This is a genomic window from Specibacter sp. NPDC057265 (assembly GCF_042668835.1).
GTDB lineage: Bacteria > Actinomycetota > Actinomycetes > Actinomycetales > Micrococcaceae > Specibacter.
In genome coordinates, this window is the sequence record NZ_JBHUYE010000002.1 from 114,182 (window position 1) to 171,461 (window position 57,280).

At 65.2% G+C, this 57,280-nt stretch carries 50 protein-coding genes, 4 tRNA genes and 1 riboswitch (2 of these 55 cut by a window edge); of the genes, 9 read left to right on the forward strand and 45 right to left on the reverse strand.

The features are described from left to right. From ACFUCV_RS02480 to ACFUCV_RS02555, 16 genes are all read right to left on the reverse strand, one after another. A tRNA-Ala gene (locus ACFUCV_RS02480) sits at positions 1-59 on the reverse strand; it reaches 17 nt to the left of the window's first position. A 61-nt stretch (positions 60-120) separates the two neighbouring features. Then, positions 121-196: transfer RNA gene (locus ACFUCV_RS02485), tRNA-Ala, on the reverse strand. Between the two features lie 103 nt (positions 197-299). Then, positions 300-1,046, reverse strand: coding sequence for a histidine phosphatase family protein (locus ACFUCV_RS02490; RefSeq protein WP_380811678.1), 747 nt, complete (start codon positions 1,044-1,046; stop codon positions 300-302). A gap of 39 nt (positions 1,047-1,085) precedes the next feature. Further along, the gene (rsfS, locus tag ACFUCV_RS02495; RefSeq protein WP_380811680.1) at positions 1,086-1,517 is read right to left on the reverse strand and encodes a ribosome silencing factor; all 432 of its coding nucleotides are present in this window, start codon (positions 1,515-1,517) and stop codon (positions 1,086-1,088) included. A gap of 36 nt (positions 1,518-1,553) precedes the next feature. Then, the gene (locus tag ACFUCV_RS02500; RefSeq protein ID WP_380811682.1) at positions 1,554-3,302 is read right to left on the reverse strand and encodes a hypothetical protein; all 1,749 of its coding nucleotides are present in this window, start codon (positions 3,300-3,302) and stop codon (positions 1,554-1,556) included. Between the two features lie 7 nt (positions 3,303-3,309). Then, entirely contained in the window at positions 3,310-3,951 is a 642-nt protein-coding gene (gene nadD, locus ACFUCV_RS02505) for a nicotinate-nucleotide adenylyltransferase (RefSeq protein ID WP_380811684.1), read from the reverse strand. A 25-nt stretch (positions 3,952-3,976) separates the two neighbouring features. Continuing rightward, positions 3,977-4,222, reverse strand: coding sequence for a hypothetical protein (locus ACFUCV_RS02510; protein WP_380811686.1), 246 nt, complete (start codon positions 4,220-4,222; stop codon positions 3,977-3,979). 149 nt (positions 4,223-4,371) lie between these two features. After that, positions 4,372-5,232, reverse strand: coding sequence for a hypothetical protein (locus ACFUCV_RS02515; RefSeq protein WP_380811688.1), 861 nt, complete (start codon positions 5,230-5,232; stop codon positions 4,372-4,374). Positions 5,233-5,288: 56 nt separating this feature from the next. Beyond that, positions 5,289-6,047, reverse strand: coding sequence for a DUF6318 family protein (locus tag ACFUCV_RS02520; RefSeq protein WP_380811690.1), 759 nt, complete (start codon positions 6,045-6,047; stop codon positions 5,289-5,291). A 246-nt stretch (positions 6,048-6,293) separates the two neighbouring features. Beyond that, the gene (locus ACFUCV_RS02525; RefSeq protein ID WP_380811692.1) at positions 6,294-7,574 is read right to left on the reverse strand and encodes a glutamate-5-semialdehyde dehydrogenase; all 1,281 of its coding nucleotides are present in this window, start codon (positions 7,572-7,574) and stop codon (positions 6,294-6,296) included. Positions 7,575-7,600: 26 nt separating this feature from the next. Beyond that, positions 7,601-8,779, reverse strand: coding sequence for a glutamate 5-kinase (gene proB / locus ACFUCV_RS02530; RefSeq protein WP_380811694.1), 1,179 nt, complete (start codon positions 8,777-8,779; stop codon positions 7,601-7,603). After that, entirely contained in the window at positions 8,779-10,392 is a 1,614-nt protein-coding gene (gene obgE, locus ACFUCV_RS02535; RefSeq protein ID WP_380811696.1) for a GTPase ObgE, read from the reverse strand. Before obgE ends, proB begins: the two co-directional genes overlap by 1 nt. Positions 10,393-10,540: 148 nt before the next feature. Further along, on the reverse strand, positions 10,541-10,798 hold the full coding sequence (gene rpmA / locus ACFUCV_RS02540; protein WP_038462850.1) for a 50S ribosomal protein L27: 258 nt from the start codon (positions 10,796-10,798) through the stop codon (positions 10,541-10,543). Between the two features lie 58 nt (positions 10,799-10,856). After that, the gene (gene rplU / locus ACFUCV_RS02545; protein WP_380811909.1) at positions 10,857-11,165 is read right to left on the reverse strand and encodes a 50S ribosomal protein L21; all 309 of its coding nucleotides are present in this window, start codon (positions 11,163-11,165) and stop codon (positions 10,857-10,859) included. 384 nt (positions 11,166-11,549) lie between these two features. Beyond that, positions 11,550-13,118 carry a bifunctional hydroxymethylpyrimidine kinase/phosphomethylpyrimidine kinase gene (locus ACFUCV_RS02550; protein ID WP_380811698.1) on the reverse strand — a complete coding sequence of 523 codons (1,569 nt, stop codon included), beginning with the start codon at positions 13,116-13,118 and terminating at the stop codon, positions 11,550-11,552. Then, positions 13,108-13,206, reverse strand: a riboswitch (TPP riboswitch). It overlaps the preceding gene by 11 nt. A 110-nt stretch (positions 13,207-13,316) precedes the next feature. Beyond that, entirely contained in the window at positions 13,317-16,940 is a 3,624-nt protein-coding gene (locus ACFUCV_RS02555; protein WP_380811700.1) for an Rne/Rng family ribonuclease, read from the reverse strand. A gap of 378 nt (positions 16,941-17,318) precedes the next feature. On the opposite strand from ACFUCV_RS02555, the gene ACFUCV_RS02560 reads away from it, so the two are divergent. Further along, positions 17,319-17,954: a vitamin K epoxide reductase family protein gene (locus ACFUCV_RS02560; protein ID WP_380811702.1), complete on the forward strand. Its 636-nt coding sequence runs from the start codon at positions 17,319-17,321 to the stop codon at positions 17,952-17,954. Between the two features lie 59 nt (positions 17,955-18,013). Here ACFUCV_RS02560 and ndk read toward each other — a convergent pair whose 3' ends face one another. The 7 genes from ndk to ACFUCV_RS02595 all read right to left on the reverse strand — a co-directional run bounded on the left by ndk (position 18,014) and on the right by ACFUCV_RS02595 (position 25,523). Continuing rightward, on the reverse strand, positions 18,014-18,430 hold the full coding sequence (gene ndk / locus ACFUCV_RS02565; RefSeq protein WP_380811704.1) for a nucleoside-diphosphate kinase: 417 nt from the start codon (positions 18,428-18,430) through the stop codon (positions 18,014-18,016). Positions 18,431-18,472: 42 nt separating this feature from the next. Further along, complete coding sequence (locus ACFUCV_RS02570) at positions 18,473-18,922, reverse strand: DUF4233 domain-containing protein (RefSeq protein WP_380811706.1); 450 nt, start codon at positions 18,920-18,922, stop codon at positions 18,473-18,475. Positions 18,923-18,925: 3 nt separating this feature from the next. Next, positions 18,926-20,308: a bifunctional folylpolyglutamate synthase/dihydrofolate synthase gene (locus ACFUCV_RS02575; RefSeq protein ID WP_380811708.1), complete on the reverse strand. Its 1,383-nt coding sequence runs from the start codon at positions 20,306-20,308 to the stop codon at positions 18,926-18,928. Further along, positions 20,308-23,598: an isoleucine--tRNA ligase gene (ileS, locus tag ACFUCV_RS02580; protein ID WP_380811710.1), complete on the reverse strand. Its 3,291-nt coding sequence runs from the start codon at positions 23,596-23,598 to the stop codon at positions 20,308-20,310. The genes ACFUCV_RS02575 and ileS overlap by 1 nt, the downstream gene beginning before the upstream one ends. 274 nt (positions 23,599-23,872) lie before the next feature. Beyond that, positions 23,873-24,640: an SDR family oxidoreductase gene (locus tag ACFUCV_RS02585; RefSeq protein ID WP_380811712.1), complete on the reverse strand. Its 768-nt coding sequence runs from the start codon at positions 24,638-24,640 to the stop codon at positions 23,873-23,875. A 16-nt stretch (positions 24,641-24,656) separates the two neighbouring features. Further along, positions 24,657-25,001, reverse strand: a complete 345-nt coding sequence (locus ACFUCV_RS02590; RefSeq protein WP_380811714.1) for a DUF488 domain-containing protein — start codon at positions 24,999-25,001, stop codon at positions 24,657-24,659. 30 nt (positions 25,002-25,031) lie between these two features. Then, on the reverse strand, positions 25,032-25,523 hold the full coding sequence (locus ACFUCV_RS02595; RefSeq protein WP_380811716.1) for a MepB family protein: 492 nt from the start codon (positions 25,521-25,523) through the stop codon (positions 25,032-25,034). Between the two features lie 54 nt (positions 25,524-25,577). On the opposite strand from ACFUCV_RS02595, the gene valS reads away from it, so the two are divergent. The 3 genes from valS to ACFUCV_RS02610 all read left to right on the forward strand — a co-directional run bounded on the left by valS (position 25,578) and on the right by ACFUCV_RS02610 (position 29,595). Further along, a complete protein-coding gene (gene valS / locus ACFUCV_RS02600; RefSeq protein WP_380811718.1) occupies positions 25,578-28,205 on the forward strand; it encodes a valine--tRNA ligase in 2,628 nt (875 codons plus the stop codon). 232 nt (positions 28,206-28,437) lie between these two features. After that, a complete protein-coding gene (locus ACFUCV_RS02605) occupies positions 28,438-28,692 on the forward strand; it encodes a hypothetical protein (RefSeq protein ID WP_380811720.1) in 255 nt (84 codons plus the stop codon). Between the two features lie 9 nt (positions 28,693-28,701). Then, entirely contained in the window at positions 28,702-29,595 is an 894-nt protein-coding gene (locus tag ACFUCV_RS02610) for an FHA domain-containing protein (RefSeq protein WP_380811722.1), read from the forward strand. A 186-nt stretch (positions 29,596-29,781) separates the two neighbouring features. On the opposite strand, the gene ACFUCV_RS02615 is transcribed toward ACFUCV_RS02610, so the two are convergent. The 13 genes from ACFUCV_RS02615 to ACFUCV_RS02675 form a co-directional block, all read right to left on the reverse strand. Then, on the reverse strand, positions 29,782-30,597 hold the full coding sequence (locus ACFUCV_RS02615) for an SGNH/GDSL hydrolase family protein (protein ID WP_380811911.1): 816 nt from the start codon (positions 30,595-30,597) through the stop codon (positions 29,782-29,784). Between the two features lie 80 nt (positions 30,598-30,677). Further along, a complete protein-coding gene (locus ACFUCV_RS02620; RefSeq protein ID WP_380811724.1) occupies positions 30,678-31,823 on the reverse strand; it encodes a glycosyltransferase family 4 protein in 1,146 nt (381 codons plus the stop codon). A gap of 164 nt (positions 31,824-31,987) precedes the next feature. Beyond that, on the reverse strand, positions 31,988-32,614 hold the full coding sequence (locus ACFUCV_RS02625) for a DsbA family protein (protein ID WP_380811726.1): 627 nt from the start codon (positions 32,612-32,614) through the stop codon (positions 31,988-31,990). 138 nt (positions 32,615-32,752) lie between these two features. Further along, a complete protein-coding gene (gene clpX, locus ACFUCV_RS02630; protein WP_380811728.1) occupies positions 32,753-34,039 on the reverse strand; it encodes an ATP-dependent Clp protease ATP-binding subunit ClpX in 1,287 nt (428 codons plus the stop codon). Between the two features lie 194 nt (positions 34,040-34,233). Continuing rightward, positions 34,234-34,908: an ATP-dependent Clp protease proteolytic subunit gene (locus ACFUCV_RS02635; RefSeq protein WP_380811730.1), complete on the reverse strand. Its 675-nt coding sequence runs from the start codon at positions 34,906-34,908 to the stop codon at positions 34,234-34,236. Between the two features lie 33 nt (positions 34,909-34,941). Beyond that, a complete protein-coding gene (locus ACFUCV_RS02640; protein WP_380811913.1) occupies positions 34,942-35,538 on the reverse strand; it encodes an ATP-dependent Clp protease proteolytic subunit in 597 nt (198 codons plus the stop codon). Between the two features lie 289 nt (positions 35,539-35,827). Next, a complete protein-coding gene (gene tig, locus ACFUCV_RS02645) occupies positions 35,828-37,198 on the reverse strand; it encodes a trigger factor (protein WP_380811732.1) in 1,371 nt (456 codons plus the stop codon). An 88-nt stretch (positions 37,199-37,286) separates the two neighbouring features. Further along, positions 37,287-37,359 (reverse strand) — tRNA-Pro (locus ACFUCV_RS02650). A 123-nt stretch (positions 37,360-37,482) separates the two neighbouring features. Beyond that, positions 37,483-37,556: transfer RNA gene (locus ACFUCV_RS02655), tRNA-Gly, on the reverse strand. Between the two features lie 133 nt (positions 37,557-37,689). Beyond that, the gene (locus tag ACFUCV_RS02660) at positions 37,690-38,718 is read right to left on the reverse strand and encodes an Fpg/Nei family DNA glycosylase (RefSeq protein WP_380811734.1); all 1,029 of its coding nucleotides are present in this window, start codon (positions 38,716-38,718) and stop codon (positions 37,690-37,692) included. Between the two features lie 32 nt (positions 38,719-38,750). Next, positions 38,751-39,224 (reverse strand): ribose-5-phosphate isomerase, encoded by a 474-nt coding sequence (locus ACFUCV_RS02665; RefSeq protein WP_380811737.1) that lies wholly within the window; start codon positions 39,222-39,224, stop codon positions 38,751-38,753. A 113-nt stretch (positions 39,225-39,337) separates the two neighbouring features. Beyond that, positions 39,338-40,333, reverse strand: a complete 996-nt coding sequence (locus ACFUCV_RS02670) for a hypothetical protein (RefSeq protein WP_380811739.1) — start codon at positions 40,331-40,333, stop codon at positions 39,338-39,340. A 4-nt stretch (positions 40,334-40,337) separates the two neighbouring features. Next, positions 40,338-41,375, reverse strand: a complete 1,038-nt coding sequence (locus ACFUCV_RS02675; protein WP_380811741.1) for a DUF1648 domain-containing protein — start codon at positions 41,373-41,375, stop codon at positions 40,338-40,340. Positions 41,376-41,626: 251 nt separating this feature from the next. Here ACFUCV_RS02675 and pepN point away from each other — a divergent pair, with 251 nt between their 5' ends. The 4 genes from pepN (at position 41,627) to ACFUCV_RS02695 (ending at position 46,056) form a co-directional block, all read left to right on the forward strand. After that, entirely contained in the window at positions 41,627-44,176 is a 2,550-nt protein-coding gene (gene pepN / locus ACFUCV_RS02680; protein ID WP_380811743.1) for an aminopeptidase N, read from the forward strand. A gap of 82 nt (positions 44,177-44,258) precedes the next feature. Next, positions 44,259-44,741: an OsmC family protein gene (locus tag ACFUCV_RS02685; protein ID WP_380811745.1), complete on the forward strand. Its 483-nt coding sequence runs from the start codon at positions 44,259-44,261 to the stop codon at positions 44,739-44,741. 62 nt (positions 44,742-44,803) lie between these two features. After that, positions 44,804-45,496, forward strand: a complete 693-nt coding sequence (locus tag ACFUCV_RS02690) for a mechanosensitive ion channel family protein (protein WP_380811747.1) — start codon at positions 44,804-44,806, stop codon at positions 45,494-45,496. Positions 45,497-45,513: 17 nt separating this feature from the next. Continuing rightward, complete coding sequence (locus ACFUCV_RS02695) at positions 45,514-46,056, forward strand: globin (RefSeq protein WP_380811749.1); 543 nt, start codon at positions 45,514-45,516, stop codon at positions 46,054-46,056. A 21-nt stretch (positions 46,057-46,077) separates the two neighbouring features. On the opposite strand, the gene ACFUCV_RS02700 is transcribed toward ACFUCV_RS02695, so the two are convergent. Continuing rightward, positions 46,078-46,746 (reverse strand): hypothetical protein, encoded by a 669-nt coding sequence (locus ACFUCV_RS02700; protein WP_380811751.1) that lies wholly within the window; start codon positions 46,744-46,746, stop codon positions 46,078-46,080. Further along, a complete protein-coding gene (locus ACFUCV_RS02705; RefSeq protein WP_380811753.1) occupies positions 46,743-47,225 on the reverse strand; it encodes an acyl-CoA thioesterase in 483 nt (160 codons plus the stop codon). The genes ACFUCV_RS02700 and ACFUCV_RS02705 overlap by 4 nt, the downstream gene beginning before the upstream one ends. A gap of 125 nt (positions 47,226-47,350) precedes the next feature. Between ACFUCV_RS02705 and ACFUCV_RS02710 the strand changes: the two genes are divergently transcribed. Next, complete coding sequence (locus ACFUCV_RS02710; RefSeq protein WP_380811755.1) at positions 47,351-48,253, forward strand: acyl-CoA thioesterase; 903 nt, start codon at positions 47,351-47,353, stop codon at positions 48,251-48,253. Between the two features lie 128 nt (positions 48,254-48,381). On the opposite strand, the gene ettA is transcribed toward ACFUCV_RS02710, so the two are convergent. The 7 genes from ettA to ACFUCV_RS02745 all read right to left on the reverse strand — a co-directional run. Beyond that, on the reverse strand, positions 48,382-50,064 hold the full coding sequence (gene ettA, locus ACFUCV_RS02715; RefSeq protein ID WP_380811757.1) for an energy-dependent translational throttle protein EttA: 1,683 nt from the start codon (positions 50,062-50,064) through the stop codon (positions 48,382-48,384). 54 nt (positions 50,065-50,118) lie between these two features. Further along, a complete protein-coding gene (locus ACFUCV_RS02720) occupies positions 50,119-50,682 on the reverse strand; it encodes a DUF6993 domain-containing protein (protein ID WP_380811759.1) in 564 nt (187 codons plus the stop codon). A gap of 32 nt (positions 50,683-50,714) precedes the next feature. Beyond that, positions 50,715-51,365, reverse strand: coding sequence for a single-stranded DNA-binding protein (locus ACFUCV_RS02725; RefSeq protein WP_380811760.1), 651 nt, complete (start codon positions 51,363-51,365; stop codon positions 50,715-50,717). A gap of 253 nt (positions 51,366-51,618) precedes the next feature. Continuing rightward, positions 51,619-54,489, reverse strand: a complete 2,871-nt coding sequence (locus ACFUCV_RS02730) for a glycoside hydrolase family 2 TIM barrel-domain containing protein (protein WP_380811761.1) — start codon at positions 54,487-54,489, stop codon at positions 51,619-51,621. Then, positions 54,486-55,871 carry an alpha-L-fucosidase gene (locus tag ACFUCV_RS02735; protein WP_380811762.1) on the reverse strand — a complete coding sequence of 462 codons (1,386 nt, stop codon included), beginning with the start codon at positions 55,869-55,871 and terminating at the stop codon, positions 54,486-54,488. Before ACFUCV_RS02735 ends, ACFUCV_RS02730 begins: the two co-directional genes overlap by 4 nt. Positions 55,872-55,891: 20 nt before the next feature. Further along, the gene (locus tag ACFUCV_RS02740) at positions 55,892-56,803 is read right to left on the reverse strand and encodes a carbohydrate ABC transporter permease (protein ID WP_380811763.1); all 912 of its coding nucleotides are present in this window, start codon (positions 56,801-56,803) and stop codon (positions 55,892-55,894) included. Then, positions 56,800-57,280 carry the 3' end of a carbohydrate ABC transporter permease gene (locus tag ACFUCV_RS02745; RefSeq protein WP_380811764.1) on the reverse strand. It continues 539 nt past the right edge of the window, so 481 of the gene's 1,020 nt are visible here — the last part of the coding sequence; the start codon falls outside the window, past its right edge — the gene reads right to left on this strand; the stop codon is at positions 56,800-56,802. The genes ACFUCV_RS02740 and ACFUCV_RS02745 overlap by 4 nt, the downstream gene beginning before the upstream one ends.

Here is a 57,280-nt window from a genome sequence, read left to right on the forward strand (position 1 = left end):
CTCGAACCCCTGACCCCCTGCATGCCATGCAGGTGCGCTACCAGCTGCGCCACAGCCCCAAAACGTTGTGCATATTCAGTTCAAATCTCACCGTCTGCTGTTGCCAGCCACCGGTCAGTTTGGTGGAGCTGAGGGGACTCGAACCCCTGACCCCCTGCATGCCATGCAGGTGCGCTACCAGCTGCGCCACAGCCCCAAACCTTCGTCACCTTCAGCCTGACCTGTTGGTCTTGGCCGAAGCAACTCGTCCATCGTAGAGCACGATTTGGCGAAGCACCAAATCGTGCTGCGATCCCGTTTTAGTCCTCCACGGGTTCGGCCAGGTCCTCGGGCGCCTCGTAGGGTTCCGGCAGGGTGCCCACGTTGTGTTCAAGCAGGCGCCATTGCGCCGCTGCGGCCCCCTCGGCGGCCAGGACGGACGTCTCCACCACTGACCAGTGGCAATTGGAGAGGCCCGAGAGGGTGCGCCACAGGTGCTCGGGCAGACCGAGCAGCTTTGCCAGGGCAACGCGGGTGGCGCCGCCATGTGTGGCAACCACGAGGGTGCCGCCGTCGGGAAGTTGTTGCACTCCGTCCAGGATTGCGGCGACCATTCGTTGCGCCACTTCCACCCGGGTTTCACCTCCGCCGGCACGGATGCCGGGTTCGTCACGTTGCCAGCTGGAAATGTCATCCGGGTAGCGTGCCTCAATTTCGGCGAAGGTAAGACCTTCCCACTCCCCGCCAAAGGTTTCCCTTAAACGCTGGTCCACCTTCACCTGGCCCCCGGTGAATTGGGCCAGCGCCTCGGCGGTTGACAGCGCCCGGCCCAGGTCGGAGGACATGATGTGCACCTCCGGGCCCTGATCCTCGATGGAGACCAGCTTTCCGGCGAGCAAGGCCGCTGCCCGGCGTGCCTGGGACTCCCCCACGTCGTCGAGGGGAATGTCGCTTTGGCCTTGAAAGCGACGCGCCGCGTTCCATGCCGTGCGTCCATGGCGCCAAAAAACAACCCGCCGGCGCGGGCCCGCGGGTTGCAGAACTGAATGACCGGATGCAGTAACCACCGAGGGAGCCGTTGTTCCGTTTCTGGAAGTATTGATGGTCTAGTTCTCGTCCGGCTGGTCCGCCGCCTGCGCATCTGAGGACCCGGAAGCTGAGGACGCTGAAGGGTCGGATTCGGGAAGCTGCAGGTCAATCACGGGGCAATCCCCGTAAAGCCGCTCGATGGCATAGAACACGCGGTCTTCCTCGTGCTGGACGTGGAACACAATGTCGGCATAATCCAACAGGACCCAACGGCCGCCCGAGCGCCCTTCCCGGCGCACGGGACGCAGATCGAACTTGTGCAGCTCGTCCTCTATGCCGTCCACAATTGCGTTGACCTGACGCTCGGAAGCTGCGGAGGCAATGAAGAAGATGTCCGTGATGGCAAGCCGATCGCTGACATCAATGGCTGTTACATTCTGGGCCAGCTTGTCCGAAGCAGCGCGGGCTGCTGCCCGGGCGAGTTCTATGGACTTTTCTGTTGCGGTCACTGATGGTTCCTTTGATTGATGAAAATTGTGGCGTGCTTAGAGGTACGTGAAAATCATAATAAGGCACGCAATGACCGCTGCCCCACCCACAATGACGCTGCCCCACAGCCACAACAAATTGCGCTGGGTGCGGCCCAGGCCAGCAGTGACGGCGTCAAGCGGCTCCAAACCGTGCGCATAATCGGCCGGCATGGGCGGCATTTGAGATCGGGTCACGGCATCCGGCGCGGCGACGGACGGCACTGTCTGTTGCCCGTCTGCGGCCATGGCCTCCGCACGTTTGAGGGTGTTGCTGTGCCCGCCCGTCAAGGGCCGCTCTCCCGTACCGGGCCGACGGACGGTGCGGGGTGCCAGGGCCGCGTCAAACCGCTCGGCGCCGGCGGTGGCCGCACCTTGGTTCCGGACCTTGGCATCCGAGGCAGGCGGCGCCTCGGCAGGCCCTGCCGCACGGGACTGCGGTTTGGGTTCCGGCCGCGGCGGTATGCGCCTGCCTGGCGTCTGACGGGGCGTGGCCCGGGTGACAATGGGCACATGTGTGGTGCCGGGTTGCCGCAGCACGGGGCTCTCGGAGCCCTCAACCTCGATAAATTCCAGCGGTGTGACCATGGCCAGATTGTTGGTGGCCGTAGGATCTGCGGCCCGCCTGTTCTTGGCGCTTTCCTGAGCCAGACGGTCACGTGCCTGGGCCCGCTCCGCAAGAACGGCTGCGCGCTCCTTTTCCGCCCGTTCCGCGGTCAGAAGCTGCAGTTCCTCAGCCGAAGGGGTTGACACAGCGGGGGGCGGTCCAGCCGAGACTGGATAGTAGTCACCACCGGGAACCAGACCCGGAAGGGGAGGATAACCGGCCTCCGTGGCCGCAGGAAGCTTGTCCTCCGATGCGCCATTGACACGGGCCGCAGCCGCCGCTGCGGCCTCCTTGATGGCGGCCAGCGCCTGCGCTTGCGCAGCATCCGCCTGATCAGCTGACAAGGGGGCCTGGGTCAGCGGATCCACGCTGGAAGTCGCCTCAGCAGCAGGAGCTTCAGGAGCCGCAGCCCGACGCCCGCCCCGCGTGCGCACGCCCGAAACCGCCCCGGACGACGGCGCGGCTCCAGCGGCCTTGGTCTGGCCCTCGGCCGGTGAACCTTGGCCTTTGCTTTGACTTGGCGCATCTTGCTTGGCTGCCGTGGTTTTTTCTGCGGCAGCCGGCTGCCGCACCGGCGGCGCGCCGGCAGGCTTCAAGGGCGGCGACACCACGGGGTTCACGGCAGTGACAGGGGCCCGGTCGGCATCCAGCTGGGCCTGCCGCAAGGCGCGCCGAGACGGCAGCGGGGCAGAATTTGGTTGGTCAAGCAACTCTTTGTAGGCCCGCAGCGCGGCCCTGTCCCGTGCCCTGGTCTGGGACTGACGCTCCTTGGGCGCCGCTTCCGGCGTTCCACTTGGCTCGGGTTTGGCCGCTGGTGCCGGCTTTGCCGCCGGCTCGGGCTTGGCCGCAGGCTCGGGCTTGGCGGCCGGTGCGGCATCCACCTTTGCATCAGTCGCAAGCTTGGCGGCAGCGTCAGCAGGCTTTGCAGCAGTCGCGGGCTTGGCGGCTGGTGCGGCATCCGGCTTTGCAGCCGGGCGGTTTTCCGTAGTGCTGTCAGGTTCTGGCTTGGCCTCGGACGCGGTCTTCGGATCGGCACCGGAGGCAGCTTTGGTGGACGCAGGACTGACCGGCGCTGACGGTTTTTCCGCCGCACCTGCAGATTTTGCCAACTGCTCCCGCAATTGCCTGCGGCTGCGAATCGGCTCCGTTTCCTTGCTCATCAGTTACTCATTCAGTTCTCGAAGTCGTCGGCATGTCAGCCTTCTGGACATCAGCGCCGGGCTGAAGGTACAAGCCATGCTTGGCGATGTACTGCACCACCCCGTCAGGCACCAAATACCAAACAGGGTTGTGCTCCGCCACACGCTGACGGCAGTCCGTGGAGGAGATCGCCATGGCGGGTACTTCCATTAAACTTACATCTTTGCGGCCCCGCCCATCGAGCACGTGACCAGGCCGGGTGACACCAACAAAATGTGCCAGCTTCCACAGTTCGTCACTATCCTTCCACGACATGATTTGAGCCATGGCGTCCGCACCGGTGATGAAGAACAAGTCGGCTTCAGGGCGCAGGCGGCGCAAATCACGCAGCGTATCAATGGTGAAGGTGGGCCCGGGCCTGTCAATGTCTACCCGGCTGACTGTGAACTGCGGGTTGGCAGCTGTCGCAATGACCGTCATGAGGTAGCGATGCTCTGCAGGGCTAACTTCCTTGTCAGCCTTTTGCCAAGGCTGCCCGGTGGGCACAAAGATGACTTCATCAAGTTTGAAAGTATTCGCAACCTCACTGGCGGCGACAAGGTGACCATGGTGGATCGGATCAAACGTTCCACCCATGACTCCAACGCGGAGACGGTGCCCCAAAGCCACTGCATGGAGGGCTTGGGGTGCTTCTTTAGTGATTTGACGTGGCCGAATCGTCGCCATGGGCGTGCTTGTTGGTGTGCTGACGGTGGGGGTCGTCGGCCTGCGGTACAGCCGAATGACGGTTCCCCAGGTTCATGAAGGAGACTGTCACAACCATCAGCAACAGCAGGGCCGCAAGCATAATGCCGCCAATGACGAACGGCGGCGCGATCAGCGGTGCGAGTTCGTGTTCTTCAGCAGCAGCTAAGACGACGCCGGAAAGCTGGGTCAGCATTGTTTCTCCCCTTGGGTACGTAGCCGGGCGGGTGGATTTTTGCATGCCGCGGCTTTTGCTTGGATTCCCTCTAATGGTACGCGGTATCGACACTCGCTGGCACATCAAGGCTGTGGTGAGCCGGGTATTCCAGTTTTGACCTTGCGGGTTCAGCAACCTACTCCCTGCGGATTTTGTAAACAGTTGTCTGCATAGAGATGGGTTTCCGCGCGCCATACGGTCAGTGGCAGTGGGGTGGAGGGAATATTGCCTTGGCCCGGGATGGGAAGCTCCGGTCCACCATTGACGGTGTACGTGCCGTCGAAGTGTGTCATCAAGCCGATGGCAAGCCTGCCCGTGGTGGTGTAAACATGGCTTGTCTGGGTCTGCTCGCCAATCCGATCCTCATGCAGCGGTGCCCCATGGAAGGGCGTAGGTCCCCAGATGCTGCCATCGCCATAGTCCCAGGTATAGGCCACGGGGGTTGCCGTGATGATGACTTGTTGGCCGATCATGGTCAGGTTGAAATTCTGGGTGGCAGCTTCCGCCCAGACGTTGGTCTCATTCCCACGCAAAGTGTGTGCTCCTGGCTGGCTGCCGAACTTTGCAGGAACCACTGGAGATCGTTGGAATTCCTGCGCAATTTGAGCGGCAATCTCGCCCAGAACGTCGCGAGGTTCCTCTCCATAGACACACTCTGGGCCGGACAGATAGTGCCATGCAAGGGGATTTTCCCCTGCCGCAGCCCTGTACCAATAAATTGCTGTCCCGGGACGGTCGTCATCACGCCCGGCTCCCGTAGAGCACGGCGGCATGACTGCAGCACAAGCAGGAAAAATCACCGCGTCTCCGTCCGTACAAGCCAACCTGGCTTCATAAACATAGCCATCATTGTTCCCAGCCGGAGGCAGATGAATCATTTCATCATCAGATCCCGGAAGTGATGTCCACTCCTCGGTGTCGATGCCGGATCCCGACCAAACCGCGTCAGTATTATCATCCGCCACGGCTACCCCCGAACTGCTGATCATCAATGCAGCCAACACGAAGACAGTTCCGTACCGTGATGAGATCCCTCCGGATTGCCTCATGAGCTCTTGCTCCCGGCAACATGTTCGACGGTCAAAGCAGTCCATTTAGAATCCGCATACGTGGCAACCAAGATGTCGCGCTCGGCGATTGTGACACCGAAGTCTCGTCTTATTGTTTTGTCGGCATTGAAGAACAACACTTGCTCTTGACGCGCCATTGTCAGGGCTTGGTAGGTGCCATCGTCCATCTTCACAAACGCGCTGCGGGGCGGATCGATGACCATCTTCCCGCCCTTTATCCATTTTCCGCCCTCGTGACCGCCCATCACGGCTTCTTCCATGGCGCCACAGGTCTTGCATGCAGCGTCACTGATGGCCATCATGGGTGCCGGGTCACCCGTTTCAAAAGCGTAGCCCAGGGTCTGGTACCAGTACTCGGTGAAGGCAATAAGGCCTTCCTCGCTGAATTCCTTGGCCTTCTCCGGCAATACCGGCACGGGCACGTTTTGAGCTGGACCCAGATCTGTGGCGGGCTTGTAAATGGGTGCCGCTGTGGTTTTGGCAGTTGCCGCTGTTGTCGCCCCTGGCGCGGGGGAAGTGGACGCAGATGCGGGACTTGCAGTTGTTTCCGGTGGGTCGTCACCAGCTGTGCATCCCGTCAAGGCCAGCAACCCGGCCATGGCAGCGGCTAAAAGTGGCTGCGCTGCCCTTCGGTGTTTCCGGGGAAGAAAGGCAGCAGGGTTCCCCTTTTCAGGGAGGGAGGCACAATGAGTGCTGCCGTGCCGCAGTGCAGCTTCCATATTGCTGTGCTTCATGGCCTGCCTCCAACTTCCGTGGGACAAGCAGCAGTTTCCTCATTGAAACCGTTGCGGCTGGCGTGGTACCAAACTACAGCTGCCTGCCAAAACACGCCAGCATGTTATCCACAGCCTGCACTGTGCCCTCCGCCGCCGGCATCCGTTGCAATGAAAAAGCTCCGAGCCGGATCCAGAACGAATGTTCCGATCCTGCCCGGAGCCGCATCATGCCCTCAGCTTCGATCCAGTTGATGCAGGCGGCAATCAGCCGCGGATCTGCCCTTCGCCCTGGACAATCCATTTGGTGGTGGTCAACTCCGTCAACCCCATGGGCCCGCGGGCGTGCAGCTTTTGGGTGGATATCCCCACCTCGGCACCCAAGCCCAGTTCCCCGCCGTCGGTGAAGCGTGTGCTGGCGTTGACAATCACGGCAGCAGAATCAATTTGGGCTATGAACTTCTCGGCATTGGCGAGGTCGTTGGTCAGGATGGCCTCTGTATGGCCGGTGCTCCAGGTGCGGATGTGCTGGATGGCTTCATCCATGGAATCCACCATTTTCACGGCCAAGTCCAGATCCATGTATTCCGTGGCCCAATCCTCGTCCGTCGCCGCCGAGGACGGCACCGCAGCGGGCAGGGCAGCTCGCACACGCTCGTCCACGTGAAGCCTGACGCCGGCTTTGGACAACGACGTGAGCACTTGCGGCAGCACGGTGGCATCCTGGTGGATCAAGAGGGTCTCCACCGTATTGCAGACACTGGGGCGCTGGGTCTTGGCGTTCAATAAAATATCAACGCTCATCTCCGCCTTGGCGCTGGCGTCAATGAAGATGTGGACATTGCCTTCCCCGGTTTCAATGACCGGCACCCGGGAGTTATTGACCACCGTTTGGATAAGGTCGCGCCCACCGCGGGGAATGAGGACATCCACCGCTCCCCTGGCCTGCATAATGAGGTTCGCACCTTCGCGGCCAAACTCGTCAACGGACTGCACCGCATCCGCAGGCAGGCCCACCTGCTCCAAGGCATCACGGAGCAGCACCAGCAGTGCCTTGTTGGTATGCGCTGCTGCCGTGCCACCGCGCAGAATGACAGCATTTCCACTCTTCAACGCCAACCCCGCAATGTCCACGGTGACGTTGGGCCTGGCCTCGTAAATGGCAGCCACAACACCCATGGGAACGTTGATCTGACGCATCCGCAGGCCATTGGGAAGGGTCTGGCCGCGCACCACATTGCCCACGGGATCCGGCAGCGTGGCAAGGTTGGCCAGGGCGTCCGCCAAACCCTGAACGCGCTGCCCGGTGAGCGTGAGCCTGTCGAGCATGGAAGCGGAGGTGCCGTTTTCCCGGCCCACGGCCAGGTCCTTGGCATTGGCGGCCAAAACCGTGTCCTGGTTTTCCAGCAGCGCCTGGGCAATGGCCAGCAGGCCCTTGTCCTTCCAGGCCCGGTTGGCTCCGGACATGCGGCGTGCCGCCCGGCGTGCCCTGTCGGTTATGGCCCGCACTTCGGCAGCGACATTTACTTCAACAATCTGCTCGGTCATGCCCCAAGTCTAAGGCAATTGAGCATCTAGGCTGTGGCTGGTACGTTCAGCAGCACCAGATCATCAACGTGGACCACCGCGCGTTCAAAGCCGCGGCCCATGTCCTTGGCCAGATCCTTGGTGGAACGGCCCAGCATTTGCGGCAGGTCCGAATGCCTGTAGTTGACCAGGCCGTGGGCAAACACCGTACCGTGCGCATCACTGAGCTCCACGGCGTCGCCGGCGTCGAAGTCTCCCGTGACGGCCGTGATGCCCGCCGGCAAAAGCGACTTGTGCCGGTCGCTGACGGCACGGACGGCGCCGTCGTCCAGCACCAGCCGCCCGCGGATGTCCGCCAAATGGGCCAGCCACAGCATGCGCACGGGGCGCTTGTTGCCATTGATGCCGAACCAGGTGCCCACGTCCTCCCCCGCCAGCGCTGCGGCGGCCTGGCTGGTGGAGGTGACCAGGGCGGGGATGCCGGTCTCGGCGGCAATCATGGCCGCCTGCACCTTGGTGGCCATCCCGCCGGTGCCAACGCCGGCCTTCCCGGCGCTGCCAATGACAATGCCGGCCAAATCCTCCGGCGAGTTGACCTGGCTGATGCGGGTGGCGCCCTGGGCGGGCGGCCCGTCATAGAGGGAGTCGACGTCGGACAGCAGCACCAGTGCGTCGGCCTTGACCAGGTGCGCCACCAGGGCGGCGAGCCTGTCATTGTCACCAAAGCGGATTTCATGCGTCGCCACGGTGTCATTTTCGTTCACAATGGGCACCACGCCCAGATTCAACAACCGTTCCAGGGCGCGGTGGGCATTGACGTACTGGTGCCTGCGGGTCAGGTCTTCAGCGGTCAAAAGCACCTGCGACGCCGTCACACCATGGGAGGTGAAGGCCTTGTTGTAGTGCGCCATGAGCAGGCCCTGCCCCACACTTGCCGCCGCCTGCTGCGTGGCCAGGTCCTTGGGCCTGCGCGCCAGGCCCAGGGGCAGCAGGCCGGCGGAGATGGCCCCGGAGGAGACCAAAATGATCTCCGTGCCGGCCAGCCGCCGTTGCGCCAGGACACCCACCAGCTGCTCCAGCGCGTCTTCCGAGATCCCGCCCGCGACCGAGGTCAAGGAAGATGAGCCGACTTTGACGACGATCCGGGCGGCTGTGGCTACTTGGCGGCGGGACTGCAGGCATTCATGTGGCTGCTGAGTTTCGGCTCCCCTGGTTTCCTGGTTCATCAGCCCTGCGCTGCATCCTCATCATCTGAAACGGCGTCCGCGGCCAGCTCCGATTCACTGGCTGCGGCACGGACGGAGGACCGGTCGTTCAATTCCGTCCAGATGCCGGCCTTGCGCTCGGTTTCCATTTCCGCACGCGTGGCCGCCTTGGCGTCGCGGCGTTCCTGCTGCTCCTGGCGCTTCTGTGAACGGGTGGGGCGGTCGCCCAGGTCCAGCAGGCGCAGGTCGGTGCCGCGGGGGGCCGCCAAGTGTTCGGCGCCGCCCATCATGGTGGGCTCCCAGTCAAAGATCATGCCGTTCTCGCCGCCAATGACCACCGTGTCACCGGGTGTGGCACCAATCCTGAAGAGTTCCTTTTCGACGCCGGCCTTCGCCAGCCGGTCCGCCAGGTAACCAATGGCTTCCTCGTTCTGGAAGTCGGTCTGCTCCACCCAACGCTCCGGCTTTTCGCCGCGGACGCGGAAGAGCGGCTTGAGGTTGCGCTCTTCCCGGTGAATGGTGAAGGACGATTCATTGACGGCACGGGGGCGCAGAACCACGGGGGTGGCTTTGGCCGGGGCATCGGCGAGGGCCTTGCGTGCCTCCGTGACAATTTCCGCCATCGCGAAGCCAAGCTGCTTCAAGCCTTCATGGCTGGCTGCGGAAACTTCAAACACGCGGTAGCCGCGCGCTTCCAGGTCCGCACGCACAAAGCCGGCCATGTCGCGGCCGTCGGGCGAGTCCACCTTGTTCAGCGCGATCAGGCGGGGACGGGCGTTCAGGGGAACCACGTCGCCGTCGGTTCCCGCGAAGCTCATGTCGACGTCGTACTTGTCCAGTTCGCGCTCAATGACGGCCAAATCGCTGATGGGGTCGCGGTCCGCTTCCAGGGCGGCGCAGTCCAGGACGTGCACGATCGCGGCGCACCGCTCCACGTGGCGCAGGAAGTTGTGGCCCAGGCCCTTGCCTTCGCTGGCACCCTCGATGAGGCCGGGCACATCGGCCATGGTGAACCGGACCTCGCCGGCCTGGACAACGCCCAGGTTGGGGATCAATGTGGTGAAGGGGTAGTCGGCAATCTTGGGCCGGGCCGCGGACATGGCGGCAATGAGGCTGGACTTGCCGGCGGACGGGAAGCCCACCAATGCAATGTCGGCAATGGACTTCAACTCAAGGACAATGTCGGCCTCATGGCCGGCAATGCCCAGCAGGGCGAAGCCCGGGGCCTTGCGCTTGAGTGAGGACAGGGCATGGTTGCCGAGCCCACCCTGGCCACCTGCTGCAGCCACATACTCCGTACCAATGCCCACCAGGTCGGCAAGGACGTTGCCTTCCTTGTCCTTGATGACGGTGCCGTCGGGAACTTCAAGGACCAGGGTGTTTCCGTCCTTGCCGTCGCGCCAGTCACCCATGCCGGGCTGGCCGTTGCCGCCGCGGCGGTGGGGTGCATGGTGGAAGTCAAGCAAGGTGGTGGTCTGGTCACTGACGCGGAAAATCACGCTGCCGCCGTCGCCGCCCTTGCCGCCGTCGGGCCCGCCCAACGGTTTGAATTTTTCACTGTGAACTGAGACGCAGCCGTGGCCGCCAGTCCCGCCGGATACATGCAAAACAACCCGGTCAACAAAGCTGGCCACTGGAATCTCCTTGAATAGAACTTGGTTTCTGCGCATCAATTCTAGTCCGTTGCTGAAACTAGGCCCGGATGCCGGCGGTGAAATGCGTTTGTGTTAAAAGACAGTGGAGCGGGCCAGGCGGCCCGCTCCACTGACAAAAGCTTTGGTGTTAGACCGCAGCTGCGACGATGTTCACAACGCGACGTCCACGACGCGTGCCGAACTCGACTGCGCCTGCGTCCAATGCGAACAGCGTGTCATCCTTGCCACGGCCAACGCTTACGCCGGGGTGGAAGTGGGTGCCGCGCTGGCGGACGATGATTTCGCCTGCCTTGACAACCTGACCACCGAAGCGCTTGACGCCCAGGTACTGAGCGTTGGAGTCGCGACCGTTGCGAGTGGAACTCGCACCCTTTTTATGTGCCATTTGAAATGCCTGCCTTTTTACTAAAAGATTCTAAGTGGATCGAACGTCTTTCGCCCTATTAGGCGATTGAAGTGATCTTGACCTTGGACAGTTCCTGACGGTGGCCCTGACGCTTCTTGTAGCCGGTCTTGTTCTTGAACTTCTGGATGACGATCTTCGGCCCGCGAAGATCCTCCAACTTCTCAGCCGTAACCTTGACATTTACCAGATCCGCTGCGGCGGTGGTGATTGTCTCACCATCGACCAGGAGCAGAGCGGGCAGCTCAAGCGTGCTGCCAACTCCACCGGGGACGCGGTTCATGGTCACGTGGTCTCCGACGGAAACCTTTTCTTGACGGCCGCCTGCGCGGACAATCGCGTACACCACTGGGGAACTCACTTCTCTCGACGTTTATTACAAAGTTTGATGCCGGCTGCGAATCATGATTGATTGCCGCCAACCGCATGCAGCCGCTGTTCAAAGTTGAACAAACGCGGCATACACACTGTGTGCCTCAACGCCGTGGACCTCAATGGAGTTCTGCCATGGAGTGGTTGCCCTAGGTGTTGGCGTAAGCACCGAAGATCAAGAATACGCTAATTCCGGGTCCGGGAGCAAATGAGACAGGTTTGGTGGCCGCGGATCACAGCTGCTGTTCGCAAAATGATCCTTGGCCGCTAAACCGTACTCCACAACTTTAGCGTGAATACCGCGGAGTTTGCGCAAGCACCCGTCCAACGGGACCTTCAATTGCCGCCGGGGGTGGTGGTGTTAATCACCCAAGCCGCGATCGACGGCGCCCTCCCGGGCGTGCGGTGCTGCAAAAAACTCCAGTTCCAGCGCCACCGAACGCCGGAAGGCGGTTGCCATGCGCTCCCGCTGTGCTGCCGAGGCGCCGCGTGCTGCGGCGTCCATGATTTGGATGGCCCGGTGGGTGGCGTGCACAAAGTCGGTGGCCGCGTAGCTTTCAATCCACGCCCCGTAGGGGTGGTTCCCGGGGAACTTTTCATAATCGGCGTGCAGCGCCGTGCCCACGTCCGCATAGATCCAGAAGCAGGGCAGCACCGCCGCGACCACTTCCCCGTATCCGCCCTCGAAGGCGGTGCTCTGCAGGTGCTCGGCATAGCGCCGGGTCACCGGTCCGGGAGGCGCGGGGGGCGCTGCATCCAGCCACCCGTCATGAAGCGCCAGCTCCTCCTCAAGGCACTGCTGGGCGCTGTGCGCCCAAAAACGCTGTTCGGCGAGGGTGGGTGCCAGGACGCTGGCTTGGGAAAGCACCCGGGAATAGCTGCCCAGGTACAGGGCATCCTGCGCCAAATAATAGTCAAAGTGTCCACGGGCCAGGGTGCCTGCGGCAAGTTCCTTGATGAAGTCAAGGTTGAAGATGGCCGCACGCATGTCCTTGCACTGCTGCCACAGCCAGCCGCTGAAATCCTCTCCGGGCCCCGGTGCGCTGCGGGGAAGGTCAACCGCGGCGGGCCCCCACAGGGCATGGAAGTGGTTCACCGGGCCGGCCCCGCCGCCCACCTGCAGCTGTGCCGACGTTTCCAAGGCGCCCACCAACCATTCCTTCGCCCGTTGGATGCTCAGCGCCCAATCCCCGCCGTGCGCCTGCAGGGTTGCCACGGCGGAGGACAGGGCACACCCCGTGCCGTGGGTGTTGACAGTGTCAACGCGGGGGGCGGAAAACTCCTGCAGCGTTCCCTGGGCGTCCACCAGCGCATCGGGACAGTGCTTCCCAGGCAAATGCCCGCCCTTGACCAGCACCAGCACTTGATGGGCACCGGCCAGTTCACGCCCCTGGGCCAGGGCCTGCGCCCAGGTGGTGGCCAGGGGTGCTTCCAGCAGGGCCGCCAACTCGGCAAGGTTGGGTGTCACCAGATGCGTGTGCGGCAACAGATCCAAAAGGGCCTGCCGCGTCCCGGCTTCGACAAGGGAATCACCACTGGTGGCCACCATGACCGGGTCCAGCACCACGACGGGCGGTTGCGTGCGCTGCAGCCACCGGCCCACCGCCGCCATCGCCTGGGCCGTTCCCAACATGCCGATCTTGACTGCGTCAACAGTGATGTCCGTCGAGATGGCATCAAGTTGTGCGGTGAGGAAATGCCCCGGCGGCACATGGATGGCCTGCACGCCCTGGGTGTTTTGGGCCGTCAATGCGGTGACGGCGGCCAAGGCATAGCCGCCGTGGGCCGAAATGGTCTTAATGTCAGCTTGGATGCCGGCACCCCCTGAGGGGTCCGAGCCCGCTATGGCCAGGATGCGTGGATGGCCGGTGTGGCCATCGCGGCGGACCGCAGGTGCCGGGGCAGGTGAATCAAGGGCGGTTGTGCTCATGGGACATCCCTTCGCCGGTGCTAACCGGGCAGGTTCAACGGGTGTAGTCTCAGCCGGCCCTGGTGGCCTGGCACCCCGTGTCTGATCCCACCCTAACCCGGAACATGCAAAAAACCGGCCCGCGCCGCCTTGAGAAGATGTCATGGAGCTTCTTAAGGCGGCGCGGGCCGGCAGGGTGCCTGCGGTTGGGCGGGCTGGCTACAGTTCCGAGGCGGGAACCCCGACGCCCAAAATGATGGGTTCAGCGCTCTTCACGGCCACCGGCGCGGCGGCAGGCACCACCGCGGCGGCACTGCTGTGCGGAGCCGAGCCCTGACCGTGCTGCACCGAGTCCACGGTCTCCACTGCAGTGTCGGCACCGCCTTGGGCGCTGCGTGCGCTGCGGTTCCGGCGTGGCCGCCGCGAACGGGCGCGGCCGCCATCCCCGGCGTCCCCGGGCACAGATACTGCCTGTTTTTCGCCGGCCACGGCCTCCACGCCGGACGTGGCGCCCTCCTGCACGCTGGGGGCAGCCAACTGGTCCAGGGCCTGGGCCAGACCCGCCAGCGCGGCCGCCTTGTCCACCGGGGTGGATTCGGCCAGCTCCCGGCTTTCCCCCCGGTGCCCACGGGGCAGCTCCACGGCTTCCCCGCCCAGGGTGAGGGTGGCGCCGTCGGACGCTGCAGCCGGTGTGGTTGCAATGGCGGCCCCCACCTGGCCGGCAGCTGCCGGCTCGTGGTGTGCGGCGGCAGCGGCGGCGGCAATCGCGGCCAGCGCAATGCGGGCCTCCTGGGCTTTCTGTACCTTGGCGGCGTCAGCTGCCGCATCCACTGCCGGTGCGGCCGGAACGTCATGGCCGGCTTCCAACTCCGCCTGCTGGGAGCGGTTGCGGTTGCGCTTGCGCTCGCTGCGGGTGGAGCGGTTGGCTGTGCGTTCCTGCTCGCGGGGCTCGTGCTTGGGCGCCTGGGAGGGGGCGGAAACCACCTCCACGGATGCGGCGTGGTTGCGGCGGTGCTCCACTGGAATCTCGTGGGTGACCATGCCGCGGCCTGCGCAGCTGGGGCATTGTTCGCCAAAGACCTCCAGCAGGCCGGTGCCCATGCGCTTGCGCGTCATTTGGACCAGACCCAGGGAGGTGACTTCGGCGACCTGGTGTTTGGTGCGGTCGCGGCCCAGACATTCCACCAGCCGGCGGAGCACCAGGTCACGGTTGGATTCCAGCACCATGTCAATGAAGTCGATGACGATGATGCCGCCAATGTCACGCAGGCGCAACTGGCGCACCACCTCCTCGGCAGCCTCCAGGTTGTTCTTGGTGACGGTTTCCTCCAGGTTTCCCCCGGAGCCGGTGAACTTGCCGGTGTTGACGTCCACCACGGTCATGGCTTCGGTGCGGTCAATGACCAGCGAACCCCCCGAGGGCAAGAACACCTTGCGTTCCAGGGCCTTGTTGATTTGCTCGTCAATGCGGTGGGCGGAGAAAATGTCCTCCTCGCTGCTCCACTTTTCCAAACGGTCCAGCAGATCCGGGGCCACATAGGTGACATACGCCTCGATGGTGTCCCAGGCCTCCTCACCGGAGACGATCAGCTTCGTGAAGTCTTCATTGAAGACGTCACGCACCACCTTGATGGTCAGGTCAGGCTCGGCGTACAGCATTTCAGGCGCCAGCGTCTTGGCCGACGCGGCCCTGTTGTTGATGCCTTCCCATTGGGCGCGCAGCCGGTTGATGTCGTTGGTGAGCTCTTCCTCGCTGGCACCCTCGGCAGCCGTTCGCACAATCACGCCGGCGTTCTCCGGCAGGTGGTCTTTGAGCACGCGCTTGAGCCGGTTGCGTTCGACGTCGGGCAGCTTGCGGGAGATCCCGGTCATGGAACCGCCGGGGACAAACACCAGGTAGCGTCCGGGCAGCGAAATTTGGCTTGTCAGGCGGGCACCCTTGTGTCCCACGGGATCCTTGGACACCTGGACCAGCACCGAGTCCCCGGACTTGAGGGCATTTTCAATGCGGCGCGGCTGGCCCTTGAGGTCCGCGGCGTCCCAGTCCACCTCGCCGGCGTACAGCACGGCGTTGCGGCCGCGGCCAATGTCAACAAAGGCCGCCTCCATGCTGGGCAGCACGTTTTGGACCTTGCCCACGTAAACGTTGCCAATCAGCGAATCCTGCTGGGTCTTGGACACAAAGTGCTCGGCCAGGATGCCGTCCTCCAGGACGCCAATTTGAATCCTGTCCTCACTTTGGCGCACCACCATGACGCGGTCCACCGATTCCCGGCGGGCCAGGAACTCGGCTTCGGTGATGACCGTGCGGCGGCGGCCGGAGTCGCGCGAGTCACGGCGGCGCTGCTTTTTGGCTTCCAGGCGGGTGGAGCCGCGCAGGCTTGTCACACGGTTGCTGGGGGCCGCCTCCACGGCTGCCCGGGGCGCCCGCACCCGGGTGACGGTGTTGGGCGGGTCGTCATCGTTGCCGCCACTGAGTTCCAGATCGGCATCGCCACGGCGCCGCCGCCGGCGTCGGCGCGAGGACACGCCCTCTTCGGCTGCCTCCGTCCCGAATTCCGCATCCTCGCCGCTTTCGGCCGGCTCGGCGGACTCCGTGGATTCGCCGCCACGGTTGCGGCGGTTGCGGCCGCGCCGGCTGCGGCGGTCACCGTCACCGTCTTCGCCGGCTTCGCCCTTGTTGTCCTCCCCCGCGCCGCTGATGGTGTCCCGTGCCACCACCACGGGCGTGGACAGGCTCAGATCAGGTGCCAAAAACAGCGCGGACATGCCTGTTGCCGGCTCCTGGAAAAGGGTGCCGCCCGCGGCGGAAGCGCTTGGGCTGCGGTCCGGTTCGGCCATGGGCGCCGCCGGCGTGGCTTCACTGTCGACGCCGGCATCGACGACGGCGGCAGCGGCTTCCTCCGGGGCGGGCGCGGCAGCCTGCGGGGCGCCGGTTGCGGCGGAACTGCGGCGGCGGCTGCGCACATTCCTGCCGGTCCCGGTGGACGCGGCGGCGTCGGCCGGGTCGGCGGCGGATTCCGGGTCAGCGGCGGCGGCTTCCGGGGTGGAGACCGCTGCGGCCGGGGCAACGGCCCTTCTTGACGCACGGCGGGCAGGCGCCTTGGCAGGGGCCGGGGCGTCCACGGGCTCCCCGGCATCTGCCGGCATCTGCTGCGCCTGCTTTTCGGGCACCTCAAGCTCGGGCACCTCAAGCTCCGTCGGCTCCGCGGAAATCCTTGGGACGGCGGCACTTTCCGCAAGGGGCTTGCCTGCCGGGGCCTTGGCTGCGCGGCGGCGGCGTGCGGGCGCCTTGGCAGGTGCCTGCCCTGCACCTTCGGCGGCTTCACCGGCTGCCGGGGCGGTGCCTGTGGACGCGGCGCTGGTGGTGGGAACAGCCGTGTCAACGCTGTTGCGGGGCAGTTCCTCCTGCGCTGCGGCGGGGGCCATGACAGGTGCCGTGGCCCGGCGGCGGACAGGACGCTTGGCCTTGGCCGCGGACCCGTTTCCGGCCTCCGCGGCTGTGGCAGAGGGGTCCGTGCCTTCCGGAAGCGGGGGCGCGGGGTCAATTGCAGAGTCGGCCGGGGCGGCGGTCCCGGCAGCGTCGGTGGCAGGTGTGGCCTTCTTGGCGCGGCTGCGCCGCACCGGGGCCTTTTTTACCGGCGCGGATTCGGCTGCCCCGTCAACGGCTGCCGAAAGGCCTTCCGTGCCGTCCGCAGGCTGCGTGGCGGCAGAGCTGGCGCGGCGTGGGCGCGTGGTTTTGGCTTTGGCGGGCGCGGCTGCGTTGGCGGTGCCGGCGTCGGGGGCCTGGGCGCCGTCGTCGCCATGGTGTGCTGCGTTGGAGGCGGACTGTTCATTGATCATAGGGGCGTTACTTTCGCGCCGCAGCAGCCACCCCCACATTGGGCGCCACGTGCGGCAGATGTGTCAGCCCCCGCAGGCGCTGACTGAAGTCGTCTAATTACTTTTCAGGCGGCACCAACTTCTGGGTGCGCAAGCTCGCAAAAAGCCAATGGTCTGCGCCAATATGTCTAAGCAGTGGATCGCTGCGCGTCTCTGGCAGCGTCGTCACCGTACAATCTGTGGGCGAACCATTGGACCGATGGGCGCATGTGGGTCGCCAACCAGCCAGCACCATTGTCTCATACGCTCCCGTCAACGGGGCTGTTCCAGACAGGGCGCGTTCGGATGGGCACGCTACAATCAGGACACCATTACCGGCCTCGATGAACAAGGGATCCCATGTCCAGCAGTAAAAACCCCACCGGCAGCCGCACGGAAACGGCCATGCCCGCCCTGGTGCGGGACAGGCCCTTTGGCTGGTTCCTGGTGATTGCCGGCGGAATTGCCTGGCTGGCATCCTTCATTCTGGTGCTGGAACGCCTCAAGCTGTACAGCGATCCGAACGCCACCATCAGCTGCGACGTCAACGCGTGGATTTCCTGCGGCGAAGTCATGAAGACGCAGCAGGCAGCCATTCTGGGTTTCCCCAACCCCTTCATTGGGGTGGTGGGTTTCGTGGTGGTGATCACCACCGGCATGGTCCTGCTGGCCGGCGCCCGCATGGGCCGCTGGTACTGGCTCGGTCTGCAGCTGGGCATCACCGCGGGCATGGCGCTGGTGGGCTGGTTCTGGTTCACTGCGGTGTACACGCTGGCCCTGCTGTGCCCCTACTGCATGGTGGTGTGGACCCTGGTGATTCCGCTGTTCGTCTGGATCACCGTGCGCAACCTGAACCACGGTGTCATCCCCGCCCCGCCGGCCCTGACCAAGGTCCTCAATGAGTGGGCCTGGGTTATTGTGGGCTTGATCTACCTGGGCACCCTTGCCTCCATTTTCTTCAAGTTCATGGCCTTGATCATCCCCTCCAACGCCTAGCAGGCAGGCACTAAAAAGGGCACCTCCCGCGGGAGGTGCCCTTTTTTAGTGCCGGAACATCAGGGGAACCAAATGCCAATTTCACGTTCCGCCGACTCCACCGAGTCGGAGCCATGCACCAGGTTTTGCTGGACCTTCAAGCCCCAGTCGCGGCCAAAGTCGCCACGGATGGTTCCGGGGGCCGCAGTGGTGGGATCGGTGGTTCCAGCCAGCGCACGGAAGCCTTCAATGACGCGGTTGCCCTCAAAGATGGCAGCCACGGCCGGGCCGGAAAGCATGAACTCCACCAGGGGCTCGTAAAAGGGCTTGCCCACGTGTTCGGCGTAGTGCTCCTCGAGCTGCGCGCGGGTGGCGGTGACCTTCTTCAGCTCGGCCAGGACGTATCCCTTGGCTTCCACACGGGCCAGGATGGCCCCGGACAGGTTACGGGCAACGCCGTCGGGCTTCACAAGAACCAGGGTGCGCTCAATGCTCACGGTAACTCCAATACATAGATGAGAAGGACAATGGCTAACAGTTTACGTAAGGTTGGGCCCCGGTGCGGCTTCCTCGGGATGAGCAGCCTCCCATGCGGCCTGTTCCTTGGCACGTTCCCGGTTTTCACGGTCAATCTTGGCCCCGCCGTACAAGGCGTACCACCAGGCGGCCGCGAAGAGCACACCCACCACGAACATGGCAGGTTCCCAGAAACCGCTGGCAATGAGCGCCAGCTGCAACAGCCAGCCAAAGGCAACGCCCCACGGCCGGCGCACAATTCCGCAGGTGAGGATGAGCAGCAGGGCCAGGATGCCGCCGGCTGCCAGGAAGGTGGCGTCCTTGTCATTGAGCCCAAAAAGCCCCAACCCTAAAAAGAGCGCCACAAAGGCTTCCAGCGTGAGCACCACGGAGGCGAACATCATTTTGGTGGAGCGCAGCTTCTTGGGCGTGTTGGGCCGCCAGTCACGCTGCGCCTTGGTCAACTTGGCCATGTTCTAGGCACCTTCCTTTTCACCGGGCCGGCCCAGCAGGATGCGGGCTTCGCCCACCAGGGTGATGGATCCGGTGATGAGCACCCCTCCGGCGAGGTCGTTGTTGGCTTCCGCACGTTCCACGGCCCACTCAATGGCGTCGTCAAGTTTCACGGCAATGTGGACGTCTTCCTCGTCCCAGCCCAGGTCCACCGCCATCTCAGCCAATTCCGCGGCCGGAATGGCCCGCGGCGAGCTGGATTGGGTCAGGGCGATCTCGGCGGCCTCTTCGCCGTAGGCCTCCTTGATGGCGCTGAGGATCTCCTGCGCATCCTTCTCCACCAGGACACCCAGGACCACCACCAGCTTGCTCAGGGCAAAGGACTCCTGCAGGGCCGCGGCACTGGCAGCGATGCCCGCCGGGTTGTGGGCGGCATCCACCACAATGGTGGGCGAGGTGCGCAGCACTTCCAGGCGCCCCGGTGAGGTGGCGGCGGCAAAGCCCTCCTGGACGAGTTCGTGGTTGAGTTCCTTTTCGCCACCGCCGAGGAAGGCTTCCAGCGCCGCCAGGGCCACGGCGGCGTTTTGGGCCTGGTGTTCACCATGGAGCGGCAGCAGGATCCCGGGGTAGCGTCCCGCCAAACCCTGCAGATCCAGCATTTGGCCTCCCACAGCCACAGTGCGCGCCTCCACCCCAAACTCCACACCCTCAAAGCGGAAACCGGCGTTGGCCTGGCGGGCCTTCTCCAAAATCACTTGTGCGGCGTCGGCATCCTGGGCGGCGCTGACCACAAAGGCGCCTTCTTTGATGATCCCGGCTTTTTCCTGCGCTATCAGCGCCGTGGTGTCCCCCAGCAGCTCGGTGTGGTCCAGGGAGATGGGGGTGATGACGGCAACCTGGCCGTCGCCCACATTGGTGGCGTCGGTGATGCCGCCCAGGCCCACTTCCATGACGGCCACATCCACGGGCTCGTCGGCGAAGATGGCGAACGCCAGGATGGTCAGGCATTCGAAGTACGTCAGGCGCACGTCGCCGGCGGCGGTGAGTTCGGCGTCGACCATTTCCAGGTAGGGGCGGATCTCGTCCCAAATTCGCACAAACGTCTCATCGCTCACCGGCGCGCCGTCAATGCTGATGCGCTCGGTCACCCGGGTCAGGTGTGGGCTGGTGTAGCGTCCGGTGCGCAGATCGTGGGCCAGGAGCCCGCACTCGATCATGCGCGCCGTGGACGTTTTACCGTTGGTTCCCGTGATGTGGATGATGGGGAAGGCCTTGTTCGGCTCCCCCAACACATCCATGGCCCGGAACAAGGGGGCCAGACGCGGCTCCATCTTGTTTTCCGGGGCACGGCCCAAAAGCTCGGCATAGACGCTTTCGACGGCGAATTCATCATGCTGGGCGTCCATTACGCCACCGTCCGTTCAACTGTGATGGTGGTGTCAACGTCACCGGGGATGAGTTCGAGCGTGCTGGTCAGGGTTTCAGCCTTCACCAGCTCGGCATTGGCGTGCAGGGCGTCAATGAGGTCCTGGGGTGCGCTGATGATGGTGCGCACGCGGTCGCTGACCTGCAGGCCGGTGTCCTTGCGGGCCTGCTGGATGGCACGGACCATGTCGCGGGCCGTTCCCTCCGCCTCCAGTTCCTCGGTGAGTTCGGTGTTGAGCACCACAAAGCCGCCACCGGGCAGCATGGCCACTGCCGTCTGGGCGCCGTCGTGGGCATCTTCGACCACTGTCTCCAGGGTGTACTCGGACGGTTCCAGCTCCAGCCCGCCCGCCGTGACGGTGCCGTCGCTGACCGACCAGTCCCCCGACTTGGAGCCCTTGATGGCCAGCTGGACGTTCTTGCCCAGGCGCGGACCGGCGGCACGGGCGTTGACCACAAGCTTCTGGGAAATCCCGAATTCCTCCGGAGAGGCCTCGGCGGCGTCCACGAAGCGGATGGAGCGGATGTTCAGCTCATCGGCCACGATGCCTGCCGCCTCCTGCAGGGCGGCGGCGTTGGGTGCCACCACCGTCAGTTCCTGCAGCGGCAGGCGCACGCGCAGCTTCGCGGCCTTGCGCAGGCTCGATCCCGTGGAGCAGATTTGCTGGATCCGGTCCATCTGGTCAACGAGTCCGGCATTGGCGGGGAACAAAATGGGGTTGGGCCAATCACCAAGGTGCACCGACCGGCCTCCGGTGAGCCCGCGCCAAATTTCCTCAGTGACCAGCGGCAGCAGCGGCGCCGCCACCCGGCACACGGTTTCCAATGCCGTGTACAGGGCGTCAAAGGCGTCGGCGTTCTCATCAAAGAAGCGGGTGCGGCTGCGGCGCACGTACCAGTTGGTGAGCATGTCCAGGTAGCTGCGCAGGGAATCGCAGGCACCGGAGACGTCGTAGCCGTCGAGTTTGGCCTGCATCCCACGCACCAGATCCCCGGTGTTCGCCAACAGGTAGGCATCCATGGGGTCTGTGTAGCCGTCGTAGCGCAGTTCGGCGTCGTAGCCGGTCCCGCCGTTGGCGGTGTTGGCGTAGAGGGTGAAGAAGCTGTACACATTCCACAGCGGCAGGATGACCTGACGGACGCCGTCGCGGATGCCCTGTTCGGTGACCACCAGGTTCCCGCCGCGCAGGATGGGGCTGGACATCAGGAACCAGCGCATGGCGTCGGAACCGTCACGGTCCAAAACCTCGGAGACGTCAGGGTAGTTGCGCAGCGATTTGGACATCTTCTGCCCGTCGGAGCCCAGCACAATGCCGTGGCTGATGACATTGCGGAACGCCGGGCGGTCAAAAAGGGCTGTGGAAAGGATGTGCAGCATGTAGAACCAGCCGCGGGTCTGCCCAATGTATTCCACAATGAAATCCGCCGGGTTGTGGGTGTTGAACCAGTCCTCGTTTTCAAAGGGGTAGTGGACCTGGCCGTACGGCATGGAGCCGGAGTCAAACCAGACATCCAGCACGTCCTCCACCCGGCGCATGGTGGATTGGCCCTGCTCCGGGGTGCGCGGGTCGTCCGGGTTGGGGCGGGTGAGCTCGTCAATGAAGGGCCGGTGCAAATCCACCGCACCGGCCTTGTTCACCGGCAGCCGGCCAAAGTCGGCCTGCATCTCGGCCAACGACCCATACACGTCGGTGCGCGGGTATTCGGGGTCATCCGACTGCCACACCGGGATGGGGGAACCCCAGTACCTGTTGCGGGAAATGGACCAGTCGCGGGCGTTGGCCAGCCACTTGCCGAACTGGCCGTCCTTGACGTTGCCGGGGATCCAGTTGATGTCCTGGTTCAGTTCCACCATGCGGTCCTTGAACGCGGTGACCTCCACATACCAGGAGGAGATGGCGCGGTAGATCAGGGGTGTGCGGCAGCGCCAGCAGTGCGGGTAGCTGTGCACATAGCTGGCCTGGCGCACCAGCCGGCCGGCATCCTTGACCACCCGGGTGATGGTCTTGTTGGCGTCAAAGACCTGCACCCCGGCAATGCCGGCCAGCGGGCCCTCGGCAAAGACCGGCAGGAATTTGGCGCCCTCGTCCACTGACAAAACCACGGGGATGCCATACTGCTCGCACACCTTCTGGTCCTCTTCACCGTAGGCCGGCGCCTGGTGGACAATGCCGGTGCCGTCGGTGGTGGTGACATAGTCGGCCACCAGGAACTGCCAGGATTTGCCCGTGCCGTACTTTTCATCGTCGGCAAAGTAGTCCCACAGGGGCTCGTACTTCAGCCCCTCCAGTTCGGAGCCCAAATACGTGGCGGTGACGGCGGCGGCCGCGGCAGCGCCGTCGTCGTACCCCAGGTCCTTGGCGTAGGCGCCCACCAGGTCCGCGGCCAGCAGGAACTTCTCCCCCGCAGCCCCCAGCGAAACCCCGTTCGGGCCCACGGGGACGACGGCGTAGCTCACCGCAGGCCCCACGGCCAGGGCCTGGTTGGTGGGCAGGGTCCACGGCGTGGTGGTCCAGGCAATGGCGGCCACCCCGGCCAGCTCCTGCGAGAGCGCGGATTCGCCGGCCACGATGGGGAAGGTGACTGTGACAGTTGCGTCCTGGCGGTCCTTGTACACGTCCTCGTCCATGCGCAGCTCATGGTTGGACAGGGGTGTCTCGTCCTTCCAGCAGTACGGCAGCACGCGGTAGCCGTTGTAGGTCAGGCCCTTGCTGTGCAGCTGTTTGAACGCCCAGAGCACCGACTCCATGTAGTCGACGTTGAGGGTTTTGTAGTCGTTCTCAAAGTCGACCCAGCGGGCCTGGCGGGTGACGTATTCCTGCCATTCCCCGGCGTACTTCATCACGGAGGAGCGGCAGGCGTCATTGAACTTGTCAATGCCCATGGCCTCAATCTGGGCCTTGTCCGTCATGCCCAGCTGCTTCATGGCCTCCAGCTCCGCCGGCAGCCCGTGGGTGTCCCAGCCAAAGCGGCGCTCCACCCGGCGTCCGCGCTGGGTCTGGTACCGCGCCACCAGGTCCTTGGCGTAGCCGGTGAGCAGGTGGCCGTAGTGCGGCAGGCCGTTGGCGAAGGGCGGGCCGTCGTAGAAGACAAATTCGTTGGAGCCGTCCTCGCCGGGCTCGCGGGCGTCAATGCTGGCCTGGAAGGTGCCGTCTTGGTCCCAGTATTTCAGGACCAGTTCCTCAAGCTTCGGGAAATTCACGGAGGAGGGGACGTGCTTGGATTCGGCGTGGAGGCCGGCGGCGGCTGAGGCCTTCGGGAAGTGGGTCATCACATCATCCTGGTGGTGGCGAACGGTGCAGGATGCAAGGACGGCTTGCGCCGCGGTACCACCTCGCTTGCCGTGCCCAGCTTTTACCCTGCGCGCGGCCGCTTGTTGACTGCTGTGACGGGCTTACCCGTCCGGTTCTACTGGCGCGGACCTTCGCCCGGCGTTCTTCCGGAAGCTCACCGGTGATGGCCGGGTCATAGCTTTGTCACTTATCCTACGGGATATTGCCGGACCGTGCGCGCGGGCGCCGGCCGGGGTGCGGGCGACGGTGTGGTCAGCGCCGGATGAGCTTGTGGGCGGCCGCCTGCGCCACGGGGCGGACGGTGATGTGGTCCAGGTTGATGTGGTGGGCAAGCCCCACCGCGTAGCCCACCACGTCCGCCACGTCCTCGGCCATGAGCGGCTCGGCCACGCCCTGGTAGATCCTTTGCGCGGCCTCCCGGTCCCCGCCCAGGCGGTTGAGGGCAAATTCCTCCGTCTGCACCAGGCCCGGCGCCACCTCGATGACGCGGATGTTGTGTTCGGCCTCCTCCAGGCGCAGGGCGGAGGTGAGGGCGTGCTGGCCGAACTTGGCGGCGTTGTAGCCGGAACCGCCCTCGTAGGCGGTGGTGGCCGCGGTGGAGGTCAGGTTCAAAATGGTGCCGCGGCCATGACTGCGCAGCGCCGGCAGGAAGGCCCGGATCAATTTCAGGGTGCCCATGACATTGACCTGGAACATCCAGTCCCAGTCCTCATCCCTGGCCGTGGCCACATGATCGGTGCCCCGCGCGCCGCCGGCAATGTTAATGAGCGTGTCAATGCCGCCGCTGCCGGCAAAGGTGTGGGCGGCAAACCCCACCAGCGCCGCCACGTCGTCATCCTTGGTGACGTCGCCGGCAAAGGCGGCGGCGCCGGTCTCGGACGCCAAGTGGTCCAGACGGTCCGCGCGCCGGGCAAAGGCGATGACGTTCCAGCCCTCGGCGCGGAGCCGGCGGACCGTGGCCTGGCCGATTCCGGAACTGGCGCCGGTGACCACTGCGTTTTTTGAGGAATTTTCAGGCATGCAACAAATGTAGCTGCTAGTGGCTGCCGTCCAGAAAGTCCAGCAGCACCGCAGCCTGGTTTTCCCGGGGGTCCCTGGCCCCGTAGAGCAGCACAAGCCGCGCTTGGGTGGCAGCAAGGTGGCGCAGCTGTGCCACGGCCGGGTTGTGTTCCAGCTCGGCCGTGTAGCGCTGGACAAAGGCGGCAAAGTTCTCCGGCCGGTGGCCAAAGGCTTTCCGGACCTCCGTGCTGGGGGCGATCTCCTTAAGCCACAGGTCCACCTTGTCCTTGCCAATGCCGCGCGGCCACAGCCTGTCCACCAGAACCCGGTATTCCCCGGCAGCCGGCTCGTCATAGACCCGCAGGATCCGCAGTGTGCCCATGGGACCAGCCTAGCTGGGGGCCGGGGTGTGTCAGGGCGGGAAGTGGGCGGCAAAAACCTCCCGCAGCTGCCCGGTGGGCGCGTCCAAGGGCAGGAAGTGCCGGCACTGCCACTGTTGGCTTCGCCGGGCCTGGGCGCTGCTGGTGGGCACCTGCGGCGGGTAGAGCCGCAGGGCCCGCTTCCCGCCCTGCCCGTCCACCGACAGCACCTTGCGCCCGGCCAGCTCCGCGGGCGGGAACAGGAACATTCCCCGCCCCGTGCCCGTGCCGGCAAGGATGGCAAACAGTGCCACGCCGTCGGCCAGGTCGAAGGGGCGGATGGGCCCCTTGACCGACCGCTGCCACAGGGTGGCAAACTGTCCGGCCTTCGTTGGCGTGGTTTTGGCGGCGCGGAACACGGTTCGGTGGCCGGCCAGGGTCAGGGTGTGGGCAGCGTAACCGGCACCCCCGGGCTCAACGGCGGCGTCGGCGGCCACCAGGCCGGCGCGCTGCCACAGCTCAAGTGCCTCCTCGGGAATTTTCACTTACCCATTCACCCTGAATCCTGGCTTGCGTGCAAGTCATGAAAGACTTGCCCCATGGCTGAAAACATTCCGGGCACAGACACGCCCGCACCCACCACAAGCAACGTTCCCGACAAACCCGCCCTGGAGGGCCTGGAAGAGTCCCTGACCCGGCGTTGGCTGGCGGAGGGCACCTACAAGTTCAACCGGGACACCACGCGCGAGCAGGTGTACTCCATTGACACGCCCCCGCCCACGGCATCAGGGTCCCTGCATGTGGGCCACATGTTCTCATACACGCAGACGGATGTGTTGGCGCGCTTTCAGCGCATGAACGGCAAGAACGTCTTTTATCCCATGGGCTGGGATGACAACGGCCTGCCCACCGAACGCCGCGTGCAGAACTACTACGGCGTGCGCTGCGACCCCAAGATTGCCTACGACGCCGACTACCGCCCGCCGGCGTCCCCGGCCAAGAACCAGCGCGACTTTGATGTCATCTCCCGCAAAAACTTCATTGAACTGTGCGAGGAGCTGGCGGTTGAGGACGAGAAGGTCTTTGAGCACCTTTTCCAGACCCTGGGCTTGTCCGTGGACTGGGAGCTGACGTACCGGACCATTGACGACCACTCCCGTGCCGTGTCACAGCGGGGCTTTCTGGAGAACCTGGCCGCCGGCGACGCCTACATGTCCGAAGCCCCCACCCTGTGGGATGTCACCTTCCGCACCGCCGTGGCGCAGGCCGAGCTGGAAGACAGGGAAATGCCCGGCGCCTACTACCGCTACCCGTTCTTCGCCGAAGACGGCAGCAAAATCTACATTGAAACCACCCGTCCGGAACTGCTCGCCGCCTGCTCGGCGCTGGTGGCCAACCCCGACGACGAACGCTACCGGCCGTTGTTTGGCCAAAAGGTCACCTCCCCGCTGTTCGGCGTGGAGGTGGAGGTGCGTGCGCATCCGCTGGCCAAGGCCGACAAGGGCTCCGGCATTGCCATGGTTTGCACCTTCGGCGACCTGACCGACGTCACCTGGTGGCGTGAACTGCAGCTGCCCACCCGCGCCATAGTGGGCCGCGACGGCCGCATCCTGGCCGACACCCCCGAATGGATCACCACCGACGAGGGCCGCGCGAACTACGCAGCCCTTGCCGGCAAGACGGTCTTCAGCGCCAAGGAGGCAGTGGTGGCCATGCTCGGCGAGGCCGGCCTGCTGGACGGGGAGCCGAAGAAGATCATGCACCCCGTGAACTTCTTTGAAAAGGGTGACAAGCCCCTGGAAATCGTCTCCTCCCGCCAGTGGTACATCCGCAACGGCGGCCGCGACGAGGAACGCCGCGAACGCCTCATCAACCGGGGCAAGGAAATCCAGTTCCACCCCGCGTTCATGCGCTCGCGCTACGACAACTGGATCTCCGGGCTCAACGGCGACTGGCTGGTTTCCCGCCAGCGCTTCTTCGGCGTGCCGGTGCCCGTGTGGTACCCGCTGGATGCCGATGCCAACCCGGACTATGACCACCCCATCCTGCCCACGGCCGCCATGCTGCCCGTTGACCCGGCAGCCGACGCCGCCCCCGGATACACCCAGGACCAGCGGAACGTCGCCGGTGGCTTCATTGGCGACGCCGATGTGCTGGACACCTGGGCCACGTCCTCGCTGACCCCGCAGATTGTGGGTGGCTGGGCCCATGACGAGGAACTGTTCGGCAAGGTCTACCCCTTTGACCTACGGCCCCAGGGCCACGACATCATCCGCACCTGGCTGTTCTCCTCCGCCGTGCGCGCCGACGCCCTGCAGGGCAGCGCCCCGTGGAAGCACGCGGCGATTTCCGGCTGGATCCTGGATCCGGACCGCAAGAAGATGTCCAAGTCCAAGGGCAACGTGGTGGTCCCCACCGATGTGCTCAACGACTTTGGCGCCGACGCCGTCCGCTACTGGGCCGCCTCGGCCAAGCTGGGCGCGGACACGGCCTATGAGATTGCGCAGATGAAGATTGGCCGCCGCCTGGCCATTAAACTGCTCAATGCCTCCAAGTTCGTGCTGAACCTGGGCGCCACGGAAGCGGATGTGCTTACCAGCGACTCCCCCGTGCTGGCGAACCCGCTGGACCGCGGCCTGTTGTCCCAGCTGGCCCAAGTGGTGGCCAGCGCCACGGCCGCGTTTGAGAAGTACGACTACGCCCGCGCCCTGCAACTGACGGAGAGCTTCTTCTGGCACTTCACCGATGATTATGTGGAGCTGATCAAGGACCGTGCCTACGGTGCCGGCGGCGAAGAGGGCCAGGCCTCCGTGCTGGCGGCCCTTGCCACCACCTTGGATTCGCTGCTGCGCTTGTTCGCTCCCTTTTTGCCCTTTGCCACCGAAGAGGTGTGGGGCTGGTGGCGCACCGGTTCGGTCCACCAGTCACAGTGGCCCACGGCCCTGGCCGTCAGCGACGGGGACCCCACCATGCTGGCGACCGTGGGCGAGGCCCTGGGCGGCATCCGCAAGGCCAAATCCGAAGCCAAGGTCAAGCAGCGCACCCAGGTGTTGACGGCCACCGTGAGCGCTCCGGAGGTGCAGGCCGCACAGTTGCGCGCGGGGCTGGGCGATTTGAAGGCCGCCGCGAACGCTGTGGAACTCACCGTGGCCACCGGCGACGGGGAACTGGGCGTCTCCGGCGTCGAGCTGGCACCCGTGGAGGAGCCCACACAGGCCCAGGCCTGACCCTGGGGGCTGGACGCCCCAGCTGTGAACCCCGCCGACGTGTCACGCCGGCGGGGTTCGCGTGTTTTCCAGGCCGTCGGAGCAGGCCTTTATGCTGCCCACGCCCCGCCAATGCAGGGCGGACCACTGAAAATGGGCCCTATCATTCCGGCAGGTGTGTCACTACAGTTGCATCAAGCGCATGACCCTGTTCATGAGGCTTTGCAGCAGCAACTACTATGGAAGGCCTGTCATGACAACAAATGAGGATTTTGCGGAGGATGTCCGTTCCGCGGACGTCAGCGACTGGTCCGATCTGGGTCAGCAGCTTTGGTCCTACCTCACCGGACGCGGGGCAGTGGTCAATTACAGCTTCATTGACATGTTGGTGGAAGTGCCGCGGGACATTGGCCCCGACGCCCCACGGGCAACCTGGAAGTTCAACGGCACCTTGCAAGTGACCACCAGTGACAATGAAAGCGTCCACGCAGTCGACCCCAAGCCGTAGGTGGGGCTGATGCGCTTCGACATTGATTTGCAGTTTTCCACCGAGCTGCCCGCCAAAGACGGCGCGGAGCCCACGGTGGTTCATGGCCGCGTCACCGCCGCGGGACAGGAAATCCATGTTCATGCCGACAGCGCAGCCCTGTTTGCCCTGGGTTCCCGAAGGCAGCTGCCGGCCCTGAGGAAGCTCGCGCAGACCATGGCACAGCATGGAATCATTGTGTCCGTCTCCATCCCGGAGGGAACCATAGTGAGCCTGGGTGCTGTGCAGGTCTCCGCACTGGCGCGCATGCTGACAAACTCCCCCCACATCAAGGTGGGAAAGTCACAGACCTGGGCGGCCATGCTGAAGGCACAGGCCAGCGGGGTTGCCGGATCCGGGCAAAGCCTGCTGCCGCCGTCCACGCCACTGCCCCTCTCCCCGACCTTCCAACGGCAGTACCGGATGAAACCCACCACCACCCACTACGCCCGCGGCGGGGGCCGGCCGCGCTTGTACTTTGTCCGTGACAGCGAAAGCTGGGACGGGCGTCCGCCCCAGGAATACAACCTCACCGCCGACACCACCGTCATAGGCAGCGGCCCGGAAGCGGAGTTGATGTTGCCTGAACTCTCGGCCTGCGCCGGCAGGATCGTCCATGACGACGCCGATGAGTACGTCTTTATTGCCGAGGACGGATACCCCAAGGCTGGGCGGGAACAAATTTTGCGCACCGGGGCCAGGCTGGTGCTCGGCCCTTGGCGGATGGTCTTCTTCCGCGAAGAGTACGCCGACCACGGCCGACCCTTTGGTGGCAGGACCGCCGGGGAGTTCTCCAAGCTGCAGCGGCCGCAATTTGATCCCAGGACCGGGCAAATCGAGTACGACGCCATCACCGGGCTCGGCGATCCGCGCCGGCCCAAATAAACCCGCAGTGCGCGGCGGGCCGGGACCTCCCCGGCCCGCCGCATGCAGGCAGGGCCCCTTTTGGGGCTGCGGCGCGAAACCGCTGTGCAGCGAAGCGGGGGCGTTCGCGCCGCTCGCTGGTGGAGCCGGGGAGCTTTCCACGCCCCGGGCCACGCGCCGGCGGACCCCGCCACTTCCAGGCGGCGTTCAGCCTCCGGTGGTGGACGCCGCCGAAATCCGGGCCAGCTTCCGCAGACCCTTGCGCGGTGGCACCCGCACCGGCTGGGGCCACCGGGGACCAAGGCTGTCACCCAGGGTGGTCCCGCGGAGTTTGCGTCCCAACAATGGCAGCACCCAGTCATTGAGCCACACATAATGTTCCAGCGCCCACGCCCGGATCCCCGGCCGTGGCGGCTGCTGCATGTGTTTGACCGCAATGTGGTGGTCCACCTCCAGCAGCTCCAAAACCTTCGCGGCCAGATGCTTGTGCCCGGTCTTGGACATGTGCAGCCTGTCCGGAGCCCACATGCGTTTGTTTGCGTACTCCCCAAACGTTGCATAATCCACCAGCAGGGCGCCGTATTTTTCTGCCATCAACCGCACCCCGCGGTTGTAGGCGTGGTTCTTGCGGCGCAAGGCACCCAGCAGCGGCGTCACCTCCACGTCGTAGCCGGTGAACAGCACCAAGGTGGCGCCGCTGTGGGCCAGGCGTTGGACCAGGTACTGGTACTGCGTCAAAATTTCCTGCACGGTGGTGCCCAGGTCCATGACGTCGTTGCCGCCGGCGTAAAGGGTGATCAACGTGGGGTCCATGGCGAGTGCGGGGTCCAGTTGTTCGGCAATGACATGCCGCAGCCGCTTGCTGCGAACGGCGAGGTTGGCGTACTGCCAGCCGGGCTCGGCCCTGGCAAGCCCTTCCGCCACACGGTCCGCCCAACCCCGGACACCATTGGGCAGATAACCGTGGGCGTCCCCCACCCCTTCAGTGAACGAATCCCCCAAGGCCACATAACGGCCGGGCATGCCCGCACCAGCTGCCTTCGCAGCAGCGGACCCACTCACCTAAGCATCCCCGGATGCCCGGGCAGGCCTTTCGCCATCCCTCATGCGCGCCAGTGGGATTGAGACAGCAGCTGTGGTTGTTTGGCGATGGCCTGGGCGTACAGTTCCACCAGTTGTGAACACACACTGAACCAACTGCTGCCTTGGACCTGCCGGCAGGCGGCCTCGCCGAAGGCGCGGCGTTTGGTCTCATCCCCCAGAAGGTCCGCCGCGTAGTCACGCAGTTGGGTCAAGTCCCCGGGGGCATAGAGCCAGCCGGTGCGTGAGGAATCCACCAAATCCACCGGCCCGCCACGGCCCGTGGCCACCACGGGGACGCCCGAGGCCATGGCCTCCTGAATGGTCTGGCAGAAGGTTTCCAGCTCGCCGGGGTGCACAAAGAGATCAAAGGACGCCATGGCATGCGCCAGTTCTTCCCCCTTTAGAAATCCTGTGAAGCGGGCACTGGGCAACCGCGTCTGCAGGCTTGCCCGCTGTGGACCGTCACCTACAATCACCAGCTTGGTATTGGGGATGCCGGCAAGCACGGCAAGGTCCTGGACCTGCTTTTCCAGTGCCAGGCGGCCCACGTAGCCAATGATTTTTTGGCCCTGCGGAGCATGGCGGCGGCGAAAAGCCTCGCTGCGCTTGCTTGGATGAAAACGTTCGGCGTCCACGCCCCGGCGCCACAACTCCACGCGGGGGATGCCGTGGCCGCGCAGTTTGTTGACGGAGTCCGTGGACGGGGCAAGGGTCGTTGTGGCGGCTTCGTGGATCCGCTCCACACGCTGCCACGCCCAATTTTCCAAAAACTGCAGTCCGTACCGGCCGGCGTAGGCCGGCACATCGGTCTGGTAGACGGCCACGCTGGGAATTCCCAGCTCATTGGCGGCCCTGACGGCGCGCCAGCCCAGCACAAACGGTGAAGCCAGGTGGACCACATCGGGCCGGAACTCGGCCAGCAGTGCCTTCACCGGCCCCACCCCGCCCACGGCAACCCGAACATTGCGGTACCCGGTGAGGGCCACCGCCGGCAGCCTGTGGATCTTGGCTCCCAAGACAACGCCCGGGGCATTTTCCAATGTCGAGGGGGCAATCACCAGCACCTGGTCTCCACGCATCTGCAGGTGCTGCAGGACTTTTAGTAGTGAATGGGTGACCCCATTCATCTCCGGCAGGAACGATTCAGCAACTATGGCAACCTTCACGCTTCGACTCTGACAACCTAAGGTGACAATCAATGCTGCCTGCGGCAACCGCCCGGTGAAAAGCAGGTGAACTCAAACAAAAGGCCCCTCGGGGGCCAAAAATGCCCCCCTCCCCGCTGCAGCGCGAAGACGCTGTGCAGCGAAGAAGGGGCCTTGGCAGCTTTCTAGTGGAACTCGGGATCTTCGGTGCGGCTGCGCTTGAGTTCAAAGAAGGAGGGGAAGCTGGCCAACGTCACGGTGGCGTCCCACAGCCTGCCGGCGTCTTCCCCGCGGGGGATGCGGGTGATGACCGGGCCAAAGAATGCTGTGCCGTTGAAAGCGACAATGGGGGTGCCAACGTCCTGACCCACCTGCTCAATGCCTTCGGAGTGGCTGGCGCGCAGTGCGGTGTCGTATTTGTCGGTGCCTGCGGCCGCAGCCAGTTCCGCCGGCAGGCCCACCTCCGCCAGGGACTGGGCAATGACGTCGTCCATGTCCTTGTTGGAGTCGTGGTGGATGCGGGTTCCCATGGCGTCGTAGAGCGCCTTGATGTATGAGGCGCCGTGCTCCTGTGCGGCGGCGATGATGACCCGGACCGGGCCCCAAGCCCTGGCCATGGCGGCCTGGTAGTCCGCCGGCAGGTCCTGGTTGTTCTCGTTCAGCACAGCCAGGCTCATCACATGCCAGTGGACCTTGATGGGGCGGACCTGCTCCACTTCGCTGATCCACCGTGAGGTCACCCAGGCGAAGGGGCAGGTGGGGTCGAACCAGAAATCGGCGGATTCAGTGGCGGCAACAGCATTTTCAGTCATGAAAGATCTCCTGGGGTAGGGGGCGGGCAACAGCTGGGCGCGGGGGCCGTTACTGGCACAACGGGCCGGCAGCGGCCGCTATTCCTGGGGCGGCTGCTTTCCACCGCCAGCGGCGGAGACGGCCGGCAGCGGCTGGAACTAGGCTGATTTGTTGCGGCGCTTGGCCGCCACCTCATGGGGAATGAGGGTGGGTTCAGCCTTGCGGGCCACCACGTCGGCGCTGATGACCACCGTGGCAATGTCCTCCCGGCTGGGCAGGTCAAACATGACCGGCTGCAGCACCTCCTCCAGGATGGCGCGCAGTCCCCGTGCCCCGGTCCCCCTGGCCAAGGCGAGGTCGGCAATGGCGGTGAGGGCATCATCGGCAAAATCAAGTTCCACCCCGTCAAGCAGGAACATTTTTTGGTACTGCTTGACCAGGGCGTTGCGGGGCTTGGTCAGAATTTGAATCAGCGAGGTGCGATCCAGTTGGGACACGGTGGTGATGACGGGGAGCCTGCCAATGAATTCCGGGATCAGGCCAAACTTCAACAGGTCCTCGGGCATGACGTCGGCGTAGCTGGCCTCGGACTGCTTCAGGGCGCTGAGCGGGGCACCAAAGCCAATGCCCTTCTTGCCCGCCCGTGAACCAATGATTTCCTCCAGGCCGGCAAAGGCGCCCGCCACAATGAACAGGACATTGGTGGTGTCAATTTGGATGAACTCCTGGTGGGGATGCTTGCGCCCGCCCTGCGGCGGCACCGAGGCCACCGTTCCTTCCAGAATCTTCAGCAGGGCCTGCTGCACACCTTCCCCGGAGACGTCACGGGTGATGGAGGGGTTCTCGGATTTACGTGAGATCTTGTCAATTTCATCAATGTAAATGATGCCCTGTTCGGCTTTTTTGACATCAAAGTCCGCTGCCTGGATCAGTTTCAGGAGGATGTTCTCCACATCCTCACCCACATAACCGGCCTCCGTCAGGGCGGTGGCGTCGGCAACGGCGAAGGGAACGTTCAGGCGTCGGGCCAGGGTCTGCGCCAGGTAGGTCTTGCCGCAGCCGGTGGGTCCCACCAGCAGGATGTTGGACTTGGCTATTTCCACATCGTCATGCTCACCGGCGGAAATGGTGGTGCTCTTCACGGCGTGACCGGACTGGATGCGTTTGTAGTGGTTGTAGACGGCCACGGCCAGGGACCGCTTGGCGGGTTCCTGGCCAATCACGTACTCCTGCAGGAAATCAAAGATCTCGCGGGGCTTGGGCAGTTCAAAGGACTCAAGGTCCGTGACTTCGGCGAGTTCCTCATCAATGATTTCATTGCACAGTTCAATGCATTCATCACAAATGTAGACGCCGGGTCCGGCAATCAGCTTCCGAACCTGCTTCTGGCTTTTGCCGCAAAAGGAGCACTTCAGCAGATCGGTGCTTTCGCCCATCCTGGCCATGGCTGTGTCCTTTCACAAAAGCGCCCGCACCATGCGCGCTGCCTTTGCACTGTTCCACTCCCCCAGCGGGTGCTGCGGGAGGTCCTGCAAGATATGTTCCACTCTAGGCCAAGGCTCCGACATTGGGTGGAATGCAAACGCCGGGGCAGGGGGATTTTTATCCCCTGCCCCGGCATTTGGCCCTTGATGGCGCCTTAGCGGGTGATGGCTGAGGGCTTGATTTTCCGGGGTGCCAGGACCTCGTCGATCAGGCCGTAGTCCTTGGCCTGGGCTGCAGTGAGAATGTTGTCACGCTCAATGTCGTTGTTGACCTGCTCGGGGGTGCGCCCCGAGTGGGCTGACAAGGTGTTTTCCAGCCATTCACGCATGCGCATGACCTCATTGGCCTGGATTTCCAGGTCGGAGGCCTGGCCACCCTGGCCGCCGGACAGTGCCGGCTGGTGGATGAGCACGCGGGCGTTGGGCAGTGCCAGGCGCTTGCCGGGGGCACCGGCGGCCAGCAGCACTGCCGCCGCCGAGGCCGCCTGGCCCAGGCACACGGTCTGGATTTCCGGGCGGATGAACTGCATGGTGTCATAAATGGCCGTCATGGCCGTGAATGAGCCGCCGGGTGAGTTGATGTACAAGGTGATGTCACGGTCGGTGTCATCGGCCTCAAGCACCAGCAGCTGCGCCATCACGTCATCTGCGGAGGCGTCATCCACCTGCACTCCGAGGAAGATGATCCGGTCCTCAAAGAGCTTGGTGTAGGGGTCCTGGCGCTTGAAGCCGTAGGGCGTGCGCTCCTCGAACTGGGGAAGCACGTAGCGGCTGGAGGGCATCTCGCCGGCGGTGTTGCCAAATGCAGTGCCGCCAAAGTTGTAGGTCATGATTGTTGCTCCTGAAATCTGTTCTTTGGCCAATTACTTGGCGTTGGTTCCGCCGCCACCGGACACGGATGTTGCATTGCGGGCGATCTTGTCGAAGAAGCCGTATTCCAGGCCCTGCTCGGCCGTGAACCACTTGTCACGGTCGTTGTCCTTCAGGATCTTCTCCACGTCCTGGCCGGTCTGCTCGGCCGTCAGTTCGGCCATGACCTTCTTCATGTGCAGGATCAGTTCCGCCTGGATCTTGATGTCCGACGCCGTTCCGCCAATGCCGCCGGAGGGCTGGTGCATCAGGATGCGGGCGTTGGGCGTGGCATAGCGCTTGCCCTTGGTGCCTGAGGAGAGCAGGAACTGTCCCATGGAGGCGGCCAGGCCGGTGGCGACGGTGACGACGTCGTTGGGGATGAACTGCATGGTGTCATAAATGGCCATGCCGGCCGTCACCGAACCGCCGGGAGAGTTGATGTAAAGGTAAATGTCCTTTTCAGGATCCTCCGCCGAGAGCAGCAGCAGCTGCGAGCAGATGAGGTTGGCGTTGTCGTCGCGGACTTCGGACCCGAGCCAAATGATGCGTTCCTTCAGCAGGCGGTTGTAAATGTACTGGTCCTGGCCGCTGGGGTCCGTGCCGGCCATTGTGGGGGTGCTGTGCTGTGCCATGGTGGATCTACCTCTCCTTCGTGCGGCCCGCCGGGCGTGCCCGGCTGCCATCACTAATGTTCACTACTTGGACAGTAGCCTTTTTCAGCGGCGTTTTGGCGTCCTTGACGGCACTGTTCGCTGTCGGCGCACGATCCCCGAACATGCTTCCGCCAGGGGCGCAACGCTCCGCCGGCGGGCAGTTGGCCCCGGGGACAAAAAAGCCGTTGCCGGCCCCTGGAGGGGCCGGCAACGGCTGGCATCACGTGGCTTTCACCACCGGGAACTAGACGCGGGTCTCGTCCGGCTCGCTCACTGCGGTGGGCTCAATGACCTCGTCCTCGGAAGGGGCTTCCTCTTCCTCGGCGGGGACGGAGACAAAATCGCTCAGGTCAACAACGTTGCCCTTGGAGTCCTTCACCACTGCCTTGCCCAGCACTGCTGCCAGGGCCTTGCGGCGGCGGACTTCGCCAACGATCATGTTGACCTGGCCGGAGGAGTCCAGCATCTGGGCGAACTGGTTCGGCTCCATGCCGTACTGGCTGGCGGAGGAAACAATGTAGTCAATCAACTCAGCCTGGCTGACGCTGACTTCCTCCTTCTCGGCAATGGCGTCAAGGATGATTTCGTTGCGGAAGGCCTTCTGCGTGTTTTCCGTGATTTCGGCGCGGTGCTCTTCGGTGTCGTGCTCTTCGCCGCCGTGGGAGTTCTCGGCCTTGAAGTGCTGCTCGAGCTGCTCGGCCACAACCGAGTCCGGGACGGGAACCTCAACGAGCTCAACGAGCTTCTCCAGCACCAGGTCGCGTGCCTCAACACCCTGCTCCACGGTCTTGGATTCGGCGGCCTGCTTGGCCAAGTCCTCCTTCAGCTCGGCAATGGTGTCGAACTCGGAAGCCAGCTGGGCAAAGTCGTCGTTGGCCTCGGGCAGTTCACGGACCTTGACGGAGGTGACCTTGACGGTGACAAGCGCTTCTTCACCGGCGTGCTCGCCACCGGCCAGCTTGGTGTTGAAGATGGCTTCTTCGCCGGCGGACAGGCCGGTTGCGGCCTCGTCCAGGCCTTCGAGCATGTTGCCCGCGCCAATCTGGTAGGAAAGGTCGGAAGCCGAGTCAACCTCGACGTCGTCGATCTTGGCGGCAATGTTGATGGTGAGGAAGTCACCGTCGGCGGCCGGACGGTCCACGGCAATCAAGGTTCCGAAACGGGCGCGCAGCTCGTCGAGTTCCTTCTCCGTGTCTTCGTCGGAGGTCTCGAGTGCGGCAACCTCAACTTCGAGGCCCTCGTAGTCGGGCAGCTCAATTTCGGGGCGGATGTCAATTTCGACGTGGAACTTCACCACACCGTCGGTGGCGGTGGGGTCGGGAACCTCGGTGATTTCCACCTCGGGACGGCTCAGGGGAATGAGCTTGTTCTCGACAACTGCTTCCTGGTACCAGCCGTTGAGGCCGGAGTTGATGGCCGTCTCCAGCACGTAGCCGCGGCCCACACGCTGGTCGATCAGCTTGTTGGGGACCTTGCCCTTGCGGAAGCCAGGCACCTGCACCTGTGTGGCAATTGTCTTGTAGGCCTCAGCAATGCTCGGCTTCAATTCCTCAAAGGAAACCTCGACATCGAGCTTGACCCGGGTGGGTGTGAGGTTTTCGACAGCGCTCTTCACAGCGTGGTACTCCTGATGGTCTGTTGATGGATATTAGGCCCCAGCACATGGGCAGTCACTGACCAAAGTGAACGCAATAATGCTGAAGTCGGGGCGACAGGACTCGAACCTGCGGTCTCCTGCTCCCAAAGCAGGCGCGCTAGCCACTACGCTACGCCCCGTAATGACCGCATTAGTCTACGGGCAAGAAAGGCCATATGCACAATCGCCGCGCATGGGCCGCCGGCGCCGGTGCCCGGCTGCGGGCAAAAGAAAATCCCCGGCCGTGCGGGCCGGGGATGATTTGGAGGGGGCGACGGGAATCGAACCCGCGTAATCAGTTTGGAAGACTGAGGCTTTACCATTAAGCTACGCCCCCGCTGGAATTCGGCTTGTGGCCGGACAACTCCGTAACACTATCAACGACTTTGCCGCTGCCGCAAATCGTGACCGGCACCTGCCGTTGCCGGCGCCGCCGAGGTGCCGGCCAGGCACCGGCGCGGTGCCGGCGGTCAGCTTTGGCAGCTGGGACACCAGTATAGTTTCCGGGCCGCCAGCAGGGTCACGGCCAGTGCCGTGCCGCAGCGCCGGCACGGCAGCTTTTCGCGCTTGTACACGTAATGGGCCTCCTCGCGGGGAACCTGGCTGTTGCCGCAGGGCAGGGCCGCCCCGGCGGCGGCTGTGCCTGATGCTGCCGTTGTGGCGGCGGCCAGTCCATGTCCGACGGCGGCGCCGAGTCCCGAGGGCCGTTCCGGCAGTTCGGTGGTGATGATGGTGCCGTCGTGCACGCCGTCGGCCATGATGGCCGCCACGTCCGCCCACAGGGCCAGCGCCTCCTCCTGCTGCAGGGACCGCCCGGGCAGTGTGGGGTTCAGCCCGCGCCGGAACAGGGTCTCGGCGCGGTAGATGTTGCCCACCCCGGCCAGCACGTCCTGTTTCATCAGCTGCAGGGCAATGGAGGTGCTGCTGCTGCGGATTCGGCGGGCAAACTCCTCGCCGTCCCCGGGTTCGTTATGCAGCGGATCCGGCCCCAGCTTGGCCAGGGCCGCCACCGCCTCGGCGGGGCTGATGACCTCGCAGGCCGTGGGTCCGCGCAGATCCGCCCAGCCATGGGCGGAGACCAGCCGCACCCGCACCGCACCCTGCGGCGGGGGCGGGGCGGCATCGGCACTGGGATCTGCTGACGAACTGGGATCAGCTGAGGCGCCGGGGCCGGCTGGGGAACCGGAGGAGGCGCCGCCGCGCAGTTCAGTTTCACCCACGCGGCGCGGCGCGCCAATGCTGGAGGCCCCGGTGAAGGTGGAATCGCCGCCAAAGCTCCAGGCCCCGTACAGGCCCAGGTGGACACGCAGCACCCGGTCGTGGGAGAAGTGCAGAAACAGCTGTTTCCCGTGGGCCTGGGCACGCTCCAGGATCCGGCCGTCCAGCAGCCCGGCGCCGGCGGCAAACCTGCCCTGCGGGCTGGACACCGCCAGCTCCGCGCCGCCAAAGACGTCCTGGAACTGGCGTGCCAGCCGGTGCACTGAATGTCCCTCAGGCATGAATGGTCCCTGCTTTCGTGGCTGCGGTGGAGCTATTCGGGCACAACACCTGTGGTCTCGTACTGGGCAATTTTATTGATGCGGCGCACGTGGCGTTCGGCGTTGCTGAACGGCTCGGACAAAAAGGCCTCAATGATTTCAGCCGCTTCCGCCACGCTGTGCTGGCGACCGCCCACGGCGACCACATTGGCGTTGTTGTGCTCGCGGGCCAGCTTGGCGGTGGAGAGGTTCCAGGCCAACGCTGCGCGGACGCCCTTGACCTTGTTCGCTGCCATCTGCTCGCCATTGCCGGAGCCGCCAAGCACGATGCCCAGCGCGTCCATGCCTGCCTCCTGCTCGGTGGCCACGGCCTGCGCGGCATTGATGCAGAAGGAGGGGTAGTCGTCCTCGGCGTCGTAGGCGGCCGGCCCGTGGTCCACCATCTCGTAGCCCTTGGCGGACAGCACTTCAATGAGGTGGGCGCTGAGCTCCATGCCAGCATGGTCGGTTGCAATGTGAACGCGCACGGAAGGTTCCTTTGGGTTGACGAACAGTTGATGCCTTAACCCTACCCATGGTGCGGGGGTCCACCACGCCGGGGACCCGCGCCGGTCCCGACGCCGGGGCCTGGCGTGCGCCCCTACCCGCCGGGGGGCTGCGGCGGTGTTTCGCCGGCCCTGCCGTTCACCCAGGCCGCGAACTCCTCGGCCACCTCAAGGTCCGGGGCGCCGAGGACCACCCTGCCGCCGTCGTGCGTGCGCAGGACGACGCCGGCACCTGGGCGGGCGAGAAAGCTGACGGATCCGCGGCGCCTGCGCAGGCCACGGCCGCCGTTCCCGGCAACTGTGAGTTCCAGGGCCCCGGCGGCTGCCACCTGGCTGCAGGGGACGGTGATGACAGGTACAAAGCCCAGCATTTTGACAGTGATCCGGCGGTTTTCGGCAACAACGCTGGCGCTCAGCAGGGCAATGCCCGCCAAGGCCGCCAGCACCATGGCCAGCAGGATCCACGGCGAGAGGATGGCCAGCAGGGCACCCGGGAGCAGGGCCGCGAGCAGGATCATGATGATCACGGAGCTGCGCGGGTGCAGGAAATAGCCCACCCGCCCCTGCACGGCCGCCTGCTCCGGATGGGCCAGGGCGGCCAGGGCGGCGTCGTCCGCCGCGCTCCACTGCTCTTCGGGCTTGAAGGACAGGGCCAGCACCACGCCCATGGCCGCGGCAAGGCCGCAGCCCATCAGCACCACAAAGCCGGAGACCCGCTGCGGCGGAAGTTCGCCGGCGGCCCCCTGCCCCAGCAGGGCTGCCACAAACAGACTGAACAGTGACAGCTGCACGGCCATGGCCACACCCAGCAGCACCCGGCGGGTGGTGCCCGGAAACGCGGTGTTGGCGCCCAAGGCACCGAGACCCCCGCCGGCGCCCACCATGGAGGCGGCCGCCACCATGAGGAACAGGGGCACGGGGACGGCACCGCCGCCCCACGGCAGTTCAATGCCCCGCGGCAGCCCGGGGGTGAGCAGCAGGCCACCCACGGCCAGGGCCACCGACAAAAGCACGGGGAAGGTCAGGGCAAAGCGCAGGGCCCGGGCATCGACCCGGCTGACATGGTGTTCGGGGTCGGGACTGGATTTCATGGCACTAGCGTTGCACTTTTTGCGCTTGAACATAAGCGTCCGCGAGCGCCGCGGCCCGCGCCGCCGTGGCCGCATCCGGCATGGAGATCACGAACCGTTGGGAAAAGCCTGCTTCCAGCACCACCGCCGGACCGCTGGCGGTGATGAAACCCACGCTGCCGCCGTTCATGCGGTAGCCCCAGCCGCCCATGTCCAAGGCCGCAATGTGCTCCACCGACGCCGAGCGGACCTCCTTCCAGGCCAAGGGCATGACCTTCCAAAAGCCGCCGGCCAGGACCTTCACACCATCGGGGCCAATCACGGCGGTGCCGGCGGTGAACACCCAGGCAAGCCATCCCAGCACCAGACCGGACAGGGCCAGCCAGGGCCAGATGAACCAGGTGCACAAGGCCACAAGGCCTCCCACGCCCGCGCTGAGCAGCCACCCCCGGCGGCCCATCGACACCTTCAGGCGCAGGGTTTCCCCGCCGGCGGCCTGGCGCCGGGCGGCCAGGGCCACCGGGGAATCCGCGGCGGCCAGGGCGGCCTTCACGGCCGCCACCTCCACGTTTTCGGCCCGCACCACGTCACCGGGCCGGTACGCCCACCAGGCGGCACCGGCCGCCACGAAGGCCGCGGCAATACCGGCGGCCATCACGCCGCCGTGCAACTGGGCCTGGGAAGAGTCCGCCAGATCCACCTGAGCTGCCACCATGGCCACCGAAAGGCCCACCAGCCCCACCGCAAAGGCGATCCCCACGCCCACACCCACGCGGGCCAGCAGCGCCGACTGGGCGCGCATCAGCACCGCCAGCGGTGCGATGACGGCACCGAGGGCGCCCATGGCCAGGGTCATCCACACCACCCCGGACAGGGACATCCAGCCATCCACCTCGTTCCTGGCGTTCCAGTGGGTGGCAAGTTCCTGCGGCAGACTCCCGGCCACGCCCAGCATCCATGCCGCCGCGGCCAGGGCCAGCAGCACCGGGCCCAGCACCAGCCCCACCAGCCACCGCCTGTTGTACAGCGCCTCTGCGGCCGTGCTGCGAAGCTGCTCCCCCATGAAAAACGTTCCCCTTCCACCAAGTCTCCGCACCGGGCTCCCCCCGGATGGCGGCGGCGCGCCCCCTGCGTGGGGCCTGCCTTCATCAACACTCCCCCAAGGGGCGCACCGGGAACAAGTTCAATTCCGCTCTACCCGGGAGTAACGTGGAACACTCAAAGCATTGCGCCACCAAGCCGTGAGCGTTCCGCGCACATACCCCGCGCCGCTGGAAGCTCCCGACCCAACGGAAAGGCACCACCTTGCCCGGTATGAACCTCACCCGCGCCGAAGCCATTGCGCGCACGGATACGCTCACAGTCAGCAGCTACGACGTCAGCCTGGACCTGACCACCTCGGAGACCACCTTCGCCGCCACCACCACGGTGCGCTTCACCGCAAAGGAGGGCGCGTCGTCGTTCATTGACGCCGTCACCCACGACGTGCACAGCGTGAACCTCAATGGCGTGGAGCTGGACCCGGCGGAGGTGTCCGACGGCGTGCGCATCCAGCTGCCGAACCTCGCCGCCGAGAACGTGCTCACCGTCAAGGCCGATGCCTTGTTCATGAACACCGGGGAGGGCCTGCACCGCTTTGTGGATCCCGTGGACGGGGAGGTGTACCTGTACAGCCAGTTTGAGGTGCCCGATTCCCGGCGCATGTTTGCCGTCTTTGAACAGCCCGACCAGAAGGCCACCTTCACCTTCCACATCACGGCGCCCGCGCACTGGGACGTCATCTCCAACTCCCCCACCCCGGAGCCTGTCCCGGCCGGGGAAGGCCGCGCCACCTGGCACTTCGAGCCGACCCTGAAGATGTCCAGCTACATCACCGCCCTCATTGCCGGCCCCTATGAGAACGTGCGCAGCGAACTCACCAGCTCCGACGGGCGCACCATCCCGTTGGGCGTCTTTGCCCGCAAGTCGCTCATGGAGCACCTGGATGCCGAAAACGTCTTTGCCTTGACCCGGCAGGGCTTTGAGTTCTTTGAAAAGCAGTTCGGCACCCCGTACCCGTTCCCCAAGTACGATCAGCTCTTTGTCCCGGAATTCAATGCCGGCGCCATGGAGAACGCCGGGGCCGTGACGTTCCTGGAAAGCTATGTGTTCCGCTCCAAGGTCACCGACGCCATGGTGGAACGCCGCGCCATCACCATACTGCACGAACTCGCCCACATGTGGTTTGGGGACCTGGTCACCATGCGCTGGTGGAATGATTTGTGGCTCAATGAATCCTTCGCCGAGTTCATGTCCACCCTGGCCGCGGCCGAGAACACCCAGTACGTGGATTCCTGGACCACCTTTTCCTCCCTGGAGAAGAGCTGGGCCTACCGCCAGGACCAGCTGCCCTCCACCCACCCCATCAAGGCCGAGATCAATGATCTTGAGGACGTGCTGGTGAACTTTGACGGCATCACCTACGCCAAGGGCGCCTCGGTGCTGCGCCAGCTGGTGGCCTGGGTGGGCCAGGAGGAGTTCATGGCAGGGGTGCGCGCCTACTTCGCCAAGCACGCCTGGTCCAACACCGAACTGCCGGATCTGATGGTGGAGTTGGAGGCCGCCAGCGGCCGGGACCTCTCCGCGTGGACCCGCGTGTGGTTGGAGACCGCCGGCGTCAACACCTTCAAGCCGGCGGTGGAAACCACCGACGACGGCGTCATCACCTCCTTCGCCATCCTCCAGTCCGCCGTGGACGAACACCCCACCCTGCGCCCGCACCGGGCGGCCGTGGGCTTTTACGAGCTGGCCACCGAGGGCGGGGACGCCGGCAAACTGGTGCGCACCCACCGGGTGGAACTCGATGTTGACGGCGCCGTGACACCCGTGCCGGAGCTGGTGGGCATGGCCCGCCCGGCGTTGATCCTGCTCAACGACGACGACCTGGCCTACGCCAAGATCCGCCTGGACCCACAGTCGCTGGCCACCGCCAAAACCCATCTGAAGGACTTCAAGGAATCCCTGCCGCGCACCCTGGTGTCGGCCTCGGCCTGGGATGCCGCGCGCGACGGCGAAACCCCGGCGCGCGACTACGTGGACTTTGTGCTGGCCACCATTGGGCACGAAAGCGATTCCACCGTCATCATGGTGCTGCTGCGCCAGCTCTCCACCGCCCTGCACTACTACGTGGCGCCCCAGCACCAAAAAACCACCGCCCTGGCCGCCGCCGAATACCTGTGGCAGCTGGCCCAGGCGGCAGCACCTGCCTCCGACGCCCAACTGCAGTTTGTAAAGGCCTTTGCCGCCCACGCCCAGTCCCAGGAGCAGCTGGACCGGGTGCGCGGACTTCTGGAGGGCACGGAAAACCTGGGCGGGCTCACCCTGGACACCGACATGCGCTGGGAGCTGCTGATTTCCCTGGCAGCCGGCGGACGGGCCGCCAATGCCGAGATTGAGGCCGCGCTCGCGGCTGACAACACCCAAAACGGCCAGCTCGCCGCAGCCACCGCACTTGCGGCCATCCCCACCCCGGAAGCCAAGGCCGAGACCTGGCAGTCGGTGGTGGTCGACGGCGAGGGCGCCAATGCCGTGCAGCGGGCAGCCATTGCCGGCTTCACCAAGGTGTGGGACCTGACGCTGCTGGAACCCTATGTGGCCAAGTACTTTGCCGCCATCAAGGAGGTGTGGGACACCCGGTCCTATGAGACCTCCTCCACCATCATCACCGGGCTGTACCCGGTGCAGCTGGTTTCCCAAGCCACGCTCGACGCCACGGACGCGTTCCTGGCCCAGCTGGGCCAGGACGCACCGGCGCTGCGGCGGCTGCTGGTGGAAAGCCGCGACGGCGTGGCCCGGGCCCTGCGCGCACAGGCCGCCGACCAGTAAGGCACGTCAGCACCAGTGCCCGGGACCGGAGAACTTCTTCCGCCCCGGGCACTGTTGGGTCCGGGGCGTTCTATGCTGAACTATGGCGCTCAATGATCAGCAGTTTGAAATCAACGTTTTTTGGACCGGGAACCGGGGCTTTGGCACCCGCGACTACAAGGCCTACGGCCGTGACCACACGGTGACCGCCGAGGGTGTGCCGGCGCTGCTGGGCTCCGCCGACAGGAAATTCCACGGCGACCGGGACAGGTGGAATCCCGAACAGCTGCTGCTGACGTCCCTGGCACAATGCCACATGCTCTCCTACCTGCACGTTGCCGCCAGCCATGGGATAGTCGTCACAAAATATGAGGACACCGCCACGGGGACCTTGACGCTCAACGGCGACGGCAGCGGCCAGTTCAGCTCAGCCACGCTGCAACCAAAAATTTATGTTGCGGACCCGGCCACGCGTGAGCTGGCACTGTCGCTGCATGCAGAAGCCGCCGCAAAGTGCTTCATTGCCCGCAGCCTGAACTTCCCCGTGCATCACACACCGGGCCTGCTGGCGGCCACCAGCGACTGATCAGGCGCCGCTGTTACGCTGGATGGGTACCCCGTTCCCAACGAATTAAGGTATTTTTTCGCGTGCAAGCACTTGAAGAGATTGACAATGGGCTCGACAAACTGTGGGGCAGCCTCGCCGAAGCGGGCATCGCCATCGCAGTGGGCCTGATCGTGTGGCTGGTCCTGCATTACCTGGTGCGGATGGTGGTCAAACACGCCCAGACGGAGCGGACCCCCTTCGCTGACAGGCGGGTGGGGTGGGCCACCCCCATGCTCCGGGGCATCAACCCCATGGTCAAGGCCCTGGACCATGAGCGGCGGGTGCAGCGCGCCCGCACCATTGGCACCTTGCTCAACTCCGTGTTGACCGGCCTGGTGTCAGTGATCACCGGCTTCTATGTGCTGTTGGCCTTTGACATAGACATTTCCCCGCTGCTGGCCAGCGTGGGCGTGGTGGGCATTGCCATTGGTTTTGGTGCCCAGCAGCTCATCCGTGACTTCCTGGCCGGGGTGTTCATCACCCTGGAGGACCAGTACGGCATTGGCGATGTGATTGAAACCAGCGAGGTGGTGGGCACGGTGGAATACCTGGGCCTGCGCATCACCCGCGTCATGGCCCTGGACGGCACGCTGTGGTACCTGCGCAATGGTGAGATCCTGCGTTTGGGCAACCGTTCCAAGGGAAACTACCGGCCGCCCGCCGCCGCGGAAGCCTCCGAAGCCGTGCGTCCCGGTGCCGCCCCCCACCACCACGTAGACGAATCAGCAGAATAGAAGGCTTGGACGCGTTCATGAGTAAAGCACAGCTCCCCACCCCCGGCCTGGGGGCCCCGTCCCAGGGACCGGCGCCCGCTCCGGGCCGCAGCGCGCCCACCCCTGGTCTGCCTGTGGGGACTCCCGGCACGTCCGCGGCTGCAGATGCCCCGGCCACCGGGGCTCCGGACTACTCCGACACCTTTTACGGCCAGGTGGGCGGGCATGAAACCTTCGCCAAAATCATCCGCGTCTTCTATGAGGGCGTGGCTGCGGATCCCGTGCTGCGCGCCATGTACCCGGAGGAGGACCTGGGCCCGGCCGAGCGGCGCATGCTGCTGTTCACCGAGCAGTACTGGGGCGGCCCGCGCACCTATCTGGAAGAGCGTGGCCACCCGCGCCTGCGCATGCGCCACATGCCCTTCGCCGTGACGCCGGAGGCCCGCGACCGCTGGCTGGACGCCATGCGCCAGGGCATTGATTCGGTGGACCTTGCCCCGCTCCAGCGCGAAACGCTGTGGGACTACATGGAGCGGGCCGCCCACTCCATGGTCAACGCACCTTCGGACCCGGGCCTCTAAGCACAGCTACACCAGCATTTGTCACAACACCGAGCGCGGGCGCACCAGAATGTGTCCGCGCTCCGTGCTGATCCGCACCCAGCGGTGCGAGGTGAAGATGGCCGCCGTTTCGCCCGGCGCCACAAACCCCAGGGCGTAGGCGGCAAAGGCCGCTCCGGCCGGAACCGCGCCCGGGACATCCGGCATGGTCCGTCCCCACACCGACGCGCGGATGTTGTTGACCAGCAGGGCACCTGGATTGACGGGCATCACCTGCCCCACCTCCTGCACACCGGTCTTTGCCGCCTCGATCAAGGCCTCGGCGGGAATGTTTCCCTGCTGCTCCCACGCCCCGCGCGGCGCACTGACGGCGGCCCATGATTCATTGACGGTCATGGGCGGCACCGGCAGCGCCAGCTCGTTGGCGTCCATGCGTGCCAGCCGGTCGGCCACGGCTGCCAGCGGCACCGTCACATCAACGTCCGACGCCGTTCCCAGCGCCATGGTGCGCAGCCCCAGGATGGTGGGGGTGCCCTCCCCCAGCAGCTTGGCGCGCATGACGCACACGTAGGCGGCAAGGACGTTGCCGGCCCCCTGAAGGCGGATGGCGCCGTCGTCCGCCGTGCGGGCGCGGGTCACAAAGGTGCGCAGGTCCGCAACGGTGCCGGGATCGCCCAAAACCAGCTCGCCGGCGCTGGTGCCCACGCTCATGCCTGGCCACTTTCCATGCTGGCGGTGCGGCTGGGGCGCCGGAAGGCCACCGGGTCCCCGCGCCAGGTTTCCAGGGCCGCACGCTGCTCCTCCGTCAGACGGACGGGGCGGCCGGTGGTGCGCGAGACCAGGACCATGGAGGTGGTGGCCTGGACGTAGACCACGCTGGAGCCGGCCTCGGCCACGGTGTAGCCCAGTTCAAAGCTGGAGCCGCCAATGCCGGTGACCCAAATGTTGGTGAATACGGGCGCGGTGCGGAACTCCAGTGGCGCCAGGTACTCGATTTCATGCCGGCCCACCAGCGTAAACACATCCCGGCCCACCAGATCGGTGATGGTGCCGCCGCCGGGCAGCGGCGTGTGTGTCAAGGCCACCCTGGCGTCCTCCAGGTACTGCAGATAGACCACGTTGTTTACGTGGTGGTAGGAGTCAATGTCGCCGAAGCGGATTTGCTGGGGAACTTCAATGCCGGGAGCCATGGCTTCATCATGTCAAAGGCGTGCGCGCACGGGCAATTGAAGTACCCAAGCTCACAAGCACTGGCACACCCCTGTGCCGCGTGGCTTGTTGGTGGCACCGGGGGCCGACACATAGAGTCACGTTTATGAATTCCAGCACCGACCTGACCCCCATGGAAACCCTGCTGCAGATCCTGGACCTGTCCAATGCCGAAGGCGCCGCCACCGATGAGGACATCTTTGTGGGCCTCGGCGATGCCCTTGCCCCGCACCCGCGCCTCTTTGGCGGACAGGTGCTGGCGCAGTCGCTCGTGGCGGCGGCGCGCACCATGGAGGGGGAACACCTGATGCACTCCATGCATGGCTACTTCCTGCGCCCCGGCGACGCCACCGCGCCCTTGACCTTTGGCGTGCAGCGCCTGCGTGACGGCCGCTCCTTCTCCGCCCGCCGCACCCACGCCTACCAGGGCGGGGCACCCATCCTGTCCATGATCTCCTCCTTCCAGCGCCCGGACCATGGCATTGAACACCAGGACGCCATGCCCCAGGGCATGCCGGACCCCGAATCGCTGCCCAGTTCCGCGGAGCTGCTGGGCGGCATTGACCACCCCGTGGCGAAGTCCTGGGCGTATGAGCGCCCGTTCGACATCCGCCACATTGGCGAGAACGTGTACTTTGACGTCAAGGGCGAACACGTCCCCCAGACGGCCGTGTGGCTGAAGACGCTGGGTCCCATGCCCGGGGACCAGAACCTGCACCGCGCGGCCCTGGCCTATGCCAGCGACTACACCCTGCTGGAGCCGTCCCTCAGGGGCCACGGCATCAGCTGGTCCACCCCGGGAATCAGCGTGGCCAGCCTGGACCATGCCATGTGGTGGCACCGGCCCCTGCAGGTGGATGACTGGCTGCTGTACGTGGCCAGCTCCCCCAGCGCCTCCGAGGCCCGGGGCCTGAACCAGGGCCGCTTCTACAACCGCGACGGCGTCCTGGTGGCCAGCGTGGCCCAGGAAGGCATGATCCGCATCCCCGAAGGCACCAACGCAGGCTGAGGCACGTCCCTCAAGCGGGCACAAAAAGGGCCGGTTCCTGGTGGAACCGGCCCTTTCCTTTTGGGCCCATGCGCCCGGGGGCCCCGGTGGGCGGCCGCACCGGCGGCTGCCCCCGGAAGGCGTGGAGATTAGTCGCGGGTCAGGCGGCGGTGGGTGACGCGGTGCGGGCGGGCCGCATCGGCGCCCAGGCGCTCCACCTTGTTCTCCTCGTAGGAGTCGAAGTTGCCCTCGAACCAGTGCCAGTTGGCCGGGTTCTCGTCGGTGCCTTCGTAGGCCAGGATGTGGGTGGCAATCCGGTCCAGGAACCAACGGTCGTGCGAGACCACCACGGCGCAGCCGGGGAATTCCAGCAGCGCGTTTTCCAGGCTGCTGAGGGTTTCCACGTCAAGGTCGTTGGTGGGCTCATCGAGCAGCAGGAGGTTTCCACCCTGCTTCAGGGTCAGCGCCAGGTTCAGGCGGTTGCGCTCACCACCGGAGAGCACCCCGGCCTTCTTCTGCTGGTCCGGGCCCTTGAAGCCGAAGGCGGCCACGTAGGCACGGGACGGCATTTCAACCTGGCCCACCTGGATGAAGTCCAGGCCGTCGGAAACGACTTCCCACAGGGTCTTGTCGGGGTCGATGCCGCCGCGGCTCTGGTCGGCGTAGGAGATCTTGACCGATTCGCCCACCTTGAGCTTGCCGCCGTCGAGCTCCTCCAGACCAACAATGGTTTTGAAGAGGGTGGACTTGCCCACGCCGTTCGGGCCAATGACGCCCACAATGCCGTTGCGGGGCAGGGTGAAGGTCAGCCCGTCGATCAGGATGCGGTCGCCAAAGCCCTTCTTCAGGTTTTCGGCTTCCAGCACAATGCCGCCCAGGCGCGGGCCCGGCGGGATCTGGATCTCTTCAAAGTCGAGCTTGCGCGTGCGGTCGGCCTCGGCGGCCATTTCCTCGTAGCGGGCCAGACGGGCCTTGGACTTGGTCTGGCGGCCCTTGGCGTTCGAGCGGACCCACTCGAGTTCCTCGGTGAGGCGCTTGGCCTGCTTGGCGTCCTTCTTGCCCTGGACCTCCAAACGGGCGCGCTTCTTCTCCAGGTAGGTGGAGTAGTTGCCTTCGTACGGGTACAGGTGGCCGCGGTCGACTTCGGCAATCCACTCGGCCACGTGGTCCAGGAAGTAACGGTCGTGGGTCACGGCCAAAACGGCGCCTGCGTAGTTCTTCAGGTGCTGTTCCAGCCAGTTCACGGACTCGGCGTCCAAGTGGTTGGTGGGCTCGTCGAGCAGCAGCAGGTCGGGCTTTTGCAGCAGCAGCTTGCACAGGGCAACGCGGCGGCGCTCACCACCGGAGAGGACGGTGACGTCGGAGTCGCCCGGCGGGCACTGGAGTGCGTCCATGGCCTGCTCCAGCTGGGAGTCGATGTCCCAGGCGTCGGCGGCGTCAATGGCTTCCTGCAGCTTGCCCATTTCCTCGAGCAGGGTGTCGAAGTCGGCGTCGGGGCTGGCCATCTCTTCGGAGATCTCGTTGTAGCGGGTGATCTTTGCGTAGATCTCGCCCACGCCCTCCTGGACATTGCCCAGAACGGTCTTTTCCTCGTTCAGCGGCGGCTCCTGCAGCAGGATGCCCACCGTGTAGCCGGGGCTCAGGCGGGCATCACCGTTGGAGGGTGTGTCCAAGCCGGCCATGATCTTCAAAATGGTGGACTTTCCGGCACCATTGGGACCCACGACGCCGATCTTGGCGCCCGGGTAGAACGACATGCTTACGTTGTCGAGGATGAGTTTGTCGCCAACAGCCTTGCGGGCGTTGGACATTGTATAAATAAATTCCGCCATGCCCTCAAGGTTAGTGGGTGCAGGGCCAGAACTCACATTTGCCGCACCCGGGCATTACGGCAGGGGAAGGACTTCCCCCACGAAGCAGCGGCCGGAGGCCAGTGCGGGAAGAACCGTGACGGCCACATTGCCTTCACGGACCTGGCCCACCACACACTCCTCGGCGACCAAGGTGGCTGCCTCAATGGCATCGACGGCAAGGCCGGTGGGGGTGATGTCAATGGACACCTCGGTCTTTTCCTTGACTGCGCCGGCGGTGAGCATGGCATTGAGCATTTGGGCGCGGTTCGGGGTTTTGGTGGTCTGCGCCAAAGTGCCCAGTGTTCCCTCAAGCTTTTTGCCCAGCTCCCCTGCGGCGGTCAGCGGCTGCGCCGGCTCCTGGGGCGCCGCGCCCTCCGCAGCTGCGGCGTCCGGGGCTGCGGCGTCCGGGGCCGCCGGCGCTTCCGCGGCAGCGGAGGTGGCAGCAGGTGCCTGCTCACCCGCGGATCCGTCATTGGGCAACAGCGAACAGCCGCCCAGGCCCAGTGCCGCGGCAACAACGAGGGAGGCCGCAACCCCGCGCAGGCCCGTGCGTCGGGAATGTGGTTTCCGGCGGGGCGTCATTTCATCCAAAGTCACCCCGCCATTGTGCCATGGGCCACTGGCACGGTTCAGTAGGGTGGCGGTGTGGCGTCCAACAGCTCGCCCGTGCTTCGATTGACGTTCATTTCCCCCTCCGCCTCGAGCCCATCCCCATCGGCATCCGCTTCGTCCACTTCGGGTTCCGCGACGTCCAGTTCACCTTCCCCCGCGGTTGGGGAGCTGCCGCCCGTGGTGGGCGTCGGAGCCTCCGTTCCGGCCCACACGCCGGCTGCGGCTCCTGCTGCTGGATCTGTGGCACCTGCGGAGTCCATGGCGGACGTTGTGGTGCCATGTGAGGTGCCGTTGGCCGCTCCCGTGCGGCCGGCGCCGCGGTGGTAGGTGCAGGTGCCGAACTTGAGGTCGTTGGCCACCGTCTCGGCGTCGATCTCCACCCCCATGCCCGGGGAGCCGTCCGGTTTGAGCCAGGTCTTGATCCGGAGCCGGCCAATGACAATGATCCGGTCCCCCTTTTTGACGCTGGCGGCCACGTTGTGGGCCAGGGCGCGGAACATGTTCACCCGGTACCAGTTGGTTTCCCCGTCAACCCAAAGCCGGGTGATGGGGTCCTGCATCCTGTGGGTGGAACCCATCCGGAACTTTCCCACCACCAGTCCGGATTCCTTGGTGTCCAGTTCAACGTCGGAGGAGGCAAAACCTTGGATGGTCACATAGTTAGACATGGGCGTCCCTTTCACAAGTTCCTGGAAATGCTGAACAACAGCTGCTTCCAGAAAACGCGTGATCCGGACTGTCCGCCAGAGTGTGGTGCCATCCTGTCAACAGCCACCCTGCCAGCCACGGCTGTGGAGGAATGGGTGGGCGGAAATGCCGGACACGGGACTGCCCGCCGCACCCAAGGGGTGCAGCGGGCAGAATTGGCGGCTGCAGCCTGGCGGCAGGCAACTCAGGCGGAAACGCCGTGTGCGGGTGCGGCTACGCCGTTACATCCTGGCGTCCCGGCGACAGCTGCAGGCGGACCTGCTGCTTCACCGCCCCCAGGGCATAGTGGTCCAGGATGCCGGGACCGCAGGAGGCGGTACCCACACCGGAGGAGGCAAGGATGAGGCTCAAGTGCCGGTCCGTGCCCACCTCCAATTCAAAGCCGTGAGTGGCCTGGGCCAGTTCCTCCGTGGACCAGGGGCGCAGCGCCAAGGACACGGGCCGGGAGGCCCGCAGTTCCACGGCGCGCCCCTGCGCGGAACTCATCCGGGCCCATTCCACCCCGGCACGTGCGCCGTTTTCCTGGGGGTAGACGTAGGGCGTGGTGAGCTGTTGCAAACCGGCCTGGTGGCGCCCAAAGGTGTTGCCCTGGCCGGTGTCGGGGTAGCCCTCCCCCGGCCCCAGCCCCAGCCAGTCGAGCTGGCAGTAGTCGTCCACCAGTGCCACGTCCAGACCAATCTGGGGCAGGTGCTCCGGCGGTTCGCCCGTGAAGTCCTGGGTGATGTCCAGCTCCAACCCGCCTGTGGCCCCGCCCGTGGCGGGCAGGGGCGTTCCCGCAATCCGGGTCACGAGGGACCATTCCAGGCCCGGGGGCGTGGAATGGATGGTGATTCCTTCAGGGCCGTTCTCGTGCCGGTGCGTCAACTGGTCCAGCCCCGCCTTGCGCCAGAAGTCGTCCCGCGGCTGCCAGGAAAAGCTCCTGTCATTGTCAATGGGCGCCCGCCACAGGCGGGGCGACAGCGAATGGACGCCCCACAGCGACTCCAGCCCACGTTCCAGCTCCGCCCCGGAAAGGAGGGCAGATCCGGCGGTGGCCAGAGCACCGTCCGCTGCCAAGGCATGGTCCGCTGGCCGGGCCACAATGGCGGCGTTCCGGGTTACTTCAAGGCCCGCACCGGAAAGGATGCGCACATGCACGCTGGCAATGGCCGGCCCCGGGGCCACCGCAGCCAGCACCCCGGCGGGAACAGCGAGTTCCATGGATTCCCCCGCCGGCAGGGGCGGCAGCTGTTCCTGCACCTGGAAGACGCACTCGCCGTCCAGTTCGGCACGCCACGCGATGGTGAACTCGGCCAGGTCCAGGACCTCGTGCCGGTTGTGCACGCCAATGCTGCCGTCCTTGACATTGGCAAGGTCCACGCGGATGGGGGAAAAGACCGCCTTCACGTCGGCGAGCGCCGGCGACGGCGTCCGGTCCGGAAGGAGCAGGCCGTCGGCCACGAAGTTCCCGTCATGGAGTTCCTCGCCAAAATCCCCGCCATAGAGCCAGCGCCCGTCGCCGGGGTCAATGCACATGTCAATCCACTCCCACACAAAGCCGCCTTGCAGGCGCGGGTAGGTGGCAAACAGCTCGTCATATTCGCTGAGCCCGCCGGGGCCCAGGCCCATGGCGTGGACATACTCCACCAGTACAAAGGGCAGCGTGCGGCGGTGTTCGTCCGCGGCGGCGTCGGCATGGGGTTCCTCGCGGTATTCGCCGAGGGCACGCACCTTCTCATGCGGGGTGTACATGAGCGAGTAGACATCCACGTGCCGGGAGGACTTGTCGCCCTCGTAGATGCGCAGGCGGGAGGGATCGCGCCGCCCCACCCATTCGAGCATGGCGTCCACGGCTGGTCCGGCGCCGGATTCGTTTCCAGGTGACCACAGGATGATGCTGGGGTGGTTCTTGTCCCGCTCCACCATGCGCTGCATGCGCTGGCGCAGCGGCTCCACCCACTCGGGCTGCAGCACGGGGTTTTCCGGGGTGGAGGTGAACTCGTCAATAAGGTAGCCGTGGGTTTCCAGGTCGCACTCGTCAATGACGTACAGGCCCGCGGCGTCGCACAGGCCAAGGAAGTGCGGGTGCGGCGGGTAGTGGGCAGTCCGGACGGCGTTGAAGTTGTTGGCCTTCATGAGTTCCACGTCCGTGGCCATGACCGCGGCGCTGACGGCCCGCCCGGTGCGGGCGTCCCATTCGTGCCGGTTCACGCCGCGGAACAGCACCGGGTTTCCATTGACGGTGATCTGCCCCTGCTCCACCCGCACCCGCCGGAAGCCCAGGCGGACGGTGATGGACTCCCCCGCGGTGCGCAGCACGCCGGTGTACAGGCGGGGGCGTTCGGCGCTCCACGGCTCCACAGGGCCGCAGTCGATGCTGCTGGCGGTGCCTGCCGTGAGCTCGGCTTCAAGGCCCAGTTCCGGAAAGGACAGGACGGCGGCGGGTGCGTCAACTTCCGCCGTGACCGTGCCCAGCCCGGTGGCCGGTTCAAAGTCGGCGTTGAGCCAGAAGTCGCGGATGCTGTCGGCGGGGCGGTGCAGCAGCGTCACGGAGCGGAAGATTCCGCTCAGCCACCACATGTCCTGGTCCTCCACATAGGTGCCGGCGGACCACTGGTGCACGCGCACCACCAGTTCCTGCCCGCCGTCGGACAACAGATCGGTGACGTCAAACTCCACGGGCAGCCGGGAGCCGGTGCTGACGCCGAGTTCGTGCCCGTTCAAGGTGATGCGGGCGCAGGAATCCACGCCGTCAAAGCGCAGCAGCACCCGCCCGCCGTCCCAGCCGGCAGGGACCGCAAAGCTGCGGCGGTACTCCCCCGTGGGGTTGTCCTCCGGAACGTGGGGGCTGTTCAACGCAAAGGGATAGCGGACATTTGTGTACTGCGGCTGGCCATGGCCCTGCAGCTGCCAATGGCCGGGGACCGTGATGGCGTCCGGGACGAAGTCGCCCAGGTCGCTGCCGTCGGCGCGGCGGCCGTAGCGGAAGTCCCAGCGGCCGTCCAGGCTCAGGGCTCCGGCGTCGGTGTCGTCCACGGCCACCCAGCTGCGGGGCGGCTCCACGCCGGTGGGGACCAGGGTGGCTTCCCAGTACGGCGCGCTCATGCCGCACCGTCCGCGGCCGGCGCGTCAATGGTGATGGCCAGCGTGAAGGCGTGCCGGGCGTCAAAGCCGGGCAGGTGGACCACGGCGCCGGTGCTGCTGGGGCTCCATTGCAGGGGCACGTCGTGGCCCAAAATGTGGATTGCGCCGATGGGCAGCGTGGTGGTGATGGCCAGTTCCTGGGGTGCGACGGCGGTCCTGTCACCCAGGAGGGCAATGGCATGCAGCGTGGTGGCGTTGCGGGTGTACCGCCAGTCCAGCCCCGCCGCGCCCGTGACGGCCAGCGCCTCCCCGCCGGGTTCCATGCCGTAGATGGCCGTGCCGTTGACGTCCATCCAGGCGCCCACCTCGGCCAGGCCGGTGAGGATGTGTTTGGACATGGCGCCGGTGGCGTCCGGGCCAATGCCCAGCAGGTAGTTCCCGCCGCGGCTCACAATGGAGGCCAGGGTGGCAATGATCTGGTGGGTAGGGCGGACGGGCTCGTCCACCTGCATGCTGCACCATGACGGCGTCATGGTGATGCAGGACTCCCAGGGGTAGTCCAGGGTGTGGTCGGGCATTTCCTGCTCGGGCGTGCGGTAGTTCTCGTTGATGCCGTGCACTTCCCGGTCCACCACCAGGATGGAGGGCTGCCGGCGTCGGGCATTGGCGGCAATTTCATCCATGCGGATGGGCTCGGCGGGTTCGGCCACCCAGCCTGCGTCAAGCCACAGCACGTTGACCTCGCCGTAGTTGGTGAGCAGCTCGTCAATCTGCCGGTGGGTGAAGTCCACAAACTTTTCCCAGCGTTCGGGTTCCTCCGCAATGGAGTAGTTGTGGAAGCGGTCGGTGATGGGACGGGATTCGTCCCAGTAGCCGGGGTGGGCCCAGTCCGCCTTGGAGAAGTACACGCCCGTTTCCAGGCCCTCGGCACGGAAGGCGTCAAAGGTTTCCCGCAGCACGTCCCGCTGCAGCGGCACTTCCGGGGCGGTGGCCTTGTAGTTGGACTCCGCGGTGTCGTACATGGCAAAGCCGTCGTGGTGCTTGCTGGTGAAGACCAGGTACTTCATGCCGGCATCCGCGCAGGCCTTTGCCCACTGGGCCGGGTCGTAGTCGTGGCCGGTGAAGTTGCGGCGCAGCTCCCGGTAGAAAGCGGGGTACTCCTCGTCCGTGCCCTGCCAGCTGGCCGGCGGGTCCATGAAGTCGCCGGCGTCTTCGCGGCACAGGGACCAGCTGCCGGCCTGGTTGATGGTGCTGTACAGGCCCCAGTGCATGATGACGCCGAATTTCAGGCCCCGCCAGTGCTCCAGGGCGGCCAGGGTGGCCGGGTCCTGCGGCAGCTGGTACCCGGGGTCCGGGGCACCGGCCACGGCACCTGCCGCGGCCAAATTGTCAGGGGTAAACATGTCTGTATCAATTGCGCCCATTAGAGCTTCACACCGCCGGATTCCATGCCTTTGAAGAAGTATTTTTGACAGATAAAGAACAGGATGGCCACGGGCACAAAGGCCGCAACCGCCCCGGCCAGGACCACGCGGTAGTCCAGGCCAAAGTTGCCCTGGAGCTGGGACAGGCCCAGCATGAGGGTCAGGTTTTCATCGCTGCGCAGGATCAGCAGCGGCCAGAGGAAGTCGTCCCAGACGGTGATGAAGGTGGTGATGACCACCACCGTGAGCACGCCGCGGGTGGCGGGCAGGAAGATCTGCCAGAAGCGGCGGAACTCCCCCGCGCCGTCCATGAGCGCGGCGTCCTCAATTTCGGAGGGCACGGCCATGAAGGCCGCCCGCATGAGCAGCACGTTCAGCACCGCCACCATGCCGGGCACCCAGACGCCGGCCAGGGTGTCCGTCAAGCCAATGCCGCGCACCTGCGCAAAGAGGGAGACCATGATGGATTCAAAGGGAAAGATCATGGCGCTGATGAGCAGCAGATACACGGTCTTGCGGCCACGCCAGCCCTGGCGCGAGAGCATGTAGCCGGCCAGTGAGGCAAAGATGACGTTGGAGCCGACGGCGAGCACGGCCACCATGAGGCTGTTGCCCATGTAGGCAAAGATGGGAATGCGGTCCAGCAGCTCCCGGAACGCATCCAGGGACCAGTTTTGGGGCAGCACCGTGGCGTTGGGGCCAAACAGGTCCTCACCGGGGGCCTTGAAGGCGGCCAGCAGCGGGACCACCAGGGGGCCCACCAAAAGGACCAAGGCCAGCACCAGGGTCAGGTAGCGGCCCGCCGTGCCCAGCGCCGCGCGGCGGGTGGGGCGGCGGCGGTTCGGTTGCACCGGCGCCGGACCTGCCGCGGCCAATGGTGCCAGGGGCAGGTGGTCCTGGACTGTACTCATGATTCCTCGCTCTTGGCTGAGAGTTTTTGGCTAAGCAGGATGAACCCGAAGGTCAACAGGAAGAGCGCCACGCTGGCCGCGCCGCCCACTCCCAGGTTTCCGGCCAACGGGTCCAGGCCCACGGAACGGATGTAGAACGGCAGCGTGGCGGACAGCCCGCCTGGGCCGCCCTTGTCGCCGCCCAGGACGTAGATTTCAGTGAAGACGCGCAGGGCGCCAATGGCGGAGAGCACGCCCACCAAATACATCATGACGCGCACACCCGGCAGGGTGATGTGCCAGAAGCGGCGCAGCGCCCCGGCGCCGTCGGTCTGGGCGGCCTCATGCAGGGCCGGCTCCACGTTGGCCAGGGCAGCCATGTACAAAACCATGTAGTAGCCAAGACCCTTCCACAGGGTCAGCACCATGGCGGAGAAGAGGATGAGCCAGCGGTCCGACAGGAAGGGCAGGGCCTCCTGGACCACGCGCAGCTGGGTC

Excerpts from the sequence above, each read along its gene's own strand:
- ACFUCV_RS02695 (WP_380811749.1), top strand. The coding sequence starts at position 45,514 with ATGAGTAAAGCACAGCTCCCCACCCCCGGCCTGGGGGCCCCGTCCCAG.
- ACFUCV_RS02740 (WP_380811763.1), bottom strand. The coding sequence starts at position 56,803 with ATGAGTACAGTCCAGGACCACCTGCCCCTGGCACCATTGGCCGCGGCA.
- ACFUCV_RS02705 (WP_380811753.1), bottom strand. The coding sequence starts at position 47,225 with ATGGCTCCCGGCATTGAAGTTCCCCAGCAAATCCGCTTCGGCGACATT.
- clpX (WP_380811728.1), bottom strand. The coding sequence starts at position 34,039 with ATGGCCAGGATGGGCGAAAGCACCGATCTGCTGAAGTGCTCCTTTTGC.
- rpmA (WP_038462850.1), bottom strand. The coding sequence starts at position 10,798 with ATGGCACATAAAAAGGGTGCGAGTTCCACTCGCAACGGTCGCGACTCC.
- ACFUCV_RS02550 (WP_380811698.1), bottom strand. The coding sequence starts at position 13,118 with ATGAGCACAACCGCCCTTGATTCACCTGCCCCGGCACCTGCGGTCCGC.
- ACFUCV_RS02615 (WP_380811911.1), bottom strand. The coding sequence starts at position 30,597 with ATGCCCGGCCGTTATGTGGCCTTGGGGGATTCGTTCACTGAAGGGGTG.
- ACFUCV_RS02660 (WP_380811734.1), bottom strand. The coding sequence starts at position 38,718 with ATGCCTGAGGGACATTCAGTGCACCGGCTGGCACGCCAGTTCCAGGAC.
- ettA (WP_380811757.1), bottom strand. The coding sequence starts at position 50,064 with ATGGCGGAATTTATTTATACAATGTCCAACGCCCGCAAGGCTGTTGGC.
- ACFUCV_RS02730 (WP_380811761.1), bottom strand. The coding sequence starts at position 54,489 with ATGAGCGCGCCGTACTGGGAAGCCACCCTGGTCCCCACCGGCGTGGAG.
- ACFUCV_RS02525 (WP_380811692.1), bottom strand. The coding sequence starts at position 7,574 with ATGACCGAGCAGATTGTTGAAGTAAATGTCGCTGCCGAAGTGCGGGCC.
- ACFUCV_RS02735 (WP_380811762.1), bottom strand. The coding sequence starts at position 55,871 with ATGTTTACCCCTGACAATTTGGCCGCGGCAGGTGCCGTGGCCGGTGCC.
- ACFUCV_RS02610 (WP_380811722.1), top strand. The coding sequence starts at position 28,702 with ATGCGCTTCGACATTGATTTGCAGTTTTCCACCGAGCTGCCCGCCAAA.
- ACFUCV_RS02685 (WP_380811745.1), top strand. The coding sequence starts at position 44,259 with ATGGCGCTCAATGATCAGCAGTTTGAAATCAACGTTTTTTGGACCGGG.
- ACFUCV_RS02635 (WP_380811730.1), bottom strand. The coding sequence starts at position 34,908 with ATGACCTACAACTTTGGCGGCACTGCATTTGGCAACACCGCCGGCGAG.
- ACFUCV_RS02590 (WP_380811714.1), bottom strand. The coding sequence starts at position 25,001 with ATGGGCACACTGCGGATCCTGCGGGTCTATGACGAGCCGGCTGCCGGG.
- ACFUCV_RS02560 (WP_380811702.1), top strand. The coding sequence starts at position 17,319 with ATGTCCAGCAGTAAAAACCCCACCGGCAGCCGCACGGAAACGGCCATG.
- ACFUCV_RS02520 (WP_380811690.1), bottom strand. The coding sequence starts at position 6,047 with ATGAAGCACAGCAATATGGAAGCTGCACTGCGGCACGGCAGCACTCAT.
- proB (WP_380811694.1), bottom strand. The coding sequence starts at position 8,779 with ATGAACCAGGAAACCAGGGGAGCCGAAACTCAGCAGCCACATGAATGC.
- ACFUCV_RS02510 (WP_380811686.1), bottom strand. The coding sequence starts at position 4,222 with ATGCTGACCCAGCTTTCCGGCGTCGTCTTAGCTGCTGCTGAAGAACAC.
- ACFUCV_RS02625 (WP_380811726.1), bottom strand. The coding sequence starts at position 32,614 with ATGACTGAAAATGCTGTTGCCGCCACTGAATCCGCCGATTTCTGGTTC.
- ACFUCV_RS02500 (WP_380811682.1), bottom strand. The coding sequence starts at position 3,302 with ATGAGCAAGGAAACGGAGCCGATTCGCAGCCGCAGGCAATTGCGGGAG.
- pepN (WP_380811743.1), top strand. The coding sequence starts at position 41,627 with ATGAACCTCACCCGCGCCGAAGCCATTGCGCGCACGGATACGCTCACA.
- ACFUCV_RS02700 (WP_380811751.1), bottom strand. The coding sequence starts at position 46,746 with ATGAGCGTGGGCACCAGCGCCGGCGAGCTGGTTTTGGGCGATCCCGGC.
- ACFUCV_RS02555 (WP_380811700.1), bottom strand. The coding sequence starts at position 16,940 with ATGATCAATGAACAGTCCGCCTCCAACGCAGCACACCATGGCGACGAC.
- ACFUCV_RS02585 (WP_380811712.1), bottom strand. The coding sequence starts at position 24,640 with ATGCCTGAAAATTCCTCAAAAAACGCAGTGGTCACCGGCGCCAGTTCC.
- ACFUCV_RS02570 (WP_380811706.1), bottom strand. The coding sequence starts at position 18,922 with ATGGCCAAGTTGACCAAGGCGCAGCGTGACTGGCGGCCCAACACGCCC.
- ACFUCV_RS02640 (WP_380811913.1), bottom strand. The coding sequence starts at position 35,538 with ATGGCCGGCACGGACCCCAGCGGCCAGGACCAGTACATTTACAACCGC.
- ACFUCV_RS02670 (WP_380811739.1), bottom strand. The coding sequence starts at position 40,333 with ATGAAATCCAGTCCCGACCCCGAACACCATGTCAGCCGGGTCGATGCC.
- ACFUCV_RS02605 (WP_380811720.1), top strand. The coding sequence starts at position 28,438 with ATGACAACAAATGAGGATTTTGCGGAGGATGTCCGTTCCGCGGACGTC.
- ACFUCV_RS02710 (WP_380811755.1), top strand. The coding sequence starts at position 47,351 with ATGAATTCCAGCACCGACCTGACCCCCATGGAAACCCTGCTGCAGATC.
- ileS (WP_380811710.1), bottom strand. The coding sequence starts at position 23,598 with ATGACCCACTTCCCGAAGGCCTCAGCCGCCGCCGGCCTCCACGCCGAA.
- valS (WP_380811718.1), top strand. The coding sequence starts at position 25,578 with ATGGCTGAAAACATTCCGGGCACAGACACGCCCGCACCCACCACAAGC.
- ACFUCV_RS02575 (WP_380811708.1), bottom strand. The coding sequence starts at position 20,308 with ATGGACGCCCAGCATGATGAATTCGCCGTCGAAAGCGTCTATGCCGAG.
- ACFUCV_RS02515 (WP_380811688.1), bottom strand. The coding sequence starts at position 5,232 with ATGATCAGCAGTTCGGGGGTAGCCGTGGCGGATGATAATACTGACGCG.
- ACFUCV_RS02675 (WP_380811741.1), bottom strand. The coding sequence starts at position 41,375 with ATGGGGGAGCAGCTTCGCAGCACGGCCGCAGAGGCGCTGTACAACAGG.
- ACFUCV_RS02725 (WP_380811760.1), bottom strand. The coding sequence starts at position 51,365 with ATGTCTAACTATGTGACCATCCAAGGTTTTGCCTCCTCCGACGTTGAA.